The 57,671-nt window shown below is 40.0% G+C and carries 47 protein-coding genes (2 of these 47 only partly in view); 33 read left to right on the top strand and 14 right to left on the bottom strand.

Annotation, left to right across the window (positions count from 1 at the left end; translation table 11 throughout):
• Window positions 1-1,894, top strand: partial view of a PAS domain S-box protein gene (locus ACH11B_RS19905; RefSeq protein ID WP_377608879.1) — the 3' portion only. The gene continues 452 nt to the left of window position 1, outside the view; 1,894 of the gene's 2,346 nt are visible here — the last part of the coding sequence; its start codon lies off the left edge, out of view; it ends in the stop codon at window positions 1,892-1,894.
• A gap of 18 nt (window positions 1,895-1,912) precedes the next feature.
• Here ACH11B_RS19905 and ACH11B_RS19900 read toward each other — a convergent pair whose 3' ends face one another.
• On the bottom strand, window positions 1,913-2,101 hold the full coding sequence (locus ACH11B_RS19900) for a hypothetical protein (RefSeq protein WP_013666975.1): 189 nt from the start codon (window positions 2,099-2,101) through the stop codon (window positions 1,913-1,915).
• A gap of 477 nt (window positions 2,102-2,578) precedes the next feature.
• Here ACH11B_RS19900 and ACH11B_RS19895 point away from each other — a divergent pair, with 477 nt between their 5' ends.
• The 6 genes from ACH11B_RS19895 to ACH11B_RS19870 all read left to right on the top strand — a co-directional run bounded on the left by ACH11B_RS19895 (window position 2,579) and on the right by ACH11B_RS19870 (window position 7,959).
• Window positions 2,579-2,812, top strand: coding sequence for a hypothetical protein (locus ACH11B_RS19895; RefSeq protein WP_013666973.1), 234 nt, complete (start codon window positions 2,579-2,581; stop codon window positions 2,810-2,812).
• Window positions 2,813-2,929: 117 nt separating this feature from the next.
• Entirely contained in the window at window positions 2,930-3,232 is a 303-nt protein-coding gene (locus ACH11B_RS19890; RefSeq protein ID WP_013666972.1) for a hypothetical protein, read from the top strand.
• A gap of 53 nt (window positions 3,233-3,285) precedes the next feature.
• Window positions 3,286-5,610 (top strand): TonB-dependent receptor domain-containing protein, encoded by a 2,325-nt coding sequence (locus tag ACH11B_RS19885; RefSeq protein ID WP_377608881.1) that lies wholly within the window; start codon window positions 3,286-3,288, stop codon window positions 5,608-5,610.
• 36 nt (window positions 5,611-5,646) lie between these two features.
• On the top strand, window positions 5,647-6,510 hold the full coding sequence (locus ACH11B_RS19880) for a DUF4249 domain-containing protein (RefSeq protein ID WP_083812314.1): 864 nt from the start codon (window positions 5,647-5,649) through the stop codon (window positions 6,508-6,510).
• A 149-nt stretch (window positions 6,511-6,659) separates the two neighbouring features.
• The gene (locus ACH11B_RS19875; protein ID WP_013666969.1) at window positions 6,660-7,247 is read left to right on the top strand and encodes a DUF4202 domain-containing protein; all 588 of its coding nucleotides are present in this window, start codon (window positions 6,660-6,662) and stop codon (window positions 7,245-7,247) included.
• A 199-nt stretch (window positions 7,248-7,446) separates the two neighbouring features.
• Window positions 7,447-7,959 carry a hypothetical protein gene (locus tag ACH11B_RS19870; protein ID WP_377608883.1) on the top strand — a complete coding sequence of 171 codons (513 nt, stop codon included), beginning with the start codon at window positions 7,447-7,449 and terminating at the stop codon, window positions 7,957-7,959.
• Window positions 7,960-8,007: 48 nt separating this feature from the next.
• Here the strand turns inward: ACH11B_RS19870 and ACH11B_RS19865 are convergent, their stop codons facing one another.
• On the bottom strand, window positions 8,008-8,382 hold the full coding sequence (locus ACH11B_RS19865; protein ID WP_013666967.1) for a YccF domain-containing protein: 375 nt from the start codon (window positions 8,380-8,382) through the stop codon (window positions 8,008-8,010).
• A 174-nt stretch (window positions 8,383-8,556) separates the two neighbouring features.
• On the opposite strand from ACH11B_RS19865, the gene ACH11B_RS19860 reads away from it, so the two are divergent.
• The 10 genes from ACH11B_RS19860 (at window position 8,557) to ACH11B_RS19815 (ending at window position 18,746) form a co-directional block, all read left to right on the top strand.
• Window positions 8,557-9,333: an alpha/beta fold hydrolase gene (locus ACH11B_RS19860; RefSeq protein ID WP_289553126.1), complete on the top strand. Its 777-nt coding sequence runs from the start codon at window positions 8,557-8,559 to the stop codon at window positions 9,331-9,333.
• A 46-nt stretch (window positions 9,334-9,379) separates the two neighbouring features.
• Window positions 9,380-10,579, top strand: a complete 1,200-nt coding sequence (locus tag ACH11B_RS19855; protein WP_377608885.1) for a glycosyltransferase — start codon at window positions 9,380-9,382, stop codon at window positions 10,577-10,579.
• Window positions 10,580-10,600: 21 nt separating this feature from the next.
• Window positions 10,601-11,797, top strand: a complete 1,197-nt coding sequence (locus tag ACH11B_RS19850) for a glycosyltransferase (RefSeq protein ID WP_289553123.1) — start codon at window positions 10,601-10,603, stop codon at window positions 11,795-11,797.
• A gap of 5 nt (window positions 11,798-11,802) precedes the next feature.
• On the top strand, window positions 11,803-13,134 hold the full coding sequence (locus ACH11B_RS19845; RefSeq protein ID WP_130855964.1) for a condensation domain-containing protein: 1,332 nt from the start codon (window positions 11,803-11,805) through the stop codon (window positions 13,132-13,134).
• Window positions 13,118-14,416, top strand: coding sequence for a condensation domain-containing protein (locus ACH11B_RS19840; protein WP_130855965.1), 1,299 nt, complete (start codon window positions 13,118-13,120; stop codon window positions 14,414-14,416). The genes ACH11B_RS19845 and ACH11B_RS19840 overlap by 17 nt, the downstream gene beginning before the upstream one ends.
• 74 nt (window positions 14,417-14,490) lie before the next feature.
• Complete coding sequence (locus ACH11B_RS19835) at window positions 14,491-14,946, top strand: hypothetical protein (protein ID WP_157622258.1); 456 nt, start codon at window positions 14,491-14,493, stop codon at window positions 14,944-14,946.
• A 91-nt stretch (window positions 14,947-15,037) separates the two neighbouring features.
• On the top strand, window positions 15,038-16,378 hold the full coding sequence (locus ACH11B_RS19830) for an APC family permease (RefSeq protein ID WP_130855967.1): 1,341 nt from the start codon (window positions 15,038-15,040) through the stop codon (window positions 16,376-16,378).
• A 75-nt stretch (window positions 16,379-16,453) separates the two neighbouring features.
• Complete coding sequence (locus tag ACH11B_RS19825; protein ID WP_289553119.1) at window positions 16,454-16,993, top strand: cyclopropane-fatty-acyl-phospholipid synthase family protein; 540 nt, start codon at window positions 16,454-16,456, stop codon at window positions 16,991-16,993.
• Between the two features lie 95 nt (window positions 16,994-17,088).
• The gene (locus ACH11B_RS19820) at window positions 17,089-17,622 is read left to right on the top strand and encodes a hypothetical protein (protein WP_377608888.1); all 534 of its coding nucleotides are present in this window, start codon (window positions 17,089-17,091) and stop codon (window positions 17,620-17,622) included.
• Between the two features lie 152 nt (window positions 17,623-17,774).
• The gene (locus ACH11B_RS19815; protein WP_130855970.1) at window positions 17,775-18,746 is read left to right on the top strand and encodes an AraC family transcriptional regulator; all 972 of its coding nucleotides are present in this window, start codon (window positions 17,775-17,777) and stop codon (window positions 18,744-18,746) included.
• Here ACH11B_RS19815 and ACH11B_RS19810 read toward each other — a convergent pair.
• Genes ACH11B_RS19810 through ACH11B_RS19800 form a run of 3 tightly spaced genes read right to left on the bottom strand, consistent with a single transcriptional unit; the run spans window position 18,739 to window position 21,473 of the window.
• On the bottom strand, window positions 18,739-19,584 hold the full coding sequence (locus tag ACH11B_RS19810; RefSeq protein WP_289553116.1) for a heme ABC transporter ATP-binding protein: 846 nt from the start codon (window positions 19,582-19,584) through the stop codon (window positions 18,739-18,741). The genes ACH11B_RS19815 and ACH11B_RS19810 overlap by 8 nt on opposite strands.
• A gap of 12 nt (window positions 19,585-19,596) precedes the next feature.
• Entirely contained in the window at window positions 19,597-20,634 is a 1,038-nt protein-coding gene (locus tag ACH11B_RS19805; protein WP_130855972.1) for an iron ABC transporter permease, read from the bottom strand.
• A 2-nt stretch (window positions 20,635-20,636) separates the two neighbouring features.
• On the bottom strand, window positions 20,637-21,473 hold the full coding sequence (locus ACH11B_RS19800; protein WP_013666954.1) for a hemin ABC transporter substrate-binding protein: 837 nt from the start codon (window positions 21,471-21,473) through the stop codon (window positions 20,637-20,639).
• Between the two features lie 181 nt (window positions 21,474-21,654).
• Between ACH11B_RS19800 and ACH11B_RS19795 the strand changes: the two genes are divergently transcribed.
• The 7 genes from ACH11B_RS19795 to ACH11B_RS19765 all read left to right on the top strand — a co-directional run bounded on the left by ACH11B_RS19795 (window position 21,655) and on the right by ACH11B_RS19765 (window position 29,858).
• A complete protein-coding gene (locus tag ACH11B_RS19795; protein ID WP_377608890.1) occupies window positions 21,655-24,033 on the top strand; it encodes a TonB-dependent receptor domain-containing protein in 2,379 nt (792 codons plus the stop codon).
• A gap of 99 nt (window positions 24,034-24,132) precedes the next feature.
• Complete coding sequence (locus tag ACH11B_RS19790) at window positions 24,133-24,891, top strand: HmuY family protein (protein ID WP_130855974.1); 759 nt, start codon at window positions 24,133-24,135, stop codon at window positions 24,889-24,891.
• A 23-nt stretch (window positions 24,892-24,914) separates the two neighbouring features.
• Window positions 24,915-25,718 (top strand): HmuY family protein, encoded by an 804-nt coding sequence (locus tag ACH11B_RS19785; RefSeq protein ID WP_377608892.1) that lies wholly within the window; start codon window positions 24,915-24,917, stop codon window positions 25,716-25,718.
• 14 nt (window positions 25,719-25,732) lie between these two features.
• Entirely contained in the window at window positions 25,733-26,698 is a 966-nt protein-coding gene (locus tag ACH11B_RS19780; protein WP_377608894.1) for a hypothetical protein, read from the top strand.
• Window positions 26,699-26,755: 57 nt separating this feature from the next.
• The gene (locus tag ACH11B_RS19775) at window positions 26,756-27,352 is read left to right on the top strand and encodes a hypothetical protein (protein WP_013666949.1); all 597 of its coding nucleotides are present in this window, start codon (window positions 26,756-26,758) and stop codon (window positions 27,350-27,352) included.
• A 174-nt stretch (window positions 27,353-27,526) separates the two neighbouring features.
• Window positions 27,527-28,513 carry a hypothetical protein gene (locus ACH11B_RS19770; protein WP_130855976.1) on the top strand — a complete coding sequence of 329 codons (987 nt, stop codon included), beginning with the start codon at window positions 27,527-27,529 and terminating at the stop codon, window positions 28,511-28,513.
• A gap of 49 nt (window positions 28,514-28,562) precedes the next feature.
• On the top strand, window positions 28,563-29,858 hold the full coding sequence (locus tag ACH11B_RS19765; protein ID WP_377608897.1) for a S41 family peptidase: 1,296 nt from the start codon (window positions 28,563-28,565) through the stop codon (window positions 29,856-29,858).
• A 215-nt stretch (window positions 29,859-30,073) separates the two neighbouring features.
• On the opposite strand, the gene ACH11B_RS19760 is transcribed toward ACH11B_RS19765, so the two are convergent.
• Window positions 30,074-31,537 (bottom strand): IS1182 family transposase, encoded by a 1,464-nt coding sequence (locus tag ACH11B_RS19760; protein ID WP_404273982.1) that lies wholly within the window; start codon window positions 31,535-31,537, stop codon window positions 30,074-30,076.
• A 441-nt stretch (window positions 31,538-31,978) separates the two neighbouring features.
• On the opposite strand from ACH11B_RS19760, the gene ACH11B_RS19755 reads away from it, so the two are divergent.
• Complete coding sequence (locus ACH11B_RS19755; RefSeq protein WP_377608906.1) at window positions 31,979-32,206, top strand: hypothetical protein; 228 nt, start codon at window positions 31,979-31,981, stop codon at window positions 32,204-32,206.
• Between the two features lie 178 nt (window positions 32,207-32,384).
• Entirely contained in the window at window positions 32,385-32,945 is a 561-nt protein-coding gene (locus tag ACH11B_RS19750) for a biliverdin-producing heme oxygenase (RefSeq protein WP_289553109.1), read from the top strand.
• Window positions 32,946-33,031: 86 nt separating this feature from the next.
• Here the strand turns inward: ACH11B_RS19750 and ACH11B_RS19745 are convergent, their stop codons facing one another.
• Together ACH11B_RS19745 and ACH11B_RS19740 are read right to left on the bottom strand one after the other, a co-directional pair.
• A complete protein-coding gene (locus tag ACH11B_RS19745) occupies window positions 33,032-34,033 on the bottom strand; it encodes a fatty acid desaturase (RefSeq protein ID WP_377608908.1) in 1,002 nt (333 codons plus the stop codon).
• A 128-nt stretch (window positions 34,034-34,161) separates the two neighbouring features.
• On the bottom strand, window positions 34,162-35,628 hold the full coding sequence (locus ACH11B_RS19740; protein WP_377608910.1) for an MDR family MFS transporter: 1,467 nt from the start codon (window positions 35,626-35,628) through the stop codon (window positions 34,162-34,164).
• A 181-nt stretch (window positions 35,629-35,809) separates the two neighbouring features.
• On the opposite strand from ACH11B_RS19740, the gene cfa reads away from it, so the two are divergent.
• Window positions 35,810-36,919: a cyclopropane fatty acyl phospholipid synthase gene (cfa, locus tag ACH11B_RS19735; protein ID WP_289553107.1), complete on the top strand. Its 1,110-nt coding sequence runs from the start codon at window positions 35,810-35,812 to the stop codon at window positions 36,917-36,919.
• A 122-nt stretch (window positions 36,920-37,041) separates the two neighbouring features.
• Here cfa and ACH11B_RS19730 read toward each other — a convergent pair whose 3' ends face one another.
• Genes ACH11B_RS19730 through ACH11B_RS19720 form a run of 3 tightly spaced genes read right to left on the bottom strand, consistent with a single transcriptional unit; the run spans window position 37,042 to window position 48,669 of the window.
• Complete coding sequence (locus ACH11B_RS19730; protein WP_013666941.1) at window positions 37,042-37,344, bottom strand: acyl carrier protein; 303 nt, start codon at window positions 37,342-37,344, stop codon at window positions 37,042-37,044.
• Window positions 37,332-41,615, bottom strand: coding sequence for a beta-ketoacyl synthase N-terminal-like domain-containing protein (locus tag ACH11B_RS19725; RefSeq protein WP_377608912.1), 4,284 nt, complete (start codon window positions 41,613-41,615; stop codon window positions 37,332-37,334). The genes ACH11B_RS19730 and ACH11B_RS19725 overlap by 13 nt, the downstream gene beginning before the upstream one ends.
• Window positions 41,616-41,625: 10 nt before the next feature.
• Window positions 41,626-48,669, bottom strand: coding sequence for an SDR family NAD(P)-dependent oxidoreductase (locus ACH11B_RS19720; protein WP_377608914.1), 7,044 nt, complete (start codon window positions 48,667-48,669; stop codon window positions 41,626-41,628).
• A gap of 661 nt (window positions 48,670-49,330) precedes the next feature.
• Between ACH11B_RS19720 and ACH11B_RS19715 the strand changes: the two genes are divergently transcribed.
• On the top strand, window positions 49,331-50,389 hold the full coding sequence (locus ACH11B_RS19715; RefSeq protein ID WP_377608916.1) for a DNA topoisomerase IB: 1,059 nt from the start codon (window positions 49,331-49,333) through the stop codon (window positions 50,387-50,389).
• A 27-nt stretch (window positions 50,390-50,416) separates the two neighbouring features.
• On the opposite strand, the gene ACH11B_RS19710 is transcribed toward ACH11B_RS19715, so the two are convergent.
• Entirely contained in the window at window positions 50,417-50,887 is a 471-nt protein-coding gene (locus ACH11B_RS19710; protein WP_377608918.1) for an NUDIX domain-containing protein, read from the bottom strand.
• 126 nt (window positions 50,888-51,013) lie between these two features.
• Between ACH11B_RS19710 and ACH11B_RS19705 the strand changes: the two genes are divergently transcribed.
• The 3 genes from ACH11B_RS19705 (at window position 51,014) to ACH11B_RS19695 (ending at window position 53,736) form a co-directional block, all read left to right on the top strand.
• Complete coding sequence (locus ACH11B_RS19705) at window positions 51,014-51,235, top strand: CDGSH iron-sulfur domain-containing protein (RefSeq protein ID WP_013666936.1); 222 nt, start codon at window positions 51,014-51,016, stop codon at window positions 51,233-51,235.
• Window positions 51,236-51,381: 146 nt separating this feature from the next.
• Window positions 51,382-52,362 carry a GlxA family transcriptional regulator gene (locus ACH11B_RS19700; protein ID WP_130855987.1) on the top strand — a complete coding sequence of 327 codons (981 nt, stop codon included), beginning with the start codon at window positions 51,382-51,384 and terminating at the stop codon, window positions 52,360-52,362.
• 99 nt (window positions 52,363-52,461) lie between these two features.
• Complete coding sequence (locus ACH11B_RS19695) at window positions 52,462-53,736, top strand: hemolysin family protein (RefSeq protein WP_377608920.1); 1,275 nt, start codon at window positions 52,462-52,464, stop codon at window positions 53,734-53,736.
• A 4-nt stretch (window positions 53,737-53,740) separates the two neighbouring features.
• Here ACH11B_RS19695 and lat read toward each other — a convergent pair whose 3' ends face one another.
• Window positions 53,741-55,072 carry an L-lysine 6-transaminase gene (lat, locus tag ACH11B_RS19690; RefSeq protein WP_377608922.1) on the bottom strand — a complete coding sequence of 444 codons (1,332 nt, stop codon included), beginning with the start codon at window positions 55,070-55,072 and terminating at the stop codon, window positions 53,741-53,743.
• 136 nt (window positions 55,073-55,208) lie between these two features.
• Complete coding sequence (locus ACH11B_RS19685) at window positions 55,209-56,093, bottom strand: 1-aminocyclopropane-1-carboxylate deaminase/D-cysteine desulfhydrase (protein WP_377608924.1); 885 nt, start codon at window positions 56,091-56,093, stop codon at window positions 55,209-55,211.
• Window positions 56,094-56,209: 116 nt separating this feature from the next.
• Here ACH11B_RS19685 and ACH11B_RS19680 point away from each other — a divergent pair, with 116 nt between their 5' ends.
• Together ACH11B_RS19680 and ACH11B_RS19675 are read left to right on the top strand one after the other, a co-directional pair.
• A complete protein-coding gene (locus ACH11B_RS19680; RefSeq protein WP_130855990.1) occupies window positions 56,210-57,445 on the top strand; it encodes a pitrilysin family protein in 1,236 nt (411 codons plus the stop codon).
• A gap of 1 nt (window position 57,446) precedes the next feature.
• Window positions 57,447-57,671 carry the 5' portion of a M16 family metallopeptidase gene (locus ACH11B_RS19675; RefSeq protein ID WP_377608926.1) on the top strand. The gene runs 1,065 nt beyond the window's last position, so 225 of the gene's 1,290 nt are visible here — the first part of the coding sequence; its start codon is at window positions 57,447-57,449; its stop codon lies off the right edge, out of view.

The raw sequence follows: 57,671 nt of genomic DNA, 5'->3' as shown, positions 1-57,671 counted from the left end.
AGAAAAACTTACAAAAGAATTTACATTACAATTAGAACGAGAGGTTAAGGAACAGACAGCAGCCTTAAAAGAAAGTCAAGATCTTTTGCGGGCAACATTGAACAGTTCAAAAAATATAACGCAAGTATTGCAGGCCATTCGAGATGAAGAGGGCATGATTGTCGACTTTCGATACGTCTTTTCAAATAAGTTGGGGGAGCGAATTTTTGGGCATATTGCCGGCACGAACATATCGTCGTATGCTAATCACCTCGATCTGTTCGATCGTTATTCACGGATAGTTGAAACCGGCAAGGATAGTACATTTGAACAACCTCTTTCTATAAATGGAACACTGAGGTGGTATGATATGACGCTAATTAAGCTAAATGACGGTTTAGTGGTAAAAGGCTTGGATATTACCGAAAGAAAAGAAGCCGAAATTAATCTGAGAAAAAGCAACCAGTTACTCCAATCCATTTTTGACACAAGTTTAATTGGCATGTCTGTGTTGGAGGCGATACGCGATGACAGCGGCCGCGTAACCGATTTCCGCATAAAGATCGTCAGTAAAGAACTTGAACGGGAAACTAAGCGCTCAGACTTGGAAGGGAAGCTTTACTTACAAGAATATCCCGGAATAAAAAAGGTGGGTATTTTTGACATGATGCTCCGTGTAATCGAAAGTGGTAAGCCGGAGCAGATGGAATATCTATATACATACGATGGCTTTCATAAGTGGTTCTCTTGTATGTTTGTTAAAATGGACGATAGCTTGGTGGCCACTAATCTTGATATAACCGAACGGAAGATCGCTGAAGAAAAGATAAAGGAGGACGATGCGCTTTTACGAGGTATCGCTGAAGCTGCACCTGATATGGTATATGTAATTGACATCCGTTCGATGCAGATGGTATATGGGAACAATAAACTAGCTAAACTTCTCAATAGGTCATTGAACGACATCAAAGAAATGGGCGCCGAGCTTTTCGATCGAATAATTTACGCGGACGACCGCGCAAAATTTGATAATAACATTGATGCGCTCAGGCAAACAACGAAGGACGACGAAATAAAAGAGCTTGTATATCGACTAGTAGATGGTTATGGCAGATTGCATTGGATTCAGACACGGAGAACGGTATTTAAACGAGATAGTGATGGCCGACCAACTCATATCATAGGTATCTCGCTGGATATTACCGAGCAGGTATATTTACAAAAGAAGAACCTTCAATTAAGGCTGGAACGAAATGAACTGGAAAAGAAACAGCAACGGGAGATTTTTATGGCAACGCTGAATGCTCAGGAGGAAGAGAGGCGGCGGATCGCCGAAAACTTACATAACGGTTTAGGACAGTTATTGTACAGTGTAAAGCTTAACTTGGAGCAATTGAATCCTAAATTGGAAAATGATCCTGCAATTCATTTCAACTCACTAAAACAAGCTGAACGGCTGTTAACGGAAGCTATTAGAGAAAGCAGGAGGATATCACACGAGCTAATGCCTGCTATTTTAGAGGACTTTGGTTTGCAAGCCGCTATCGAAGATATATGTGAGCAGTTCAATAAGACTATCGATTTTAACTGCCAATTTCAGGGGCTGGATAGAAAGCTTGACAAACATATCGAAATAGCCGTATATCGAATGGTTCAACAGCTCATCATCAATATTATTAAACATGCGCGAGCTACTCGAGCATCTATTTTAATAACACTTAATGGCGACATAATCTCCATTTCTATTGAAGATAATGGCGCGGGTTTCCGAGAAGTATCTCCAAAACGCGGAATAGGCCTAGGCACAATCCAAAACAAAGTCAAATTATTAAATGGTACTGTTGACATAAAGTCAACGAAAGGAAACGGAACAAAGATTCATATCCACTTTCCTTATAAGAAAGGAAAAAGTTGAAAAGAATCCTTAATTAAGTTACATAAAGAAAAAATAAGCAATAGCAAGCGCTACTATTGCAACAATGATCGCCCAATGGATCGTAAAACCTACTTTTTTATCATCCTTTTCCTCAAGTGCTGCTTTCGGTGGCCCAGGATTTTCTTCATGTTTTCCGTAATCGGTTTCCATCTTCGTTTTCGAACTATTTGCTTTGTCTTCTGTCATGTCTTCTATGCTATTGCTACATTAAGGTAACAGCCCAAACGCCCTAGTGTTTTTATAGAATGGAAAAAAATGGAACGGTTTTTAACATGTCCTAAATCAAGAATTTCGTGTATGTAATATTATAATTTCTTCCTTCGTCGCAATTTAAACACCGACACCGGCATATTGAATCAGTTTTTGGCAAGGCTATTGGGCGTTCTAATATATGAGGCAACGCAGGAATAAGATGTGGGTGGCATTCGCACTAGTTATTGCGGCCGCCATGTTGTTTCGTTTCGCAATTGCCATTGTACACAATGACTTTAGCGTGGTAATAATCATATGCGGTGCTACTTTATTTTTAGGATCACTTGTGGCGTTTGCTATTTATTTCAAAGAATGAAATGAATATACATCGTAAAAATGGTCAAAAGCTAAGGTTCGGTATCCATAGTGATAATAGTTGAGTGAAATTTTAAAGCTGGCGCAATAGGAGATATGAAAAAATGGGTAACAGAAATCACGGCAATAGATCCACATACCAGGGAACTTAAAAAATGGTTGGGGCCTTATATCACAGCTCCGACTATGGAAGCGGCGACATTGTATTGTCAGAAAAATGGATTAGGCTACTGTGAAGTGACGGGGCAGTTGATCAGCGAAATCCCTTGTAAAGAAAACAGTTACACTCCCGACTGGGTAAGAAGAGTGGATTTTGATAACCTTAACTAAATCGCAAAGACAAGACTAGTCGCTCCTGCAGGGAAACAAAAGTTGCTGTATATTGTTTACCTTACAGTTGCCTTATTCTGAAAAAGGAGATAGGCAGTACGATTTAATCTAGAAATAATGGCAACTATAAATCGTGACGATCTTTTAAAACTAGGTTTTGAAGATTCAGAAGGTCCGGTATCAAGCGATAATTTCGACTATATTGTTATAAGATATTATATACATAAGGATAAACCGTGGATAGGTATCGAAGAGCATTACCCAAAAAAATACGGAAATCAGGTCGATCCTTCCCACGTTACTTCTGCCGTCATCAATTATGGAACAAAAAAAGGTAAAATTGTCTATAACAAAGACGAGGTAAATGCTTTTTTATCTTCACAAGGTAATATTCCATTTAAAAAAAATCCAAAACTTTAGCGAACGAATAGGGGTGTATAGAGAGTATGTTGTCATGCATTAAAATAAGATGCATGATGAAAGCTTTTCTATTCTTTATTATTGGAGCGCTATTCGCTCTTCCATGTTTTTCCCAAAACAAGTTTACCGTTAGCGGCACTGTTAAATCAGCCAGTAAAGGAGAAACTGTTATTGGTGCCACAATAAGTGCTGGGGGTAGATATGTAACGCAGACCAATGAATATGGTTTTTATTCGCTCACAGTACCGACCGGTACATACGAGCTGACAATTTCCAATGTGTCGTTTGCAACTTATAGCCAGCAAATCATCGTAAATAAGGATATCACCCTGCATGTAGAATTAATAGATGATGCCCAAACCTTGGATGAAGTTGTGATATCTTCAAGTAGGGGTAGAAGCTTAAGTAGCCCTCAGATGGGACTAGAAAGAGTCACTCCCAATGAAATTGCAAAAGTTCCCGTTTTAATGGGCGAAAAGGATGTTGTCAAAGTGCTGCAATTATTACCAGGTATTAAATCAGCAGGAGACGGCAGTAGTGGGATGTACGTGAGAGGAGGAGCCGCTGATCAAAATTTAGTACTGCTAGACGAAGCTAACGTATATAACGCTTCGCATTTACTTGGCTTTTTTTCAACTTTTAATTCAGATGCAATAAAAGATGTCTCTGTTTATAAGTCAGGTATGCCTGCGCAATACGGTGGAAGGTTATCATCCGTTCTGGATATCAAAATGAACGACGGAAATAATCAGGATTTCAATGTAAGTGGAGGTGTGGGACTTATATCAGCTAAACTGAACGTGGAAGGCCCCATACAAACCGGAAAATCTTCTTTTCTTTTAACAGGACGCAGAACATATGCAGATATGTTTCTAAAATTATCAAACGATTCAAGTATAAATAGTAACTCGCTGTATTTCTATGACTTAAATGCAAAATTGAATTATCAATTGGGCGAGAAAGATCGCATTTACTTTTCAGGATATTTAGGAAAAGATCATCTTGGTGTTGGCGACTTGTTCGGACTTGATTGGGGAAATAAAACTGCAACTATGCGTTGGAATCATGTTTTCAACAGCAAACTTTTTTCAAATACATCATTGATATACAGCAATTACGATTACAATATATCTATTAACAGTGGAACTAATAATTTTGATATCCGATCAAACATACGCGATTATAACTTTAAGCAAGAGTTTCAATGGTATCCTAATAACCGCAATAGTATAAGAATGGGACTTAATTCCATATACCATAATATCAAACCAGGTGAGGTAAGAAGCAAAAATGAAGAGTCATCGATTAATGATATACGCATGCAGAACCGCTATTCATGGGAAAATGGGATTTATGCAAGTAATACTTGGAGCGTGTCAGATAAGTTTAACCTAACCTACGGTCTGAGGTTAAGTACTTTTAGTATACTTGGCGAAGGGGACTTCTACAATGTTAACAGTGAAGGTAAAGTTATAGACACCACGCATTATGGCAAAGGTGATTTTGTAAAAACGTATGTAAATCTTGAACCTCGCCTCGCCGCCAGTTATCAATGGAACAGAGCCAATTCAGTTAAAGCTTCTTATGTTCGCAATGCGCAATATCTCCATTTAATTTCTAATAGTACCAGCACGAGCCCCACAGATAAATGGATTGCAAGTACAAATATTATAAAGCCCGAATTATCAGATCAGTTTTCAATAGGTTATTACAGAAACCTTGCAGACAATCGCTACGAACTTAGCGTTGAATCTTATTATAAGACACTCCAAAACCAAATCGATTATCGGGATGGTGCCGACGTTTACAATAGCAACAACGCTATTGAAACCGAGCTGCTGTATGGAAAAGGCAGGACATATGGGATCGAATGGTTATTAAAAAAGAGTACAGGCAGATTAACGGGATGGATAAGTTATACGTTATCAAAAACAGAACGTAAAATCGATGGGATTAATAATAATGAATGGTATAATGCCCGACAAGATCGAACACATGATATAGCTATTGTAGCCATGTACCAACTAAACAAGAAGTGGACATTATCAGCCAACTGGGTATTTTATACCGGTGACGCTGTTACTTTCCCCGCCGGAAAATACATAATTGACGATCGCACAGTTTATTATTACACAGCACGTAACAGTTATCGCATGCCTAATTACCATCGATTAGACCTAGGTGCAACCATGCAGCTAAAGCAGAAAAAAAGATGGAGTTCTGAACTTAGCTTTAGCCTATACAACGCTTATGGTAGAGAGAATGCTTACACCATTGAATTTATGGATAGTAAGAATGATCCCAATAAAACAGTTGCTAATCAAATCGCTCTTTTTAAGTTCATCCCCTCAGTTTCATACAATTTTAAGTTTAAATAAATTATTACCATGCATTTGAATAATATACATCCTATAATGAACGATCGTTCAAACTTTATAGCCTATACAGTCTTTAAGAAATATTGGAATAGGTTGTTTAGCATCATATGCTTAACTGTAGGCGTTCTATTAAGTTCTTCCTGCGAGAAAGAAATTGATATCGAACTCAAAGGAGCTGATCAACGCTATGTAATAGAAGGGGTTATAACGGATCAAGAGGGGGGATGCAAAGTATTGATAAGCAAGACAAAAGATTTTAATGACGATAATAGCAGAGTAACTGTTACAGGAGCGCAGGTCTTTATTAGTGAGGGGGCCGAAACGCATGAGCTGCAGGAAACCGAAGTCGGAACTTATACTGCACCTACTTTGAGAGGCTTAGAAGGACATACCTATAACTTACGAGTACAGATTGGTACTGAAATATTTACTTCAAGTTCTACCATGCCCGCATTGGTTAAGATGGATAGTCTTTATATTGTTGATGACCTGATATTCGGAGATAATTATAAACTGCCAACGATTGATTTTCAGGACCCGGCCAACGTAGTGAATAGCTACCGTTTTTTATTATATGTAAATGGAGTAAAAAAGAAACAGATTTTTGTTATAAACGATGAGTTGTCTAACGGGAAGGCAAATTCGATTAGGTTATATGCAGATGTGGGCGAAGATGAAGACAATCCGGAAAACAGACGCATCAGAAGCGGCGATCTTGTACGGGTAGAAATGTTAGGTATCGATCAAGCCGTCTACAAATATTTCTTTAGTTTGGATAATAGTGCAACGGGAGAAAACCAATCAGCCACGCCGTCTAACCCCGTGAGCAACATACAAGGAAATGCCTTGGGATACTTTAGCGCTCATAACATACAAAGTAAAGAAATCAGCGTTCCGTAAGCGAATCAAAAAAACATGAGTACCTCCTTATTGTCGAAGACAAAAGTTAAGGAGGTACTCTATTGTTTTCCAGCTCGACTAATACTGATAAAAAATTGCTTATATTTCATACAATATGTTATTTTTACCAAAGCTTATCGACATCGTGTATGAATGACAAACTGCAACAAGCGTTCGATTTATTTGACGCTTATAATAAAAGAGATCCAAACCGAATTATTTGGGAGGGGCAATCCTTCCCCCAAGAATACTTCTTGGCAATCAAATTACATGATTGGATAAAAAAGCTGGATCCTCAGGCAGAAGAGACACTGCTTCTTGCGTCAAGGTGTCAGCATATCGGTCGCTGGGAAATCCCACGTGAAAGCTACGCACCCGATAGAGAAGGTTATTTAAAATGGCGGAAAGAACTGGCTATTTATCACGCAAAGAAAGCAAGCGAAATTCTAAAAGAGGTCGGCTACTCAACCGATCAAATTAATGCAGTCCAAAATATTATCCTTAAAAAGAAAATAAAGGTAAATTCAGCTGTCCAAACAATGGAAAATGCGCTTTGCCTTGTATTTCTTGCTTATCAGTACGAAGAATTCTATCGCAAGCATCGGGATAAAATTGTAAATATCTTAAAAAAGTCCCTGCTAAAAATGGATGCCCACGGCCATAGCTTCGCGCTTTCCTTGCCTTATTCCCCCGATGGGCATGAATATATTAAAGAAGCGCTAAAACTAATTCATTAATATACCCTCAAAACATTACGTCCATAAAACGGTTAGCTATATTGGAGCACTCCTAAGCTCCACAGCACAACCTACATCAATATTTCTCTAAATAAAACAAATATTCACATAAATATTGTGAAATTATCACAAATGCGTACCTTAGTATATACAATGATATTGAACTTCGGTTTGAATATTAGCATCTTGTGAATCGACCATGAAACTATTGAAAAAGGTTCTTCCGGTGAAAGAGATATACACCGAATTATCAAAAAAAGATATCATAGAACGTCTATGTAGCATTCGTATAACCAATTATGATAATCAGCAAATTGCGATACATTCTTACATGAAGGTTTATGATGACCGGATACAGATAAAACGCGAGCCTTCATTATACGAAAGCTTTAGAGGAGCCGGTGAAGTTTCTTTTAAGCTGCATCCTTTGGAAAGCGGGACAAAAATCATTTACGATGTACAACCATGCAGTAAATCTACTATTATAAAAGGAATAACATCCATTGCTCTGTTTTTATTAGTTCTGGCCTTCTATATATTTTATTTATTCGGAATACAGATCATTTCTGTCACAAGTATTCTGGCTGTATGGGCACTTGTTATTTTTATTCTTTACTATGGCTTAAATAACCATATTTTCCAATTAAGGGCTTATGCACAACAGTTGCTGCGTGGGGTAACGGATGACCATAACGTAATTGAAAAAAAATGATCCAATGACATCGTTCATTCACCGTCTGACTTTGTAAAACGCCATTCACTAATTTTCTACCACCTTTTTTCCGAAAGGGATTAGCGAAATTTCCAAAAGCTTAAGATGTTGTTTAGCAAAAGGGAGGCCTATAATGGTAATAGCCAACAAAACTGCCCAAAAGAGATGATTGAGCGCCGTATATAAGCCACCGCATAGAATCCAAATCAAATTGGCAACCAAATTTAAGCAGCCGGACGAAGTTGGCGTGTTAACCACGCGCTTCCCGAATGGAAATAAAACAATAGCTGCTAATTTAAAACACTGGATGCCAAAAGGAATTCCTATAATGGTCACACATAACACCAACCCGCCGATTAAGTAACCTAGCGCCGCTAAAAAACCTCCACAAATAAGCCAAATTAAGTTACCGATAAGATTCATAAGTCCAATTCGTCATTTTTATATTTCTATAGATAATGTTCACTCCAATTTGTTACATATTGAAGTTGTTTTCAAGATAGCAAAAAAGTGAACAAAATGCTTTAGGCTCTTTGTACTCAATTAAATCATATACCATGTATTTTAGCAAAAAGCGAGATTTAAAAGTTGTAGCCGATGCCACATATACAGATTCAAAATAGAGAAATACATATTCAGGAACTGAACAAAGATGCCCCTCAAACAATCGTATTAATACATGGTATGTTCAGCAATCTTTCTGTATACTATTTTCGAATAGCGCCTCTTTTAGCCAAATATTTCCATGTCATTATGTACGATTTAAAAAGTCATGGTCTCTCTTCCCGAGTTGATCATGGATACCGTTTTGATGATATGTCATACGATTTAATCGACCTCATGGATACGTTAATGCTTGAAAAGGTACATCTCGTTGGATATAGTTTCGGAGGCCTGGTTGCATTAAATACCTGTTTAAAATATCCAAGTAGGATTGATAGGTTAGGTGTAATCGAAGCTCCCGACCCAGGCGATCGGAAAACGATGGATATTATCGATATCTATAGCAAAGAATTTCTTGAACATTATATACAAAACTTTACGGATACGACGAAAGTCAAAATGGGAAAACGCCAGCTCGAGAAAAATCATCGAATGTATCAATACTTATTTGATCATACCAGTATTAAGGATGATATGGAGAAGGAGATAGCTTATTTCTCAAGCGCCCCAATAAGTAGTATAACACAAAACACTTTACTAATCTACGGCAAGCAGTCTAATTGCCTTGAATCGGGTAAGTTTCTAGCAAAACATATTGTCAACGCAGAATTCGTAACCTTACCGGGAGATCATAACTTACCGATGCAGGCACCTGAGTTGATCGCGAACAAACTACTTGGATTTCTGTCCAAACAAGCGGTGTTGGCATAGTAGCACACGAATGAATAAATAGGGCGTCGACTAAAAAAACAGCTCCATGAAAAAAATACTATTTGTTGTACCTCCCCTGATGGGGCATGTAAACCCGACATTAAGTTTAGGTAAAGCGTTGCTGGAAAAAGGCTTTAAAGTGGCTTGGTTAAGTGTTGATGAGAAACTTGAGGCCATGTTGCCTCCAGGCGGTGAGTTTTTGCCACTAAAATACAATACTTCCGAGGCAGAACGTGCGCAACAGCATGTTTTTTTAACTAAAATTTCCGAAAAAAACGTAACAGGCATAGAAAGCGTGAAATTTTTGTACGAAGATGTACTTATTCCTCTTAATCGATTCATGTATCATGGAATTCGCGATTGGGTTAAGGTTTATCAACCGGATTTAATCGTTAATGATCATCAACTTTTCAGTGCAGCGATAGTTGCTATACAATCGGATGTCAAATATGTCACATCTGTTACCGCACCTGCAGCCGTTAAAATGCAACAGGATCTACCGGGCATCTCACAATGGGAAGACAATCAGATTATTTCCCTTCAACAAGAGTTAGGACTCAACCTGAATCGATCCATAGCTTGTTCAGAAGATCTAACGATCATTTATACATCGCGTGATTTCTTCGGTGATATGGAATTAGCGAAGGGCTATCGGTTTGTCGGCCTTTCAGTTCTCGACAGACCAGTGAATTTCAATTTTGATTGGAAAGCCCTGGAGGCCATGAACCATCAGCGAAAAGTATTAGTTTCAATAGGAACGACATTTGATCACAGTTTTAAACGAGATTTTTTTGCAAAGGTTATCGAAGCCTTGGGCAATCGAGATATATCGGTGGTGGTTGTTTCCGATCCGGCTTTATTTGACAAATGGCCTTCGAATTTTATTGTGGCGCCAAAGGTACCCCAACTTTCACTACTCCGCTTAATGGACGCCGTTGTTTGCCACGGAGGCCACAATACGGTTTGTGAGACCCTTATGCAGGGGATTCCCCTGGTTGTAGTGCCTATCGCTTACGACCAATCTTATGTTGCCGGAAGGGTGGTTGCCACAGGGAGTGGTTTGCGGCTTAATTATAAACGATTCAAATCGGAACATCTCAAAGACGCACTTGAACGTGTTTTAACAGAGCCTAGCTTTAAAACAGAAGCACAGAAGCTTTGCTCTTCATTTCAATTAGCCGGTGGCGTTTCGTATGCTGCGCAGCTTCTGGAAGACTTTGCTTACAATTCCATAATAGCCGATTAGGTTACAATTTAAATAACAGCTATGTCGAAATTCCTTTTTGTGGTCCCCCCGTTTTTTGGACATGTCAGCCCAACCTTAAGTGTTGGGGCTAGCCTCTTAAAGAGAGGCCATGAAGTGCAATGGGTATCTCTGGTCAATATAAAAGCAGAACAAGTTCCGGAAGGAGGGGTTTTTACTGTTCCGGCAATTTATTGGGATAAGCACGGTGAAGAAATCGAGCGGATTTTAATAATGCAGGATCAAGGACCGCTACTTTCCGGTGTTGAAACTTGGAAATTGGCGCTGGAAGATACTTACATTCCATTTTGTAAGATTATGTATCAGGGCTTGAATGATGTAATAAGCACATTTAAGCCAGATGTCGTCGTAAGTGATTGCATTACCTTTGCCGGTGGTATTTGTGCTTATCAACATGGAATACCCTATGTTACGACAACACCGGTACCCCCAGATTTAGGTGCAAATGCCATGAATAGTCCAAAGATATGGGAATGGCAACAAAATCTAATGTTCAGTTTGCAAAGAGAACTCGGAGTTGAGCGAAATGAATTAATTTTTCATTCCCGAAAACTTAATCTTGTTTTCACCTCACAATACTTTGCTTCCATAACAAAGCCCGAACCCCATATGCGATTCGTAGGCCCGGTTGCAGGACGTCCAAACAAAGTTGCGTTCGACTGGGATCGACTGGAAAAAAGTAGGGGGCCTAAAGTTTTCGTTTCTTTGGGAACTTTATTGGAAGATATTAGAAAGGAGTTTTTTTTAAAAGTCATTGAAGCTTTTAGAGATGAACCTTTAACCATCGTTGCCGCGACAAAACCGGAGATCATAGAAGATTGGCCCGAAAACTTTATTGTTCAGGGTTTTGTTCCACAATCCGAAGTGATGAAAAAAATGGATTTGGTTATTTGCCATGGAGGATTTAATACCGTTAACGATGCTATTTTGAACGAATTGCCCCTATTAATAACGCCTATTGCCTATGATCATTTTCATACTGCTGATCTCGTTGAAAAAGCCGGTTGCGGAAAAAAAATTCGTTACAAACGCATGCGGATTGCAGATCTTCGGAACGCAGTATGGGAGCTCATCGAGCAACCCGATTATAAAAAACAGGCCGGCCACGTTAAACAGACTTTTCTCGCCGCGGGAAGTAATGATAGCGCAGTAATTTTATTAGAGCAAACAGCTCAAGCGGAGGATTTGATTTATAGTTAGCTACCATGCCGGATATTAACGTATATAGGAAAGAACGACCGCTTCTTTTTTTAGAACGAACGCTGGTTGGAGATGGAACTGAACCATTTAATGGCGTATTCGCTATTAGGTTGAAAGGTAAAATAGAACATGAATCTTTGGCCGCAGCCTTAGCCAAATTGCAAGCTAAATACCTTCAGCTTCAAATGGCAATCGCAGAGATTACATCACCAAAACCCTATTTTTTCATCCCTGACACCATTAGTCCTATTCCATTGACTGTAAAAGAGTGGCAACATGCCAATCAATGGCAGGAGGAAGCGTTGGCGGGACTTAGACTTAAATTTGACGTCGTGAAAGGGCCTATGTTTCATGTTAGCTGTTTGTCGAACCATGTAACTTCAGATCTTATTCTGTCTTTCCATCATTGCATATGCGATGGCGGAGGAGGCGTACTTTTAATACGTGAATTGCTGACTTTTCTCGATGGCAAAGAATCAAATATTGACAAGCAAAACCGATTGCTGCGAATCGATGATATCATCCCTATAGAAGTTCGTAAAAGTAAGATCAATCAAGTAAAAACCTCCTGTTTGTCCGGCCTTCTGAAAACCGCTTTATCTATATCGGCTATCTTTACTTCTACCAAGAACAGTGGCACCTTAACCAGAAGCCGGGATTATTTGCTCCATTCAAAATTAGATCGTGAAAGCACCTCAATCTGGGTTTCCATATGTAAAAAACACGGCGTTACGGTAAATACTGCAATTGGCTTGCTCCTGCTTAAAGCTTATGAAAAAGTGGCTGGACCAGAGTCAAAAAACAAAATTTCCTGTCCCGTAGATATCAGGAAGTTTGCTAAACAAATAAGAGAAAATCAGCTCTTCTCTTTCGGGATGGTACTGACATTAACCAATAAAAAGGCGAACCATAAATCATTCTGGCCTGAAGCACAAATACTTCAGACCGTGGTGGATAAACAAATAAAGGCATTAAAACCTTACGAGTTTCTAATGACCTTCGAAAAATTACATAGCGCTCTGCCCCGCATGATAAAAATGCTGACTTACGGAAAGGTTGGAAATGACCTTATGTTTTCAAATATTGGAAGAATACCATTACAAAATGAATATCAAAATTTCTCGTTGGAAACAGTGTTTAGCCCTATGGTAATTGGTCCTTTTGCTAATCCTTCTACCATTATCTGCTCAACCTTTAATGATGAATTGGACTTTTCCTTCGTATCAAATGAAGGCTTTTTACCTCAAGAAAAAGCAAAAAGCATTATTGAATTTGTACGAAATGAGATGATTTTATTAATAACCTCAGCAAAGAAAAACCATGATAACACAACGTAGATTATCTGTTGGAGAGCGGATCATGTATGTGGCCGAAACAGAAGCCATCAATTGCATTTTTCCATTTAGCTTAAACGGTTTGTTCAATCAGGACCAAATCCAAGCGGCACTCAATAAACTTCAACAAAAGCATCCACTTTTACGTGCCGTCATTAAACAGGTAAATGGGTATCCATCGTTTATTTTACCGGAAAATGCACCGGTTATTCCGATCACGATATATGATCGGTTCAATGAAACTCAATGGTTAAATTTAATTAAGAAAAGCTGGCAAGACTATTTCAATGTAAGTCAAGGCCCACTTGCTAAATTAATATGGATACGCGGCAATCCGACGTCGGATTTTATACTTATTTGTCCACACTGCATAGCGGATGGTGTTAGCATTACGGCCGTTTTACGAGAGTTCCTTCTTTTGCTGGATGACGTTAGCAAGGATATCGGTGAATCACAAGCCTTGGTTGGAAATGATTTGGTGTCGCATAAATTATCCACTATCAGAAGAGTCCAACTAAATTTGAAAGCTTTGATAGGAAAGTGCGCTGCCCATCTATTTTTACCAAAGCAGCTGGATAAGAGCAAAACAATTGACTTGAATAACACCTATATGGTGCGCCACCGCTTTTCATCAGTTGATACCCGAAAGCTCCTTACTTGTTGTAAAAAGAACCAGGTTTCTTTATATACATTAATGTCGGCGGTATTTTTTGATGTTGGAGCGCACGCTTTTCCCAAACCAAAAGGGAAATTAATATGCCCTGTAGACATCAGAAAATATATAACTAGTTTAAAAGAGGACCAGCTTTTTGCTTTTGCGCCAATTGTTGACCTTAAAAGTAGCAAAAATACATCCGTTTGGGAGCATGCTAAAGATCTAAAGCAACAGTTACAAGTCGGTTTAACCAAAATCAATGCTAATGAAGTTGCCTACATAAATGCACATTTTCAATCCATCGTTCTCAAACTATTAAATCATTTACGAGTAAACGAAGGCTCACATGATTTTACCTTCTCTAACATGGGCAATCTAGCGATCCCCTCACATTTTGACAAGTTCACGGTTGAACAAATCTACAGTCCGACTGTAGCATTCCCATGGAAAAACCCGAACACGATGGTAATGAGCACATATAACAACGTTTTAGATATAACATTTACTTCAAATGACGCAGTGTTACCCCAAAAGGATGCGAATCAATTTTTAGAACGGGCAATACAAAAACTCAGCAGTCTAATAGAAGAAGAGACGATCCCTACACCAATTAATACGGTTAATTCATGACGACGCATCCAGCAAAAAAAATAAGTGAATATAAAGCAATCCGAATATTCATTCGCAAAAAGCTTATTTGGTATATGTTACCTAATTTAGTATTCAACGGTTTCATTCCTTATTATAGTTTTGAGAATCCTGCTTCTGTTGCACTTTTTAAAGGAGAGTTCTGCTTCGCTCGATTTATATTACCCATGGCTTTATTTATTCCGTTGGCGATTACCGTTGATTTTCTGAAAAAGGCGACTGAATTTATAGTAGCTACTCCCTTGGGCCTGGAAGGAAAATTAGATAGCTTAAACACCTCTTTGTTTTTACGATTAGGACTTTACAATGGTTTAACGTCATTAGCAATTACCTTTATTGGATTACTGTTTATCCACTATATCGTCCCTCCAAAGTATACCTTTGACGGTGCGCTACTGGCTTGTTTTAATGCAGTTTTTGCTTGTCTGATAGCCGTTTACTACACTTTTTGGAGTACCCATAAACTGAATTCGCTAATACAAAAATCCGGTACGGAAATAAAAGGTCAATAGAGGCTTTCTTTACTTCTAAAAACAATTGGCAAGCAAAGTTTGTATTAAAGCAGAGGCTTATATGGTTTATACTCTTTAATTTGTCTAATACGTGCCCTGGAAATCAATAGAAAATGCCAGCTTAAATGACAAGCCCCGGAAAACGCTCGGCACGGTAGACGCGGTCGCGCTCATCGTGGGAATTGTGATCGGAGCCGGCGTATTTAAAACACCTTCGTTGGTGGCACTCAATACAAGCAATGACACCTTATTTCTTCTTACCTGGTTAGTAGGAGGAGCGGTTTCCCTTATAGGAGCATTGAGCTATGCAGAATTGTGTGCTACCTATCCGCATACAGGGGGCGATTATCATTTTTTATACCGTGCATACGGAAAACCTCTTGCCTTTTTATTTGCATGGACAAGAATGGTAGTCATTCAAACAGGATCCATTGCGTTACTTGCTTTTATTTTCGGTGACTATGCAACGCAATTCTACACAATCGGCCCCTATTCTGAAGGAATGTATGCCCTTGCGATCGTTATAACACTAACCATTCTAAATATACTGGGGCTCACTTTTGGTGCTATCGCACAAAAGCTTTTTACGCTGTTGGAAGTAGGCGGCATTGTATTGATTATCATTGTCGGTTTGTTCGTTACCCCTACAATAGAAGCGTCGTCTCTGCCGATTAAATCCGATATATCTACCTCTTCTTCTTTAGGGATGGCAATGGTGTTCGTACTATTAACCTTTGGTGGATGGAATGAAGCCGCCTATATTTCGGCTGAATTGAAAACGGGGGCTAAAGGCATGGCTAAAGCGTTGGTTTGGAGTATTTTGATCATTACAATTGTCTACCTTCTTGTCAATTACACCTTTATTTATGTCTTAGGACACGAACGAATGGCTTCTTCCGATGCGGTCGCAGCCGATTTAATGCGGTTTACATGGGGAGAAAATGCAGCAAAATTTATAGGCCTGCTTGTTGCCATCTCCGCATTGACTTCTGCAAACGCTACCATCATTACAGGAGCTCGTTCAAATTATGCACTCGGTCAGGATTTTCCCTTTTTTAAGAGTTTGAGCCAGTGGAATCATCGAACGTCTACCCCTGTTAAAGCCTTAATAATACAAGGAATAATCGCTACTATTTTAGTGTTGTTAGGATTAATGACTCGGAAAGGTTTTGAAACGATAGTTGACTACACGGCACCCGTCTTTTGGTTCTTCTTTTTGTTAGTCGGCGTGGCAGTATTTATTCTAAGAAAAAAAGACCCTCAAATAACACGCCCATTCAAAGTTCCACTTTATCCGGTGCTCCCCGCCATCTTCTGTATAAGTAGCTCCCTGCTCCTTTATAGCAGCTTAGCCTATACCGGTGTGGGGGCTATGTTCGGCGTATTCGTATTATTTATTGGATTTATCGTTTTCAGTCTTTTTCGAAGGTAACAATTTTGAAAAAATAAAAACTATTGTTTTTTCAAAACGTTAAGAAAATCAAGTTGTTAACTAAAATTCAATAAGATGAAGGCAATTACAGTTCTTTACGGTATGTTGATGCTGGCATTCATGGTTCCAATTACCATGCAAGCCCAGCAAATGATCGACAAGGATGTTCCCTACGTACCTACTAAACAGGAGGTGGTGGAAGCGATGTTGACCTTGGCCAATGTAGGGCCAAACGATATGTTATATGATTTGGGTTGTGGGGACGGTCGTATAGTAGTAACAGCCGCAAAGAAATTCGGCGCCAAAGCTGTGGGAATTGATATAGATCCGGAACGTATTCAAGAAGCACGCGAAAATGCACAAAAAGCAGCTGTGGAGAATAAGGTTGCCTTTTTACAACAAGATCTGTTCAAAGCCGATTTCAGTAAGGCTTCGGTGGTTTCGCTTTATCTATTGCCTTCTGTTAATATAAAGTTGCGTCCAAAATTACTCCAGTTAAAACCTGGAACACGCGTTGTTTCACATGCTTTCGATATGGGTGACTGGAAGCCCGATAAACAAATGGTAGTGGGTAACTCAACTATTTATTTGTGGACAGTTCCTGATGTCAAATAGTTTTACACTTTTAAGTTTTTTGTAAGGAAGAATATAAATAAATTGACAATCAAATTTTGATTGCCTATTTTGCATACTATTCAACCAAATTAAGTATGCGAGTTTCTCTATTTTTTTTGCTTTTGTTAGTCATTTTGACCCATGGATGCACTCAGTCAACCAATGACAATCAGGAGAAAATTTCGAGTTTAAATGGCGATATCTCATTACCCGCTCAAATTAAAAAATTAAACGGCACCGATATACTCTATATTATTGATAAAGAGAGTACATTAAAGGATACCCTTATAGACAACGTACAATGCTGGAGAGCAAATGGGGATATGTTCTTTAAGATCGATCGAGAAAAGTATCCCGTTTATATCTATACAAGCTTAATGAAATTGGAGGTAATGGCGCCGTCAACCTTTAGAATAGCTGCTTATGATCATGATCAGGGACAATCTGTTGAGTCACTAACCGGAAAAATAAAAATAAGCAAAAATTATAGTTCTCCTTTTCCGGAACCCGATACGCTACAGGAAAACAACCTATACATGGTAAATAAAAGCATCGATTTATCTGAAAAAGAAGATCTTGAGGATAAAAGACTGCAACATTGGTGGAAAAAAGTTAATGAAAACCAATAATAGCCTTTTAAACAGTTTATAAACAAGACCTATAGCCTCGTCGTAACCGACAAAGAGCATTTATTAGTGGCAAGACCAATCATGAAATATATTATTTAGAATAAGTATAAATTAAAGTAATAGCTTATATTTGTGAAAATAATAGCCAAATCATGATTGTAAAAAGTAGAATTGAAGGCTTACAGGATTGGTTATTTATAGAAGACATACCCGACACCTGTCTTCCAAATAGCCCCCTGAACGAAAAAAAGACCGTCATAGAACGCCATCCTATTCATATGGCCAACTATCAGCTTTCTACCGGCGGTCTATTCATTCTTTATTCCGAAATGAGTTTCAAAGGGCCGGTTCGCATACATACAGAAGTTCAAGGCGAAACCGTTACAAGCCAATTTGTATTCTATCGGCATCAGGATAACAGAAAAATCAAGACATCTTTTCATGGCAGGGGGCGGCATAATGTACGCTACATACCTTCCTTCGTAGAAGATTACGAGCTACAATCGGGTACTGAATACGATTACTTCCTGGTTGTTTTATCAAAAGATTTTTATTTCAGGCTGATTGCACCTGAATCCGTTTTACATGAAGATTTTGTACAAAAGATCAATAAGGGGCAATACACATCTTTTGCTCACGACGACATGTTTGTTACGCATGAAATGCTCAAAGTTATATCCGAACTGAAAGACAATAAACGTACCGGTGAATTACGCCGCATCCATACGGAGTCCAAAATATCTGAGCTGCTTGTATATCAACTAGAGCAGCTAAATGACAGCTTTATAGAAGAAAGAGAACCATTAGCTAGTGACGACGTTGTTAAATTGCTTAAAGCGAGGGCTATTCTAGACGAACGCTACGCACAAGCTCCAACGCAAAAGACCTTAGCTGAAGAGATTGGCATGAGTGAATCCAAACTGCGCCAGTCATTTAAAGATTATTTTTCAATTACCATATATGATTACTTAACGAGGGTTCGGATGGAAAAAGCCCGGTCACTTTTACTGGATGAAGGCAAAAGTATAGCCGAAGTAGCCAATGCAACCGGATATAACCATCAACAGAATTTCAGTGCCGCCTTTAAAAAATATTTTGGGATCGCACCGAGTGATATTAGGTAGTAACCTCCGTATGATCAATCGCAACTGGATAAAATAGCGAGTTGAAACGGTTAATATCAAGATTTATTTGTTTTGGAATAACTATTGGCTGCAAGGTTCTTTTATTAACCATCACATCAACTTCTGTGCTAAAAATAGTGTAAATATGGCTAGGTGTCAAAACCTCAACCGGCGTACCATCCAGCCATTTTCTGCCACCCTTTAGCATGAGGATACGATCAGCGTATTGTGCTGCCAAATTGATTTCATGCAATACAGCAATAACCATATAACCCCGTTGGCTAAATGCTCTGGCAATTGCCATTGTCTGTTGCTGGTATTGAGGGTCTAAAGCAGCAACAGGCTCATCCATCAATAAAAGGCTTTCGGGTTGATCCCAAATTTGACACAGCACTCGGGCATATTGGACGCGTTGCTGCTCGCCACCCGAAAGCGATAGATAAGACCGATCTACAAGATGGCTGATACCACATACCTCCATCGCTTCCTCCACAGCAATGAGATCTTTTATATCCGGGCGAAACCTAAAATGTGGATACCTTCCCATAAGAAGAACTTCATTAACTGAGAAGTTTAAATGTACACTATTGTGTTGCTGGAGAATTGTCCTTTTCTTGGCCAGTTCTTGCGGTAAATAGGATGACAATTCCTTATCAAAAAGTAAGACCTTACCTGATGTTGGCTTTTTTTCTCCACTCAGGATATTTATTAAGGTCGATTTTCCGGCGCCATTCGCACCAAGAACGGCCAGTAATTCTCCTGGTCGGATCTGAAAGCTGATGTCACGCAGCAAATAATGTTTTCCAACCTTATAGTTCAAGGCAGTGGCTGTAAGCATAATGAATTTATGTTAGCTAAAGAGTTTTTTCTTCTCTTTAATAAGTATAAACAAGAAAACAGGTGAACCCAAAAGGGCGGTAATTACGCCAATCGGCAATTCAATCGGAGCCGCTAAAATGCGCGCCAGTACATCCGCTACGGCCAAAGTAAGTGCGCCAAATATTGCAGATGCAGGTAATACAAACTTATGATCAACTCCCCCCACTAAACGAATAATATGCGGCACGAGTAAGCCAACAAAACTGATAATTCCGGATACAGCTACCGAAGCGCCAACAGCCATCGTGGCCAACACCACCACTTGCATCTTCACCCGGTTAGGGTTTAATCCCAAAATGCTAGCCTGTGTCTCGCCCAAAGAAAAGGCATTCAATGATTTTCCTAAAAACGGTAAGATAATTAAAGGAATTAGAATGAAAGGAGCAGCACTCCCCACTGTCTGCCAAGTGGCTCCACCCAAACTACCCAGCATCCAAAATGTAATGGTACGTAATTGTTGTTCGTTCGCCAAATAGGTCATTAGCCCAGTCAACGCCGTAGCAAAGGCATTAATCGCGATGCCGGCAAGTAACATGGTGGCTACATTGGCACGACCGTTGGTCCGTGCTATATTATATACCATGAAAGCGACGACACCAGCTCCGATAAAGGCTCCGAATGATAATAAATAATATCCAAACAGACTACTTAATCCCGCAAGTAAACTTAATTCCAATGTGATGACAATAACCGCCATAAGAGAAGCACCCGCGGAGATGCCTATCAAGCCAGGTTCTGCAAGTGGATTACGGAATATCCCCTGAATGGCAGCACCGGATATACCAAGTGCAGCTCCTACAAGTAGTCCCAATAGTAAACGCGGAAGTCGGACAATATAAATAACGCCTTCACTGGTCGCATCCACTTGTCCTTTGAAAAAACCTAACAGCTTAGCCAAAATTGTCATCACTTCACGCATGGAAATCTGAAAAGCTCCAAGTGTTAACGAAAAAAAAACAATCAACACTAGACCGCTGATCAGTAAAGCATATATAACTGACTTTCTCATGTTCACTTTACCAATTCCTTATGTAGTGCTAAAATCGCATCAGGTAAACGAACCGTAAAGTTTGTAAGAAGTTGACCATCCATATCAATAATGCGCTCGTTCTTACCGGCCTTGGTTAATTTGATGCCTGGCATCTTTAAAACGGAAGCCTTTCCGCCGAGGCTACTCAAACCGAAGTCAAACATCAGTATGATATCGGGATTAGCCCTTACCATAGCTTCTGTGGTATAAGGTTTAAAATCTGAAAATTCTTGAATGGCATTTTCTGCACCTGCTAATCTGATAATTGCATCAATACTACTGCCTTTACCTGCCACGCTCATTGTACCCGTACCTCGTGCATATATAAATAACACTTTCTTTTTCACTTGTTTAGACGCTTTGACTGCCGCTATTGCAGCTTGAAGTCGCCTTTCAGTTTTTTGGGCAAGTATCTTTCCCTTTTCAGGTATACCAAGTGCGTCTGCGACGGATTGGATAAATTCGATAGCTCCCCGAGAACTGTACTGTTGATCAAAAATAACTAAACGTATGCCGGTGGCTTTCAGTTGATGCTGTATTTCTTTGCTAACATGACCTTTTGGCGCTAGTATTAAGTCGGGCGCAAAAGACAATAAACCCTCCGTAGAAACCGATCGATTCCGACTGACCCGTGGCAACTGTTTGACATAAGCTGGATAAATACTCGTCACATCCGTCGCGACAAGCTTGGCGCCAAGCCCTAAGGCATCTACAGTCTCCGTCAGCGCACCACTAAGTGTTATAATCCTGTTTGGAATTGCATAACAGGAAGAAATAATGCAACCCATTAAAAAAGTAAGAAATAATTCTCTTTTCATATATGTTATTGAATACACGCAAAAATTACAACGCAAAACAAATGTTATTTAGAACAATTACAAAATACGAAAGCTTCATATTCAATGCATTCTTCCGTTTATGGCGGAATTCATACAAAATAAGGCGTTTCTCATACAACCTTTTTAATGGATTATCTCAACATTTGTATCATTATTTAGAATGATTAAAAATAATATTGAGGCAAAAATGCTCAGATTCTACATGTTTATGTTTTGCTTGTTTCCTTCAGTTGTATATGGCCAAGTCAAAGGGGGGCTAATTGGTTCGGTTTCTAACGAAGAGGGACAAACTATTGCTGCTACTTTAACTTTAAACCCCGATAATCATTTAATAGCGATAGAGAGTGATGGTTCCTTTAAAATCAATGATTTATATACTGGAACCTACACCTTAGCAATTACCCGTATAGGCTATAAAAGCTATACGCAATCTATAGACATCAAAGAGAATGAGACTACACATATAAGAATAATACTAATAAAAGACGAACATGCTTTAAATGAAGTAGCCGTTACCGATAAGCATATTCAAGAGGATAACCTTATCTCGACGATTAATTCGGCCATGCCGGTAACCGTTATAACACGTAGACAAATTGAATTGATGGGAAGTCGACGATTGGATGAAATATTAAAGGAACAAACGGGCATTGCCATCGTCAATAACATTGCCAGGGGAAACCGTTCGGTAGGCGTTCAGTTACAAGGTTTTTCTTCAGAATATGTCATGATTTTAATAGATGGACAGCCTATGGTTGGCCGTAATGGAGGAAGTTTTGATTTGTCGCGGATCAGCGTAATGAACATTGAACGTGTTGAAATCATCAAAGGAGCCGCATCCTGTCTTTTCGGAAGTGAGGCAATGGGAGGTGCCATCAATATTGTGACTCGCCATGGCGCCCTACAAACGCAAGGAGCGGCATCCTTACGTTATGGATCGCTTAATATGCTAGATGCCACCTTAGAAGGCGAAACACCTTTTGCATCCAATCGAGGGGAAGCCAGCTTATCCGCCAATTTCTATCACAGCGATGGATTCAATGTAAACAGTCGGTATCAAACTAGGGGTACTACCGTGCCGCCGTCAGACAATTATACCTTACAAGGCCGAGTGCGTTATCGTTTAAGTAAGAACACGAGCATTGGTGCAAGCGGGCGTTATGGATTGCGGGAATCGGTGATGACACGTGGATATGGAAGTGATACCTATAAAGATGATATGAATGAGGGCGATATCAACGCCTCAACCTATTTAAATACTTCTTACCAAAATGGCTTGCAATCCCTCAGCCGTTTTTATTTCACGCATTATACCTGGCATTCGAAAATCATATGGGATACCGGCGCACTGGGTGAGCAGAGCAATTTTTCACAATCCATCTTCCGCTTAGAACAGCAATTCGCTTATAATAGAATTACCGATTTATCATTAACCAGTGGCTTTGGCGGTACACTGGAAACGATGGAAGATCAATTACTTGGTGATGTTCCTTCTATGAAAAATGGGTTTGTATATGGTCAGGCGGAATGGCGGTTAACGAATCATCTACAAATCTTAGGGGGTGGTCGTTATGACTATCATGCATACTATGGTGGTCGCTTCAATCCTAATCTGGGGATTACTTATACTCCTGCTCACTTTGTAACACTCAAAGCGGCCTTTGGTACCGGCTTTAAAACACCCGATTTTCGTCAACGTTTTCAAATTTTCACTAATCCGCTCGTTGGCTACACGGTATTGGGAGCAGACATTGCCAGAACACAATTAACGGCCATGCAAGAGGCTGGGCAGCTGAGTGAACTGCGAAATTATACGTTCAATAAATTACAACAAGATGGCCTACAGGCTGAACAAAGCAATACTTTCAACCTGACTGCGACAATTGCTCCTTCAAGTACGTGGCAGGTAGAGCTGAGTGGTTTTTACCATCACATAAAGAACCAAATCAACAGTTTTCAGGTAGCCACGGCAGGCGATGGACAAATGATCTATTCCTATTTAAATCTTCCAAAGGTTAACAATAAAGGCTTCGAGGCTTCATTTTCTTATAGACCTTTACCGGATTTGGATCTTTCAATAGGTTACCAATACCTGGTTTCCAAAGACCTAAGCGTGAAGGATAGCATTTTAACGGGAAATTGGCCATATTACGCTCTTCGCAATCCTACAACCGGAGAAACTTTTCGCTCGGAGACTTCGGACTACTGGGGATTGGAAAATCGCTCACGACATATGGCCAATCTCCGTGTCTTTTATAACTATCAGCCTTGGGACCTTGGACTTACTTTTAGGTTGAACTATCGAGGTAAATATCCTTTTGAAGATGCTAACGGAAATTACTACATCGATCGATTTGACATTTTTGTTAATGGTTTTTTGCTCTTCAATGCATCAATTGAGAAAAAGATATTTAAAAAACACCTGACTCTGCAAGTCACAGCCGAAAACATCGCTAATTACACCGATTATCTGATGCCCGGACAATTAGGCCGTGTCGTGTTAGCGGGAGTAACTTATCGATTTTTTAAAGAGGGATGATAAACTATGAACGAGGAATGATGAATATGGATAATCATTAACCAATAACAAACAGCCAATAACTAAAGGCTAAAACGAATACTAATAACTAATAACAACATGAAAACAATAAAATCAAGATGCCGGTGGTTCCGATACCTAAACTGGCTATTCGATGCCGATAGAAGATTATTTTTAAGTGTTGCTATCGGCCTATCGTTAATAAGTGGCTGCAGTAAAACAGATGAAGCAGTAACTCCAGGTTACGAAGATGGGAAAAGTACAATCATATATGACCTGGCAGGAGATACAGATGCATCCATGTCGAATGGTGTGGATGGTAAAGAAAAACGACCGTTTTATACTTTTCTTTATCGTCTAAGGGATAGGAGACAAATTTGGATACGTGATGCGGCCGACTCGGCCCGCTATTTTAAAACAGCCGAATGGGACCTGGCCTTCACAGGGCCTTACAATAGCGAGATTTATGTCAATAATGCCGGTGACGAATTTAATCCGGGATTTGAAGGTCCGGCAACACAGACCGCTGTTGTAAAGTACGACCGACCTTATGCTTCCGTAACCGAAGCCCCATCCGATGAGGTATTTAATCAAAGTAAGGTCGGTAAAATCGGTTGGGCATCAGGAGAAAATTCGAATGGTTGGTTCAATTATAGCCTTAACACGCATTTGGTAGTACCCATTAAGAACAGGGTATATGTCATTCGTCTTGCCAGTGGTAAATACGCCAAGCTTGAGCTTATTAATGTATACAAAGGTAATCCGCCATCAGTAACTGATCTGAACTGGCCGGCACCTTATTATACCTTTCGCTATTTTGTTCAAGAGGATGGGAGTAAAAATCTTACAACTAATTAGTCACTTTCAAAACATAGAAAAGTATGATACAAGTACCATATTCTTTAAACCGTAAATCACAGATAGTCTACATGATTTTTTGTCTTCTATTTACGATCGCTTTAGTAAACACATCTTGCTCGAAGGAGAATACAAGCCCCGTGGAAGAACCGAAAGAAGAGGAGCCCGGTGAAACAGTCCCATTTTACACTTTGCAACGAGTGGAAAACCTAGCGATGGAAACAGACGATGAGAACCCCACCTCGGCAAAAACAGCCGTACTTTTCTCTTTGGAGGATAAGAAAGAAGTGCAGCTGACCTATGCAAAAACACAGCGTTGGGATGTTTCATTCACCCACCTGTATAACAGCTTCTTAGGTGCTAATAATGGTCAAAACAGCACTAGTAATGGATATGGTGGTGCCGGTCAGGGAGGGATTCTGGTACTTGAACAAGCCTTTGACGAAGTAACAACCATTCCGGCAGACAATCTATTTAAAACCGGAAGCGGAATCGTGGGCACCGATATTGCCGGGGACTTTGGCGAGGGGATAGGCTGGTATTTATATGATTTCAGTGGAACAATAGTAGGAGATGGAAGTTACGACAAACAACACGTGGCCTACGCACTTAGTAATCCTTTAACGTTAACGAATGGAACAGTCGTAAAAGCCAGAACCATCGTAATTCGCACAGCAAAGGGTAATTATGCCAAAGTCAGAATGATCAGCTGTTATCAGGATGCTTTCACGTCTGATAAATGGTTTAGAAACACTCCCCATATGTTTTTCACCTTTGAGTATGTTCTTGTCCCCAAAGGCAGCACCACCTTTGAAATTAAATCCTAATCTATATATTTGAAATGAAACGAAAGTCAGCAAACCTATTTTTCATTATTATCGTTTTTCTAAGCCTCAGTGCCTGTACAAAAACAGCGGATCTTCCTCCACTTTCCAACAGTAAAATTGTAGCCTATAAAGTACCTATAGCAGATGGTGCTATTTTAGGAGCAATTGATGAGAGCGATAAAACGATTACTGTTTACTTACCATTTTATTATCAATTAGATGTTATCGATCCCGAAATAACCGTAGCCGATGGTGCCCGCTTGCAAGAGGAAGTAAAGCCTGTTGCTGTATTGGACAGTTCTATCACTTATACCGTAAAAGGGGCTGATCAGAGCACGGCTACGTATAAACTTATCATTGTGTTACAACAAATTGCTCCCTTAGTTATTCAAGAACTTTCGAGTGAAACGACTATTACAGCATGGGGCGTAGGAGCTTCTAACATTGTACTTCGTGGCAATTTTAACACCAATGATCCAGCCAAGATTTCAGCGTACCTAGTGAACGAAGCAGGACAAGAAACCGCACTTTCTGCCAATACCGGCATCGGTCCTGCCAACGTAACGGTCTCAATAATTGGCAACGAAAAGCTTTATACATTCGGTAACTTACAAATACCGCAAACATTAGATACGGGTTTATATAAGGTTAAGGTTAAGGTGCAGGCCTTATCAGCGGAAAGTCAGTATCCCGTACGGTTGACGTACCAGCAACCCGTTATAGATCATCATACCATTACTGTAAGGGGTGGGGATAATTTCACCATAAAAACGACTTCCAGTGTCTTCCACGATTTTCGGGAATTTAGCATTATCGTAAATGGCGAAAAGGTATTACTACCAATCGAAAGCTATACGCGTACCGAAGCCGTGATTCGCGTACCCAACAGTGTACCTCCTGGACAATACTATCCGACAGCATTTTTCGGAACTTTTAGTCCATTCAGCACGAATTGGCCCATAACCGTTGTCAGTGAATAAGAAAACAATCCGGGCATTGCCCATTAGTTATATATAAGTTTAATTAAAAAAGAAAAAATGAAACAAAATATCTTAAAATCAATGGCGGCATTCGCCTTTTTAGCTTTAACATTTACTGCTTGTAATAAATCAGAAACAGCTGAGCCGAATTTGGCATTAGAACAAGAAACGGCGGTTATTCCTGTTGGAGGAACTGCAACGGGTGGCTTTACGAACACGGCTACCACGCCTTCGGCATCAGGCTGGGGAAATGTAGGATATAGCCTTTTCGATAATGCCGTTAGCACCAGTGGAAACGAGGTCGTATTTAACCAGAATTTTAACGGCAATATCACCGAGGCAAATGGCTATAATTTAGGTTACATAGATCTCCCTAGTGTAAGCAACGTATCGGCAATAACATTGGCTAATTTAAGTACAACCAATTGGAGCGTTACCACATTAGGAAGCAATGGCGCGGTAATCGGCTGGTATAACTATAACTCAAGCACCAGGACTATAACACCGGTAGCTAATCGTTATGCTGTAGTGGCTAATAACACTAATTTGAGCACCGCAACTGAGGTCTTCGTTGTGCAGTTAACTTCCATTGTAGGTACCGGAACCGGCCCTTACCACACGGACGTTGATTTCTCCACTAAAAGATTGAAATAAAACACCCTTCTTAAAATACTGAAACAGGGTCATACATTCGCGTGCAAACCCTATTTCAGCAGTATTTAGCAGGCTAAGCCTGCAAGTTTTAATAAATGCCCGGATTGTTCATGGTATTTATTGAGGCAAAGATAAGGAATAGAATGAAAAAAAAATTGACTTACAATTATTTACATGAAACCATTATATAGCTGTAAAAAAGAAATGTACCCTTTTAAAAATTTCGTAAAGCCTTGGTGTCTTGTTAGCTTAATATGTATTGCATTTTCTTCGTGCAAAAAGGAATACATAGATTATCCCTATGCGGAGATTATCAATTTCAGTATCATCGATGCCAACGGCGCTGTGCTAAAAGCAGCTGTTGACAATAACGAAATCATTATTTATTGGCCACCCGAGCAAGCTGTTCCCGAAACCGTGACGCCTACGGTGACAGTATCGGAGCGAGCTAATGTACAACCTGCCTCCAATACGCCGATAGCTTTTACAGACGGTACAAGTTTTACGGTTACTGCCGAAGACGGAACAGCCAAGGTATATAAACTAAAACGAATCATTAATGTACCGAAACCTTATGTGACGGACTTCAGTGGCATAACAAGTTACAACGATAAAAATTTCATATTAGTTGGTGATCAGCTTAGTTTCGCCGGAGATTATTTCAATACAACGGAAGGGCAACTGAAAGTCTTTTTTCTCACAGCAGATGGGCGAGAAGTGGAAGTACCTATTTCCAATAGTACATCGCTAAATATTTGGGCTATTCCAGATGAAATGACTGTCGGCACCTATACGTCTATTCGATTAGAAAGTGCTCCGTATACCATTACTGTAGAAAGAGATTTTGAAGTAATTGAAGATCCGCGGCCAAGTAACATACCCTTAAACGAAGCCATTACATTGAAAAGAGGAGAAGAATACAAGCTGGCGGGGAAAAACCTAGATAAAGTAACCCAACTGCTCTTGAATAATCAAAATTCCAGAACTTATATACCGGTAGAAATAGTAAACGTCTCATCCGATGAAATTACGTTAAGAATTCCGGTTGATTTCCCACTAAACACCTATCATTCGGTGCGATTTATTTATGCGTCCACTCCTTATTTCTCGGACACGATTAATACGCTTTCTTTAAACAATACTCTTACGGTGACAGAGTAATAGTATATGAATATCATTGAATGGCTACTAAAGAGAAAAGAAACAATTCATGCGTCTAATTAGCAAGATATTATGCTATCCGTTTTTAGTAACAATTCTTTTTTCCTGTAAAAAGGAGGATTTAGGATTAACAGACGAAGTAGTTTCGCCAACAACCGGTACACCGGTGGAGTTTACATTGGATTCTATTTTCCTTTACGCAAAACAAGTGTATTTATGGCGTGAAACTTTGCCCAGCTATACTGAATTTGATCCTCGAAATCGTTACGAGGCTGTCAGTCCTGAATTAAGGGCTTATAAATCGGAGTTATACGATATTTCACAGATGAACGTCAACCCTCAAACAGGCAATTCTTATGAGTTGCCTGTATATGCAGGCAGTCCTAAATATTCATACTTGGAGCAGGGAACTCCAAACAATGGCATCTCAACAATGGCCACTATAGCGAACACCGGTTCGGAGTTCATGCCTCTATATAAGGTTGTTGAAACTGATAATAAAAAAATCGGCTATCTTTCCCTGGCCTCTTTTCCCGCTCTTACTGCCATTAAAGAGCAATTGAAAGCTATTTTCGATTCCTTCGCTAAAATAGGGATTACCGCCCTTATTATTGATCTTCGATCAAATGGGGGTGGTTATGTTGAGACTGTCGAATACCTGGCTAATTTAATCGTGCCTTCCAATTTAACCGGAAAGGTCATGTACAGTGAGAAATTTAATGACCTGATGCAAAATGGAAAGGCCACCATCCTTAAAAATCAATTATATAGGGATGCCAATGGTAACGCAGTGCGCTATAAAGGGCGTTTAGCTACCATGGCGGATGTGAACTATAGCAAAAGCTTCAATACCATTCTGTTTCAAAAAGCCGGCAATCTCGAAACGATTAACAATGTTTATTTTATCATTTCCGGTAATACCGCCTCAGCCAGTGAGTTATTGATCAGTAGTTTAAAACCTTACTTTGATGTTAAACTTATTGGCCAAAAAACATATGGTAAACCGGTAGGCTTTTTTGGTGTTCATATTGGTTCTTATACCATTTATCTCAGCAGTTTTATTTTGCAAAATGCCGTGGGTTGGTATGATTATTTTGAAGGGATGCAACCAGATGTGACAATAACTTTTTCTACCGATACTTCCTTGGGTAATCTAGATGAACCAGGATTGTATACCGCTCTTTCCTTAATAGGAGGTAGCTTCAACTCGAGCAGCTTTTCAAATCGAAAATCTTTTACAAGCAGTGGTCACGAGGATATGAACAAAGAAAATTCATCTACAATTCAAACAAGCATATCCGGAAATTATATACCTATATATAAACAGCAATTCAAGCTAAAATAAACATTGCGCCAGTTGCCATCACGCTAATAAGGCCTTTACAGATGGGCTGGTAAAAGCAAGGGGAATTGAAGTGATATTGAATCAACGATTTCGCTGTTATCGCTTTGGTTTAAGTGGCTGTTGCACTACCTGTTTTTTAAGATTTTAAAGATTTGAATTTGGCACATGTTTTAACAGGCATTCTCAGGCACTTTGCCAAGTTAGAAAGCAGGCGGTCAGGTGGCGGGAACGAATAGGTCTAACTGATCGAAAATGAACTGCACAAGTCTTTTTCCGGCCAATTTTATTCTTTTCAGCTTGTCGATCCGCTTTTTCGGGCTGAACTTTAGCATTTTTTTAAGGTTGTAGGCAATTGCGGCCATAGTCAGACATTTATTGGCCTGGGCGAGTCCTTTGGTATTGACCCTTTTCATTCCCAGGTAGTTGACCAGTGTGCCGATGACGGGCTCAACCGTGCTCTGCCGTTTCTTCATCAGGATTTTAGCTTTCCTTGTCTGCATACGCAGGTGCATTCTATCATAATAGGGTTTGTCAACGGTCTCCTGTATCAACGCACCCCTGCTTTTATTTTTAAACACAGTACACTTATCGCGTAAGGGGCATACATTGCATTCTTTTTTGTTTGCCCTGTAGTATTTGTTCAGATATCCCAGGCTCATACCTGTACCTCTATAGGTCAACTGTTTACCGTTGGGGCAGATGTAATAATCTCCATCGTGATCATAGGTGAAACCGGCCCTTTCGTATATAAACTGCGGCCTGTTGGGTATATATCCTATGATATTATTGTCTTCCAAAGCTTTCAGGGCCTCTCCGCTGCTATATCCCGTATCAGCCAGAAGCTCCTCCATATTTAAGCCCTGTTCTTTCAGGTTATCCACCAGCTGTGGCAACAGAACAGGCAGGCACATGCTGTCTTTCCTGTCTGCTGTAAAGGCCTGTATGTGGGTAATCATATGGGATGCCGTATCCACACAGACCTGCCCCAGATAGTTCAGCGCCATTGCTTTCCCTTTTTTTACCGACATTTTTGCATCGGGATCGGAAGGACTGATATGCGTATCGTTATGCGGGTTCTTTTTTGGTCTGAGTAAAGGGTAGTGACGATCCTTTGTCTTTTTCATTTCCACGCTGCGGGGAGATGGGCTTTCTTCATTCTCTTTCAGCTCCCTTGCATAATTCTCCGCATCTTCGAGTATATCCTTCCGCACCATACTGTCCAGTGAGGCATTGGCCTTCACGTACACACCATCGACTGCCTGCCTCCTGCCGGATATCATCCCTTTTTCGATACATTGGCCCAGCACCCGCTTGAAGAGCTCGCAGAAAACCTCCTGACCGTACAGCTGACGGGTACGGCTCAGCGTGGAATGCCATGGCAGCTCCTCCCCAAGGTCATACCCCAGAAAATAAAGGATATCCATCCGCATTCCCGCAGCGCTGACGATACGCCTGTCACTGCCAAGGTTCTCCAGATAACCTACAAGAACCAGCTTCATAAAAACAACCGGATCAATGCTTTTCTGACCCTCCCGACCATAATAACCCGCTGTCGAGGCATATAGAAAGTCAAAATCCAGCATCTCTTTCAGCCGTCGATAAAAATTGTCCGCCGGAACATAGTCCGAAAGTTGAAAATGGATGAACAGTTTTTCCTGATATGTCTTCCTTCCTTGCATGACCTAATTTACTACTATTCAAGGATTTTATTAAAACAAGTTATCAACGCTTGCGAGTTGTGCAACAGCCACTTAATCCAAACATGCGCAAAACCGAAGAGCGAAACGATGAACTCATGAACTCCTTTGAAAACAAGTAAACGTGGTTAGGTTAAGGCGGTGCCCGTCGCTAAACTGATTTATTTACCCAAGCTTGAAGCAAACACAACGACAGTTAAGATAAAGGTGTGTAAGTTTACAGCAATAGTCGATTGCTTTACAACAAAGTTGATCTAATTTGCAACAAAAGTAGCTGCGTTTGTTAGAAAAACCTTCGCTTTTGCAATTAACTTTCGTTGAGCTACAAAAGACTTAGTTGTTTTTATAGCAAAGGTTCGCAACTTTATTATAGTGTTCCATGGAGCTCCTATGAACATGGTTACAGCTATAAGAAACTTACGAATGGTTGCAACAAAATTATGTGAGTTTATGACAACTTTAGGTAAAGCTGCAACAAATGCAAGTACTTCTGCAATAATAGCAGTACTGTTTACAGTAAAAGTGCTTGCGTTTATAACGAACGCACAAAAAGTTATTGCAAAGTTGGCCATATTTAATTTAATGTTACCTAAAGATATTAAAAACTTACCGGAGTTTACTTCCGTCTTACTTAAGATAGTTATAAATTAGGTAAGATAAACGTCTTCTTTCACTTGCAGTCGTAGGTCAACCGTCGACGAAATTGATACAAAATTAAGCGGATTGCATACAGACTTTATTTTCAAATTTTACAATCTTTGTTTCAGTCGATCGTTTAATTAGATAACGGTTATCGGACATATTAACAACAAATAACGAATAACAAAATATGTTAAGTACTAAAATAAAAGAAGCTACAAAAGCACCTCATCAACAATTGGAAGGCGTAGTAGTGAGAAAATTAAAAGCAATCAACGGTGATAAGGATTATGCTGAATTTCTAAAATTTTTCTACGCCTATTTTAATGCGGTAGAAGAGGCTATCAAGCCCTATATTACAGACGCTGTTTTACCGGATTATAAAGAAAGAAGAAATTCCGGCTACATAAAAGCCGATATAGAAGCTTTAGGCGAAAGCACAGATCAGCTACCTGAAGTAGAAGCTCCAACTATAACAACGGTTCAAGAAGCCTTAGGTGCGTTATATGTGTTAGAAGGTTCAATTATGGGAGGAAGTATCATTGTTAAAATGCTTGAAAAGCTTGGCATAACAAGGGGATTGTCCTTCTTTTCAGGCTATGGAGCAGAAACCCCACAGAAATGGAGCATATTTGTAACTGTTTTAAATGCGCACGCTAAAAATGAAGGAGAGGAGAACCTAGCCATTAAAGCCGCCAACAACACTTTTTCGCTATTTGGAAGAACATTTGAACGCGAAGAAGTGGCTTAACGCGTAAATGATTTTAAAACCTAACAGAAAGGCCGAAATAATTTCGGCCTTTCTGTTTATTACTTAAGGTAACCGTTATAATCCGATTATTCTACGTTGACAACTGATTTGCTATTGCTTGGGGTAGCCTTTGTTTTCCCTCTGTTATCACGCGCCATTCTCGAATAAAGTGACAATTTTCTATCAAAAATAAACCTTAATAATAAACGCGTATAAGATCTGTGATGGCCCAAGGAGTCATAGTAAGGACCTGCAATTTTCTTAATTTTTGGCAAATTGTTCCATGGAATTGATGGGAAGTCATGGTGTTCATTATGATAGCCGACATTTAAATTGACAACATTTAATACCCCATAGTAGCTTTTCGTTTCCTGATCTTCATCATGGGTTAAAAAATGCTCTTGAATCCACCGAGCACCAAGTGGATGCAACCCTACCGAGAAAAAAAAGCTGGCAACTAAATAAACCACTGCTTTCCACTGCCAGAAATAAAAAATCAAACCCATAAAGATGAGCTGTACGAGATAATTCAACGCTACCCATTTATCAAACATCTTAATCTCTTTGCTCATCCGTCCCAAGCGCGATGCTTGAACAATAGGATATAAAAGTAACCATAGTGCTTTTCCCAGCGTAGAGTTGTTAACCAGCTTTGCCTCCCATTCACTGGGCATATCAGCATCCAATTCCTCGATGCCCTGAAAAGCATGGTGTTTCAAGTGATACTTCTGAAAGGATACTGAACTTGGGAATACGAGGGGTAAATTTGCAAAAATGCCTGAAAGTGTGTTAAGCACTCTATTTTTGAAGATCAAATTGTGTGAACATTCATGAATACAAATAAATAAAGTATGACATGCAAAAGCACCAATTAAATAAGCACATGGGAAGATAAACCACCACGATTCATCATACAAAATCCATGACATGGCTATTTGTATACCTACACATAGGACTATCACTAAAAAGGTATACGGATTTCTACCTATTAAATGTCGAATTTCGGGATGACTGGATATGATTTCTTTGGTTCTAAGTTTATGCGGTTCACAATTTTCCGACCAGCTAAAGCTCTTTTTCTTACTCATTTATACACATTAGGGTTTGTTCTTAATAACGTGTAAGATATTGCAAAAGTATTAGAAATGCAATTTTTTTGTAAAAATTCACGAAATTATTTCTCTTTTTGAAATCAAAACGATTAATCGACATACAATCATTTCTTATTCAATAAATTAGCCTTTTCCTCAGCACTTATATCTCCTTTTTTATCCCTATTTCTATTGCGAAGCATATAGATAAGACTCGATTTTTGCGGCAGTTTTAGCGCAGGCAAAACAGCTAGCAGGATAATAACGGCCGTTATTAGAAAACTATTTTGCAAGGCGAAATGTTCCGCTACCTGATCGGGGTATTGGTTTTCCAAATAACGATCATATATAAATGTATGTATAACTGCACTTACGGCTATTCCAATGGAGCCTCCTACCTGTAGGAACAAACTGTTCAGCGCCGTTGCAGTTTGCGTCTGATTTGGTTTAACAGCATTGAGAAGCGCCGTAGAAACCGGTGCTACCAGTAGGCTCATGCCGAGCCCCCGTATTGCCATCGTAAATAAAATAAACCATATGGAAACACCGATATCAATTCTAGCCAGCATAAAGAAAGAAATAGATACAATTAAAATACCGCTAATTGATATATTTCGGATCATTCCTTTATCGGCTAATCTACCCGATAACGGCCTGCTTACCAGCATAATTAATGCGTTTGGCAGCATTAACAACCCGGATTCAATTTCGGTATAACCTAACAGTCCCTGAAGCAAAAAAGGTAAAAAGAACATGCCGCCATAAAGAGCCAAAGATCGAATAATCGTTATCGTAGCAGCAACATTAAATTGCCTTATTCTAAAAACATTCAGGTCGAGCAGTGATTGGGGCTTCTTTGCTGACTGTACAAAGAAGTACAGCATCAAAAGTGTAATCAGGAGGCCAACGAAAAATGAAACAGATAAAAAGCCTTGCTTACTAATCGTCGATATCGTGTATTGTAAAATGATAATAAAGATTGAAAAGAATATAAATCCCCTTACATCAAACCTACTTTCCTTATCCACTTGCCGCTTTAAAAAGCTTAAGTAACGTATTGAAAAAAAGATCGTTAAAGCCCCGATCGGTAGGTTAATATAAAAAATAGATTCCCAGCCCAAGTAGTGCGTGAGTACTCCACCAAGTGTTGGGCCCAAGGCGGGTCCCATCACATTTCCCATTCCCCACCAACCAATTGCCGTACCGCGTTCTTCTTTCGGAAAGGTCTCGCTTAAAATTGCCAGCGAAGTGGGGGATAGCGATCCGCCGCCTATAGCCTGTATTATCCTGGAAATAACTAGCATGTCCAAACTTACCGAGAGACTACACAATAAGGAACCAAGGGTAAAAATGATAATACTTCCAAGAAACAAATAATAATAACCAAAGCGTTTCTTTAGCCAGTTCGTCAAGGGTATAAAAAGCGAGAACGAAATCATATAGGCGGTGATTACCCATTCAATTTGGTTAAGATCAACCCCGAAATCATTTCGCATTACCGGCAAAGAAACGTTTACAATGCTACTATCAATTGCCGCCATGGACGTAGCCATCATTAATGTAGCGAGTACAAAGGACCTGTTTATTAACATGTTTTGCAAAGATACTCAAATCGTATATAAACTCTAGTTGATCAACTTCATATCTCATGCCGGTTTATATTGAGATTAATCGGCGCTTTATTCTCGAGAACTTCACCCGATAATGAACATCTTACCCCTTTTAACTGTTAAAAACATAGTTGCTTAACTGAACTAATTTAACTTGAACGCTATGTTAAGAGATTTACTGAACGATTTTTTAGCACCATGTGATATACAGATTAACGGTTCCAGACCCCACGACTTACAGGTTGTTGACAGTCGATTCTATAAAGAAGTTCTAAAACGAGGTTCGCTCGGTTTAGGTGAGTCATTTATGCAAGGCTGGTGGGTTTCAAACGATATTGAGGAACTCTTATATCGTTTAATCCAAGCTAATTTAAGTGACAAATTTAAAAGAAAACCAACCCTATTCTGGTACTATCTGAAATCAAAGCTATTTAATTTACAGAATAAGAAAAGATCGATAGATGTAGCCTTAAAGCATTATAACATTGGCAACGAACTTTATCAATATATGCTCGGAAAAACGATGATGTATTCTTGTGCCTATTGGAAAGATGCCAAGACTCTAGAGGAGGCCCAAGAAAGAAAACTAGATCTTATTTGTAAAAAACTGGATTTATCCCCCGGTCAAACTGTTTTGGATATAGGTTGCGGTTGGGGCGGTTTTGCAAAGTTTGCAAGTGAAAATTATGGTGTTACCGTAACAGGAATCTCCATTGCCGCGGAGCAGATTGAGTTTGCCAAGACATGGTGCCATAAGTTGCCCGTTGAATTTAGATTGCAGGATTATCGCGACTTGGATGAAAAATTTGACCGTATCGTTTCCATTGGAATGTTCGAGCATGTCGGATACAAAAACTATCGCATCTTTATGCAAACAGTGCATAATTGTTTAAAATCCAACGGTCTCTTTCTGCTTCATTGTATTGGTGGAAACGAGGCTTCAACAGCAACTGATCCGTGGATACATAAGTATATATTTCCAAACGGACTAATACCTTCACCAAGGCAATTAACCGCTGCCATGGAACCTTATTTCACGTTGGAAGATTGGCATAACTTTGGTCCTGATTACGAGTTGACCCTGAATGCCTGGCAAGAAAATTTTAAAAACTATTGGCATTGCATAAAAAACAGTTATGACGATCTCTTTTACAGGATGTGGCTGTATTATTTAAATGTAAGTGCAGCTTCGTTTAAAGCCCGTCATAATAATGTTTGGCAATTGGTCTTATCAAAAAAAGGGAATATAGCCCGCTATTTCTCTGTACGTTAAGAGCCCATTCCGAGGATGTCTAAAAGCCGTCTTTGTGACTGACATGTTTAGTTCATGTAATGAAAGAACCCTGACGTTGGCAGCGTAGCGACTTCCAGACATCCTACGGATTAAATGGAATATTAAACTTGAGAAGAAAGTATATAATTTACGATGTCCTTTATTTTTAGATCAATCAATTGATCCAAATCCAAGCCAGAGAGCCAACCGGTAAAATCGATACCCTCTCCAAAATGTGCTTTTACTTTTTCCGAAAAAGAGACGATCTCAATACTATCCATCTCTAAATCTTTTGTAAAAGAACTTTCCATCGAGATGTCCATTTCTTCAATAAATTCTTCACCGATAATATCTGTTATAAACTGCTTCAATAAGCTAAAGATTTCCTCACTTTTTAGTTTGTTGTAATTTTCTACAGTGTCCATCCTATGATATAATTGTTGTACTTAATTGTTTTAACTTTTATACTTTCAATAATCAGCTCATCCCCCTCAATTGCACCTACTTGATAAGTCTTTGGATTGCCGGCCAAGCCCTTCCCAATTGACTTCCCATAAGCCTCTTTTGCTACCCAAAAGCGCGTAATCCACTCGTCCCGATCTTTTTTTCCTTTTAACAAAAGTCGTTCGTTGGCCGTCAGGGCGATTTCTTCAAAACCCACCCCTCTCGACTTGATTTCTTCCATATCGATTCCAACAGGTTTACCGAGTCGTGCAATGGCTACGGCTTCATCATTTTTATGTGCTATTGAGATCTGAACATCTGCAGCTAAAGGCCCTTGTATAACGGGCTGTCCGGTAGCAAGTTTAGCAATACTAAATTCTATGGGGTAATAGGCAGTGTTCGTTTCTCTTAAGAGTAATGATCTTATCGCATCTCTTAGGGCAACACGACTAACTAACCATTTCTTTCTCTTGTTAAGCGCTAAGCCGTTTAGGAAGTTACGATCCGCTAGTGGCAAGTAACGTTTTGCAATAAAATCCCACGAAATAACTTTTTGGTAAGCCTTGTGAAATTTGAATACCTCCGGATATATCTCCTCCGACAATAGGTTGAATTTAGGAGACATAGACACTTGCCATAGGCGTTCGTCAAACTCCAACCGTATATTCTGCCATCCATTAATCACCGCCCAGACCTTTCCGTCTCTTTTAAGCAGAAAGTTGGCGGTAGCCGTTTCATCATTGATGTCCGTTAGCGAACACGTACATTCGAATTCGCCTGTCTGATCAGCGAAATCCTGATAAAATATAATTTCATCGATTTTGATAGGAAATGCAACTTTATTCACCTTTAAGGTTAATTGCAACCATAAGCCGAATAATTGCCCGGCATTATCTAGCAGTGAGCCTTTTCCTCCACTGCCAACGATTATTCCCCTTATTCCCTTATCACCAATAGAATTGACAGCTTTTATACCTTGATAAGCTGGCCCATGGAACATGTGTCGATCATAAATGGTTACGGGATCAATTTGTATATCCAATAAATTACCCACCGTTAACAGTTGCAAAGAAGAGCTCTCCAATTTTTCAGCTAATACAACTTCCGCCTCGGCATACTTATCAATACGGACGCTCCATATAGAGTCATTTTTCCTCTCACCAACTACTTTTTCCCTGAACGGCTTACTCACATTCATCCATTGGAAAACCCGGATCTGTTGTATTCTGCTCAACTTTCGTTGTCTTTCGTGATTAAAAGCAGCTTCACCTAGCAATTCCAAAATCATTGTCATCGGAATTACCGGATCCATATCTTCCGGACAATGCCAACCTGGCTTTTGTTTTACCAGTGCATGGTCTATAAGATAGGGATGCTGATCTAGCGAAATATTGAACGGTGTTTCAAAATGCCCGGGCACATGAGATTCGGTTCCAAACCTATTAAAACGCTGTGGTAGTGGATTCGAAAACTCCTTGTTTTCAATCAGTTCGATCAGATCCGAATACATACCCATCGCTTCCTCCATATTGTCCATCACAGCCATCGCAAGTGGATGTTTTACCGTTCGTTGTGTTCTCACATAACCGGTATCTTTAGGTGGTTTTGTAAACGATGAATGGACCGGGAAATCCCACGTGCTTACAAGCGGTGAACCAAGATTTAACTTAACAGATGCATTCTTCTGTGATTTTGTTTGAAGACCTAAAAAATCTAAGTCGACTTCTTTACCGTCGACATACAATGAGGCAAGTATTCTTCGCAACTGAGATAATCCATCTCGATAGGGAGAAGTAGCAGATAAAGCATTATATGGATTTCCTTTAAGGGTATCATCAACAAAGCCTGTTATGCCGCCTGCTCCAATCTGGATAAAAACACGCACTTGTTCTTGATGGTATAATTTTTCAATAAGCTCCCTGAATCTAACCGGCTGTATTAAATGTTCAACATTAAGTTGCCTTATCGCCTCCACTGTATCAGGGTAAGGGGCCAGGTTTGTGGCAGACCAAACTGGAATCTTTACCCTTAAAAAATCTATTTCTTCGATGCCTTCTAATATTTGAGGCACTCTATCTTTAATAAAAGGACTATGGAAACCGGATTGAAATGGTAAAACCTGATGAAAAATTTGGTGTACCTTCAATTCCGTAATGAGCTGCTCAATTGCTTCGTGCGTACCGCAGAGTATTACTTGCTGAGGGCAATTGTCATTTGCTAAATAGAGGGACGGAATTTTTTCTGAAATCCCCTTAATACGTTCATAACTACAACCAACTGCGATAAACCTGGCATAGCTTACTTCAAACAATTGAGGATCAAGCTTTGTTATTAAATGTTTGACAGAACTCGTTGTAACCAAACCTGCTGACATGGCCGCCAGCCACTCGCCCATGCTATGTCCTGCATTGATATCCGGTACAACCCCGAGTTTTTTCATCGCTAGATCAATCGTTCTACTATTTTGAAGTTGATTCAAGGCAGAAACAAAAACTTTTGTATCATGCATAGAATCTTCAAGTAGAAACTCCTGCTCTATTTTAAAGTATTTGGAAACACTTTCGGTTTCGCCCGATGATAAGCCATCTAGACCGGGGAATAGAAAAGCAATTTTCTTCTCTCCGCGTAGTAGCGGCGCATTTGTATACCATATATCCTGTCTATTACGCCAGGGCTTATTTTTAGTCACGATATTGATCGCCTTTTTAATCCGGTCTACCGTTGGATTAAAAACTGCTATGCGAAAATCACCATCGCCTATATCATTGCTACCACTTTCTAGCGCTAATATTAATTCATCCACACTTTTTCGTGCCAATACTCGCACTTCATCCTCTGCTACTCGCTTGGCCTGATGTACCGTATTTTTTACTGTAAAAGCTTCCAATACAACATGCGCATTGATGCCGCCAAAACCGAAGGCATTTACACCGGCCCTTAGCGGTAAACCGCTGCTAGACCAGTTTATCGGTTCATTTACCGGTTCAAATCGAGTTTCGGCCAAAACCTCAATAGGTGAATCGCAGTGCAAGGTAGGGGGCAGCGTGTCATTATACAGTGCTAGAGCCGTTTTTATTACACCGGCAATGCCAGCCGCGGGCATCGCATGTCCAATCATGGATTTTACACTTCCGATTTTTGCTTTATTCCCTCTACTAGCCGAACCAAACACCAATTTAAGCGTTTCCAGTTCAGTACGATCGCCAATAACCGTGGCGGTACCATGGGCCTCTAAGTAACCGATATCGTTAACAGACAAACCAGCTTGTTGCCATGCCTGTTCGATTGCCCTCGCTTGTCCTTTGGTGGAGGGACTCATGACACTCGTTCCCGAACCATCGCTGCTTATACCGACACCTTTTATGACACAATAAATCCGATCACCGTCTAATAATGCTTTATCGAGCGTTTTCAAGACTACGAAACCACAACCTTCACCAATTATTAATCCGTCGGCGTCCTTATCAAACGGCCTACTTTGCTGCCGTTTGGAAAGCGCTCCCAATTGATGGAAAATACTCCAAAATGTGGCGTTTTGGCCGACATGAACACCTCCGGCAATGACCATATCCGATCGATCGTTTACTAATTCGTTCACAGCATGGTCTATAGCCAATAAAGAACTTGCGCAGGCAGCGTCAACGGTATAAGCGGCTCCTCCTAGGTTAAAACGATTAGCCACTAATGAAGCAATCAGGTTAGGTATGAGGCCCATCGCAGTATCCGGAGTGAAGCGCCCTTTTTTCTTCTGGAACTCCTTTTTTATCCGCTTGATCTCCTCCTCTTTTAAATCCGGCATTAAGTGCCGTATAAGATTCACCAGCTGCTCTGCTACATGTACAACTTCGACCGCTCGCGTCGCCCCAGGCCCCACGTAATTGCCTTTTCCTATGATAATAGAAGTTCTATCAAGTTTGTATTTGTTCTTCCAAACACCGGCATCTTCCAAAGCGCTATGAACTAACTGAAGCGTGAGTAATTGGTCAGGTTCCATCCCTTCTACAGCAAGTGGAAGAATACCGAATGTAACGGGGTCAAAATGCGCATAATCATCAATAAAGCCACCACGCGAGCAATAGAATCGATCGTAGGATTCATCATCGGAAATAAAATACCGCTCGTTAATTCTACTTGACGGTATGGGTCCCGTAGCATCAACTTTCTTTAAAATGTTATTCCAATACGAATTGATATCGGGAGCTCCCGGAAATACAGCAGACATCCCGATAATTGCAATATCTTTTTTATTCATTTCTGCGTAACTATGCCATAATTAAAACCCGACTCTCATTTCCATATTTTATTTCATTGGCAAATGTTTCTTTTCCTCTTTCCAAGGGAATTAGCGATATGCCCCGACGTTCGTATTCTTTCTCGAGACTGGAGGACACCATCCCGGCACCTTTCCATGGTCCCCAATTGATTGCCATTACTCGACCTTTCATTTTCTTTCGTAACACCTCTGCATAATGATCCAGCACACTGTTTGCCGCTGCATAATCGGTTTGGCCTCTATTTCCATAAACAGAAGCTATGCTGGAAAAGAACACAATAAATTGCGTATCATTTCTCAATTGTTCAGCGAGTACGCGTAAGGGGGTCACTTTCGTACTAAAGACCCGTTCGAAGGAATCAGCCGTTTTATTTTCAAACAACTTATCTTCCAAAATACCTGCTCCATGAATTACGCCATCAATTCTGCCATATTTCTTATAGAGCTCCTGTATCAGAAGCACTAGCGCATCTTCATCTCTTACGTCAACAGCATGATAACTCACATTTGCACCTTGTTCCCTAATAGCCTGCATGCTACTTAGGATTTGTTGTGTTTTATGCAACTGTATTGTCCTTTGTTCAATCTCCGCAGGTGACTTGGAATACCCTTGCTCAATTAGGCTCTTTCTGATTTCCTCTTTGCTTTGCATGATAATCTGATTTGAGTCCACGTCACTCGGATATGAAGACCGGCCTACTAGCACATAATTACAAGGATACTCCTTCGCTAAATGTGTAGTTAACGCGGCGGTAATCCCTTGGGCACCCCCTAAAACAAGAACAACAGCATCCTTATCCATAACAAACGGACTTCTGTTTGCAGTCTGTAAAGGATCGTTCGTTTCTTTAACTGCATGTCTAAAATTATCTTTGTAATAGATAACTGATGGCTCATCCGTGCAAAGCATTTCATCAATCAATAAGTCAGGAATTTTATCTTCTTTTGTTTCATTCATAAAATGAATGGTCCGACATTTTGCCTGATCATATTCTTTATCTAGACTTTTAATAAAACCCGTATATCCCTGATAACTTCGTAGAAATTTGGGATCTTCATTCTTATCAACATGAGCACCGTGATCAGATAACACATAAACCCACTTAACACGGTTCATATCCAACGATTTTACCATGCGGACGGCATCGATAATATTTAATCGGTGATTAGATGCGACCATATCTAAAATTACCAGTCCGTCATAGCCTGCCAGGTCTTTTTCTTGTGGTACAATATCGACAATTGCGCCTCGTTCTTCCAGCTTCTCTTTAATCAGAAAACCGAGATTCCCATCGCGTGTAATGGCAACTTTTGCACCTTGCAAGGTATTAGGATATTCCTGTTTTAATAAAGCATGAACATCTGTCAATTCAAACTTGATCCGTTTCAATGTATCACTAAGTTCGTTATTTCCAAGTAAGGTGTCAACGAACGGCTTTTCTTTATCTGCAAGGCTTTTAGATTCACCGTTAGCTAATAGTTTGGCGGCTATCCAATCGATCAAATGATTTAAGGTTTTAAACGCAGATAGCTTTTCCATTTGCTCTTGGTTTTCCTCATCGCCAGGCATAATAGCCTCTAATTTAACTTTGAGTTCACCGATTATTTCGATTCTTTTGATGGAATCTATACTTAGATCAGCCTCCAAGTCGAGATCAAGACCGAGCATTTCCGTTGGGTATCCTGTTTTCTCGCTTACAATTCCTAGAATCATATCTTGGATATCACCTTTCTGAAGCGCAGGTTGTTGCCGGGTTATTTCCGTTGTTAAGGTTTCATTAACATCGTTTATAATGTTTGCGTCAAACCACCCAAGTAAACCATTAAGTGTTTTGATGGAAGCCAATTGTTCCACCATTTCATCTTGGCTTTTATTTTTAAACTGAAAGTTACTTAACTGTATACGCAACTCGCCAATAATTTCGAGTCTCTTAATGGAATCAATACTCAAATCTGCTTCCAGATCCAGATCCATTCCTAGCATATCCTTTGGATAACCTGTTTTTTCGCTTACCACCTCCATCAGAATCGTAGACAAAGGCTTTGTCGTTTTTGGACCGGATGTTATTAGTTCGTTTTCATTAGCTTTCTTACCTACAGGATCCGGAGATTGTTCTCTCTTTTCAATGAGACTAGGCATTGATACCGGAACCGTATTAGGATTTGTATGGATATAATTGTTCGTACTAGGCTGTCCTAGATAGGCGAGGAGGACATCCCGTTGTGCTTGAATTAGCATCTTCATACCTGCTAAATATTCCAAGGTAAGCTGCTCAGCAGATCCTTGTACCGATAAAGTATCACTTTTTGTGTTGTTTTGCACGGTCAGTTCTTTAAAATTAATGATAGGCTTCGTTACAGGCAGTGCACTGTAAGCGGGTAGTTTGCCTTGAGCAGGCATCGCCATCTGACCATCCACGAGCCAGATTGAGGAACTTTTCTTGAGTTTCTCCGGGTTGTCCAGATCTAACCAAGTTGCTTGTCGATCTGCAAATAAAACATCTATCTGTACGGTTTTCCCTGTAGCTATATATTGCGCTAAAGCCACTAATAGTTGGAAAATACCGTGTTTTCCATTTTCCTCTGTATGTATAACAACCTCTTCCTTGCCTAAAATCGACTTTGTCAAACTTGTTAGCGTCTTACCTGGCCCAACCTCAATAAAAATTCGGGCACCATTCGCGTACATTTCTTCTATTTGGTCTGAAAAAAGCACAGGATTGACAATATGAGAAGCCAAACGGTTCTTGATTTCGGTACTTTCCGTTGGGTATAAAGCAGCACTTGTATTTGACCAAACAGGAATGCTAGGCTGTTTAAATGAAAAACCGTTCAATAAATCAGCGTAAAGAGATTCCGCCTTTGCAATTAACGGACTATGAAAAGCACAGGCTACTTCCAGTTGCCGGTAGGAAATTTTTTGTTCCTTTAAGACCTGCATAAAGCTTTCCATCACAGCGGATTCGCCTGCTAGAACCCATTGCTGTGGAGAATTATGATTGACGGCGTATATGTTCTTTCTCGAAGACAACAACTGATCGATCATCGCTTTATCACCGTTTACGGCTACCATAATCCCCTTGTCGTCACCTGTCGAGGCCAAGATAGCTTCGGCTCTCCCTTTACTTAAAGCAACGAGATCCCCCTCATTGAACACCCCTGCAAATGCGAGTGCCGGAAGCTCTCCGTAGCTATGGCCTGCCAGCATATCGGGGATGACGCCAAGATCACTCAAAAGGTTAGCAATCGCTATATCTATTATTCCTAAAAGCGGTTGCGCCATACGCGTATCTTTAATGGCTTCCTTTTGCTTCTTTAAACTTTCTTCACTGAAAGCATTGCTAGGAAAAAGTATTTTTTCGTATGCCGGGTAACGACTGAGAAGTGATCTCATCCGTGGAAAGTTCACCAATAGCTCTCTAGCCATGTGTATTCGCTGACTTCCTTGACCAGCAAACAGGAAGGCCGTTTTTCCCTTAACCTCCTTTGTTATGTATGTATCCTTCGCATGCGTACCGGACAATACCAAATCTATCTTGAATTGCAGATCTGCTATGGAATCAGCGATTATAGATAATTGTACCGGAGCATTGCTATAGGTAGCAAGAGAGAACGCAATATCACGTAACTTTACCGAGTCGTTCAGATCAATTAATCGTTTTGTTTTCTTGAGTAGGAGACTGGCCTCTTCGTAATCATTTCCTCTGAAAACAAAGAGCTCCGCGGGCCATTGCTTCGTAACAGAGAACGGTATTTCCTTGTTATCTACATGATTGGAAATAACGGCATGAAAGTTCGTGCCGCCGAAACCAAAAGCACTAACTCCGGCTACTCGTTGTGGATTGGACCATAAACCAGCTTTGTCGGTAAATACAAACGGACTTGTTTTTTCGTTGTAAAAACCATTAGGTTCTTTTAAGTTAATAGTCGGCGGTTTAATTCCGTAATATACACTCAACGCACTTTTAATCAGGCCTGCCATACCCGCCGCGCATTTTGTATGCCCAATTTGGGTTTTAACTGAACCAAGATGGCTTTGTTGCGGGATGGCTCCGCTCTTAACCATTGCCTGCGTTAATGCACTCAATTCAGTGCGATCTCCAACCACCGTGCCGGTACCATGTGCCTCGAAGAGTTCAACAGATGATATGGATAAACCCGCCTGCGAATAGGCTCTTTCCAATGCCTTCGTTTGTCCGGCAAGTCGAGGTGCTGTTAACCCAAGACTCTTTCCATCGCTGGAGCCGCCTACACCTTTAATTACGGCAAAAATTTGATCACCGTCCTGTTGCGCATCTTCCAATCTTTTCAGCACAACCATTGCCACACCTTCGCCTAAAGCGATGCCATCAGCCTCCGCATCAAAGGTTGCGCATCGACCTTTTTTCGAAAGAGCATGTGTACTGGCAAACATCAGATAATCATTGATACCATTATGTAAATCCGCCGCTCCGGCAATCACCATATCAGATTTGTTGAGGATGAGCTCTTGACATGCCAAGTCAATAGCCGCCAGCGAAGAAGCACATGCAGCATCCACTGTATAATTGCGGCCACCAAGGTCTAATCGATTGGTAATTCGACCGGCAATTACATTTGCCAATACCCCCGGAAACGAGTCCTCAGTAAGTTTTGGTAAGGATTCATCAACTTCCTTCGGTATTTCGCCGAAAAATTGCGAGAAAAGTGCTCTGAAACTGTAATTATTGGCCAAGTCATTGCCACCTTCCGCACCTATGATAACCGATACATTCTCCTTATTAGCGTCCTTCGCAGCATAACCTGCATGTTCAAGTGCCCGCTTTGCAACAAGCAGACTCAACAGCTGTGTTGGATCAATAGCGGCCAACGACTGCGGGGGGATTCCAAATTCAAGCGGGTCAAATTCGATCTTCGGTATAAATCCACCCCATTTTGATGGAGATTTGCTGCCGTTGGTATCTAATGGATCATAATAAATCTCTTTATTCCATCTTTCATCAGGCACCTCCGTAATACAATTTTTAGCATCTAGTATATTCCGCCAAAAAGCGTCAATATCCTGTGCTCCCGGATAGATACATGCCATTCCGATAATAGCTATATCGATCGCATGATTGGTTGTTTCTGTTAAGGTAAAGGTCTCTGCATGTTCAATATGTTTATAATTGTTTTTGGCAACATCTTCGTGTAAATCAGCTATGGTTCTGATCTTATTGTTTAAAGCGGCTACCTGTCCGATCATGTACATACCCTTTTGATATTGCACATCCTCGTTCAGATATATCAGATTCTCAGATACCCGTTCGATTCCTTTGCTAGCGATGCGCAAACGCCCCACGTTTAACTGCTCCAATGATTCCCATATCTGCTTTTTATCGACACCATCCTTTTCAAGTCTCCGCTTTTCTTCTTCGAAGTAGGAGGTAAAAGGCGATTGCAAACATCTGGTTTCATGGCCGGGAGCAGTTTCTAACAGAACGGTTTCCGCCTGCTTTATCGCTTGTTCCTGAAAACCAGGCAGAATAGCACCCGAATCAACCGCCTCCTTTGTGTAAATATAAGCTGACCCCATGAGCACACCAATTTTTGCACCACCGATAGCTAATGGAGCACTCATGATGGATACAAAGGCACTTGAAAAACTATCATGTATTCCACCGGCAAAAAATAGTTCAAATGATGGTAGCTGTTCCTCTTTTAAAATACGCTCAATTTGAAGTTCCCAAAGTACCAGAGACGATAACGGACCAACGTGCCCCCCACACTCTCTTCCTTCGAATACGAACTTTCTTGCACCCTCTTTTATAAATAGGTCAAGAAGGGTAGGAGAAGGAACGTGCAAGAAGGTTTTAATTCCGGCTTTTTCAAAAGGAATCGCTTGGGACGGACGACCACCGGCTACGAGTAGGACAGGGGGCTTTGCCTCTAAAATGTAGCGAGACTGTTCCTCCCTTAATTCTTGCGGCGCAAAACCGAGGATTCCGACACCCCAGGTTTGGTCTTGAAGCACTTCTTTCGTTTTTACGATCAATTCTTTTGCTTTTTCACCCGTCATTAACGAAAGTGCTACAAAAGGCAGTGCACCTCCCAAAGATACAGCTTCCGCAAAACTTGGAAGATCACTCACTCGAGTCATTGGTCCCTGCGCTATTGGATAGCGTATCTTAAGCTCCTTCGCTAAAGGATTATCTTCTCTTAACACATGCTCAGTTTTGGCTTGCTTAATATGACCATTGATAGCTTCAAGTAAACCAGATGCGAGGTGATTGATTGTTTTATAGTTGCTAACAAGTCCTTTTGACAAGATAACATCTTGCCCCATAGGCAAATAAGAATCTTCCAGTGTATAGTTTCCATTCAAGTATGGAAGTAAATCCGAGAAAGTAGCACCTTGGGGAAGTTCCGGTGCATTAGGGCGATTTAATACGCGGAAGTTACCGACTAATTTAGTTTCGGTGCCGTTTAATTTTTCAATGACATTTTTTAGCGCTTGCGGTGCCTTACATTCCGGGAATAACGATAGTTGATTATCCATTACGATTCCGTCCGCTCCTAATCCAATAAGTGCTGCGGCAGAATGAATCCCTATACCACCTTGTACCCATACTGATAGACTTTGCAGATCAAAATCCTGGATCACATGCTGGAATAGAATATAAGTGGCTTCATAGGCAACATGACCTCCCGATTCATTTCCCTTAATAATAATTGTTTTTGCACCTCTGGCCTTGGCGAGTCTTGCCTCTTCCACAGAATAAACTTGAAAAATAATTTCTACGTCAATAGCCTCCATTGAGATTTCGTTAGAAAATGGCATAATAATATAGGCTACAGACGATGGAAGTTCCTTTGATGGAATGTGGGAGTCAGGAAAACAAAGACCTATGGACTTTGGCTTATAGGATTTTATATTATCGTATATTTTTTCTATCTGATCGTGATTTCTACCGATATGGAGAACCGGTACAAAAGGGGTTTTACTAAGTGCCTTCAATAAAGCCAAATCAGGAAGCTCGAAAGGGGTAATACCAATCAACTTTGCTGTTTTCATGATGCTAATAATTATAAGTGTAGTAAACGATAAAAAATAGTTGGTTGGATTTTTTTCGTTTAAGGAATCTGCTTATTGTTCTGTTTCATAAATTTGATGAACTATTATGTGAGGTTCTTACGAAGGCCAAATCAGCATTCGTTTTATTAATTTGCTTTGTATGTGCATAAATTCAAAAGCGAACAAAGAAATAGAAGAGGTGTCTTTAAATTACAATATGCAATCATCATTCTTTTGTGTTTGCCTCGAATAGCGTGAGATTATAACAAAGCATTTCTATCTGTTATTTGTGATGCAAATTAGTAAATGATGGACTTTTTTCTTTTGTTCATTTTGTTCATTGGTTTTTTAAAGCAAATCGGCAACATTTCAACTGTTTTTCGATCGGTAATGATGGTTTTGTTGATTTTTTGTTAAGAAAACATTAAAGAAGCTCGATTCCATGTTAAATACGCATAAAAAAAGTTCCAAATATTATGCGAGCGCCCTCCGCATTAGCATAAATCTAATGCGGTACCAAAAAACATGCTAAGCCTATTCTGCGTCATCATGTGCTAAAATGAAGTGTCTGACACTTTAGTAAAAAACATTCGATTATCCAGCTCCCTAATTCACACAAAAGCTTAGTAATATATGTTAACTATTCTAAATTCGGACAGTTATGTTAAAAGTAAGCAAGCAGCAGTTGCGCTATTGTAATGATAGTTCTGATGGTTATACTCGGGTAAAAAAGGGGAAGGGATATTGCTATTTAGACATCAATAAAAAGCCGATCGTTGATAAAGAATTAATAAAAAGAATAAAAAGTTTAGTGATTCCGCCAGCTTGGAAAAACGTTTGGATAAGTCCTTACGATAATGGCCACCTTCAGGCCACCGGATTAGACGATAAGGGGAGAAAGCAATACTTATATCACCCGCTATGGAACGAAACAAGAGAAAAACACAAAATTAATCGTATCCTCGCCTTTGGAAAGGTACTACCATCATTGAGAGAGGCGATTACGGCTGATTGCAGACAACGAAACCTTGGTAAAGACCGCGTTTCTGCCATTGCACTCAGCATCATGGAAAACACTCTTATGCGCGCCGGGAACGACCGCTATCGACGGGAGAATAACAGTTATGGATTAACGACCTTACGAAGTCGACATGTAAAAATAGAAGGACAAATTGTTACTTTTAACTTTACAGGAAAAAAGGGCAAAAAGCACAACATTAAACTCAGTAATCGTAGTTTGACTAAGAGACTTCGTCAGGTTATGGAAATTCCAGGCCAAGAGGTTTTTCAATATTATAATGACGATCAGGAAATCTGCTCCTTAGATTCCGGCGATTTAAATGAATATATCCAAAGGCACACCGGACAGAACTTTACGTCAAAGGATTTTAGAACATGGTATGCAACCTTATGGGCTTTTAAGTACCTACTTGAGCTAAGCACTGAAGAGCAACAGGTGAAGTCTTATAAAAAGAACCTAAATGCCTGTCTCGATTTCGTTGCTAAAAAATTGGGAAACACAAGAGCCGTATGTAGAGCTTCATATGTTTGTAATGACTTAATTGATGCCTATTTAGCGGGCAGCTTGCAAAGCTATCTTCGCAAAACTACTAGCGATGAAATGAAATCGCTGCCTATTCATGAAGTCGAACCACTCTTGATAACATTTCTTCATAACTTAAAGAAAAGCCAGCAAATCCCATTGAGATTAACTTCTTGATTGATCCAAATAGGACGAAGTGATTATTCAACTATTCATCCGAGCACTAAGGAGAGAAAAAGCCTGATCAAGGAACGAAATTTGCTTTTCGTTTATCAATCGTTTTGCTTCGTCTATGGAAAACCATCCAGCCTTGTCTATTTCGGGAAACTGTTGTATTCTTCCCGATTTGGGAGGCCATATCATCTCAAAGGTATTACTTCGGACGTTATCCAAGTCCATATTCCCTTCCAACAACCAGCATAGGACTTTCTTTCCGCCCTTTTGAATCACAGGGTCCAGCTCAATAAATTCGCCTTCAATGGAGCATCCCGTCTCTTCCTCAAATTCGCGTTTTGCTGCGGAAAGTGGAGGTTCGGCATTTTCAAACTCTCCTTTAGGGATCGTCCAAAAGCCCTGATCTTTTTTCGCAAAAAATGGCCCACCGGGGTGAACGAGGAAAAACTCCACCTTTCCGTCTTTTAGTCGATAAAGCAAAATACCTGCGCTTCTTTTCATAAGTATAAGGGCTCTTTAATTGACAAATGTATACCTTCTGTCAGAGAAAATCGAAGAATCAATCTGAATTGCGTTTATTTTTACAGGAGCTGCCACATATTTATACTTTTGCACAAATTATAACTCATGACTAAAACTAAACTAACAATCAACGAAAACGGCTCCCTAAGGGTGGAAGGAGAATTTGAAATAGTTGACAAAAACGGTACACCATATGGTTTGGATGGACGCACGGTTGTATCGATCTGTCGTTGCGGCCTGTCATCAAAAAAACCGTTTTGCGACGGCTCTCATAAAGGACATTTCGAACACGAAGCAATCGCGTTCGATCTCCCGCCGAAAAAATAGAACAACGGTTCTCCAAATTTAAAAGCAGTTGTCATTCAAGGCAAATTGCGTCATAAAAGGGTGTTGCTTGCGACACCCTTTTATGCTAAATTTGTTATCTGAATTAAAGCGTTTAAGGCGGTATTTTAACATTAAAACCTCGTTCCATGAAACATATCTCTTTACTTAATCCAATAGGCGAAACGAGCTTGAGTAGCATGGAAGCCACCTATAAAATGTTCTCTAAAATTAATGAAGCGCTACAAAGCACCGGAAAGGAAGCTCTTTTCGACATTCAGATAGTGGGCCTTTCAGACGAAGCAGTTTCATCGGGCAGAATCTTTAGCATACGTTCTGACACGACGATTCATCAGCTAAAAAAAACAGACCTCATTGTTATTCCTGCTATTCACGGAAATATGAAAGATATTGTAGCCGTAAATCGTGAATTTGTGCCTTGGATTCAAAAGCAATATCAACTTGGGGCCGAAATTGCCTCATTATGTGTCGGTGCCTTTCTTTTGGCCTCTACTGGCTTGTTAAACGGTAGAAGCTGCACAACGCATTGGTTATCGGCTAATGAATTCAGTAGTATGTTCCCACACGTGAAACTGATGCCATACAAGGTTATTACGGACGAAAGGGGAATTTATACAAGTGGGGGTGCCTACTCGTCGCTAAATCTCATCCTGTATTTGGTGGAGAAATTTGCCGGGCGTGAAATGGCCATTCGATCATCGAAAATGTTTGAAATTGATATCGAAAGAAACAATCAATCTCAGTTTATCATCTTTCAAAGACAGAAAGATCATGAAGATTTAACCGTTCGGCGTGCACAGGAGCTTATTGAGGAGAATTTCCGCGAACGCATTACCGTTGAAGATCTTGCGGATAAATTGGCCACCGGAAGAAGGAACTTTGAACGACGCTTTAAAAAGGCAACCGGCAACACGATCTTAGAATACATACAACGCGTCAGAATTGAAGCCGCCAAGTTAAGTTTTGAGACAAGCAATGAAAACGTAAATGAGGTAATGTATAACGTGGGCTATAGTGATTCCAAGTCCTTTCGGACAACCTTCAAACGTATCACGGGCCTTTCACCAACACAATATAAAAGTAAGTATAATAGACAGATTGCCGTTTAAATAGAATAAGAACTTCAGAAGTACTAAAAACCAATAGATGCCCATTTTGTTAGATAAAGATAGAGATAAACCCGTCTTTTAGATTTATTTAATAGAATAATGGAAATTGTAATCATCATTGCACTCATTCTTATCAATGGCCTTTTTTCGATGAGTGAGCTCGCCTTGGTTTCAACCAGAAAGTTCAAGCTGGAAGCTTCAATAAAGAAAGGGGATACGGGGGCAGCTAAAGCGCTCGAATTAGCCAACAATCCAACGACCTTTTTATCAACGGTTCAAATAGGTATTACGCTTGTTGGTATTCTCACCGGACTTTTTAGCGGCAAAAGTTTAACGCTGACCGTGGCCAACTATTTAAGAAGCATCGAGTTAATCGCCCCTTACGCGGAATCAGTTGCAGTCTTTTTAGTCGTTTTATTTATTACCTATCTTACTATTGTATTCGGTGAACTCATTCCAAAACGGATAGGTTTGCATTATCCTGAGGCAATTGCGACAACTATCGCGGCGCCAATGACCATACTTTCCAGAATCTCTTTACCTATTATCTGGATTCTGACGAAAACCAGCAATCTTTTTTTTAACTTATTTGGAATAAAGGACTATCATGATGAGGCCGTCTCTGAAGAAGAAATAAATGCCATCATTAAAGATAGTACGGAGGGAGGGGAAATACAACCAATAGAACAAGATCTTGTCCGGCGTGTTTTTTCATTAGGAGATAGAAGGGCCGGCGAACTAATGACTCATCGCATGGATCTTGTTTGGATTGATATAAACGATAATTGGGAGACCATAAAATCAAAAATCCGAAGTCGACCTCATTCGGTTTATCTGGTATGTGAACGATCGTTGGATAATTTACTAGGACTGGTTTCGGTTAGGGAACTTTTTCTGCAAGAATCCTCCACTTCTTCACCGAACCTGAAGCGCCATGTCAGAAAAGCGCTGTTTGTTTCGGAATATACCGCGGCCTATCGAGTTTTGGAGCTATTAAGAAGCGCACAGCAGCATTATGGAATCGTTTTAGATGAATATGGTGATCTTCAGGGACTGATTTCTATCAATGATATATTAGATGAATTGATAAGTGATAAGACGGATACAGCAAACGATTATCAAATTATACAGCGTTCTGAAAATACATGGTTAGCTGACGGTCAGTTGCCCCTCTTTGAATTTATTCAATATTTCAAGGTGTCTGATGTCCCTGAAACCAATAATTTCACCACGCTGGGAGGTTTATTGTTAAAACTGTTAGACCATATCCCTACCTTGACTGAAAAAGTTAGATGGAATAATTTTGAGCTTGAGGTTGTTGACATGGATGGAATGCGTATCGATAAGATACTTATTACCCGCATTCCCGAATAGCCTATTACAAGGACTGAAGAACTTCGCCGATTATGCTAACACCCTTGTCAATATCGTCACGTTGTATTACCAAAGCTGGCCGAAAACGAATGCTTCGCTCTCCACATCCCAACAATAACACATTTTTATCAAGGCTTTTCTTTAAAAAATGATTTCGACTTTCTTTGTTCGGAAAATCAAAAGCTGCTAGTAATCCTCGACCTCTAACATTATTAATTATCGTGTACTTGTCTGCTAAGGTCAAAAGCTTTTGCTGTAAATATTCACCGAGTTCGGCGGCTTGCGAAACGAGCTTGTCTTCTTCAATGATTTGCAAAATTTTAGTCGCTCTTACCATGTCAACCAAATTTCCGCCCCAAGTAGAATTAATCCGTGAGGGAACCTTAAAGACATTTGTTTTTATATCATCAATTTTTTCGCCTACTAAAATGCCACAGACCTGCATCTTCTTCCCGAATGCGATAATATCAGGCCTCGCCTTCGCCCCAAAATGTTCATGGCACCAAAATTTACCTGTTAAACCTACGCCGGTCTGCACCTCATCGTAAATTAAAAGCGCATCATTTTCATTCGCTAAAATACGTAGCTGTTCCAAGAACTCTCTCCTTACGTGATTATCGCCACCCTCAGATTGTATAGGTTCAATAATAATAGCGCAAATATCATCTCTATTGTCGGCAAAAGCTTGCTTAATTTGAGCTAGCGACTGTTCTTCGCGTTTAAGAAGATCTTCATATCCTTGGTCAGTAAAAGGAAATTCGATATACGGAACGCTCACTCTGGGCCAGTCAAATTTGGCAAACCATTTCGTTTTCTCCGGTTGTGTATTGGTCAAACTAAGGGTATAACCTGTACGACCATGAAAAGCTTTCTGAAAGTGTATAACTTTAAACCCTCTTTCTTTAATATATCCCTTTTGGAAATTTTTTTGTACTTTCCAATCCATTGCTGTTTTCAGCGCGTTCTCCACGGCCAAACCACCTCCCGCAATAAAAAAAGCGTGCGGTAAATAAGAGGGAATCCCCACACGATCAAATGTGTCTACAAATTTAGCGTACTGCATTGTATAAATGTCCGAATTAGATGGATTTGTTAATGCTGCTAGTAGTAAATCTTCTTTGAAATCGCCATCATTTAACATTTTAGGATGGTTATAACCCAGTGGTACGGAAGCAAAGCAAGTGAAGAAGTCGAGAATTTCTCTGCCATGCTTTGAATCGTACATCATAACGCCTTGGCTCTTCTTTAGATCCAATGTTAAGTCATAACCATCAGTAAGTACGTGTTTACCAATAATGGCCTGTGCATTTTCGGGAGTAATGGAGATCCTGTTCATAAAATGCTATTGATTTGGTTTATTATCAAACATAAGATAAAATTTCAAAAAACGCAATTTATACCGAATAATTATTTCATATTTCAATTTCAACCTATTATTTATGACAAAAAAATACCAATTCAACAAAATATCACTAAAACTCGTCTATTTTGCCTAAAATACCGATCAGTCCACCGGTATGCAGGACTAAAATTCTTGCACCTTCTTGGAAGTAATTGTTTTCAATCAAATCCATCAATGCATAGAAGGTTTTAGCGGTATACACAGGTTCTATTAAGACACCGGTGCTGCTAACAAACGACTTAGTAAAATCCATTAATGGAGGTTTTGTTTTTGCATATCCACCAAAGTGATAGCTTGTATGTATTGTAATGTTGTCTGCTTCATCGTACAATTTTTTTATATCCTTTAAGAGAAAATCACCACCGGCGAGAACAGAAACACCATGTAATTTGGTTTGTTGGTTACGCTGTTTTAATCCCATACTTAAGCCAGCTAAAGTCGTACCTGTCCCACAGGCGCAAAAGATATGATCATAATCTGTGTGAAGCTCATCAATTATTTCCGCACAACCGAGTAAAGCAAGAGAGGAAGCGCCTCCTTCGTTGATGAAATAGGCATATTTGTCCTGTCCAAAGTAGTGATCAAACACATGTTGTTTATTTCTATAAGCCTCTCTTTCAACAAATATAAGCTGCATACCAAATAATTGACAAAGTTTCAGATTGGCGTTGTCTACCGGCTCGCCTCGCACAAAGCCGGTAGATTTAAATCTGAATGAAGCAGCGGCAGCGGCGGTTGCAAGGAGGTGGTTGGACCAAGCTCCGCCAAATGTTACCAAATGATTCCTTCCGTTTTTATGAGCATCTTGCAACAGATACTTTAACTTTCTCCATTTGTTGCCTGAGATAAAGGGATGGATCAGATCATCTCGTTTGATATCTACTGTATAGTTCTTTTTATAAAAAGGCTCGTATCGTAGTCGCTCTATAGGACTAAAAAAATTAAAAGGAAACATGCTGTGTAATTTTTGCCATACAAAACTAAACGGAAAAGCCGGCAAATATTAGATTGTTAGGTTTTTTATTCTAAAAATTATAGTAGGTTTGCTAACCCAAAATAAAACAACAATCTATGGTAAAATATGAAAGGTTCACGTTAAACAATGGCTTAAGGGTATTGGTACACGAAGACAAGTCGACTCCAATGGCCGTACTCAATATACTTTACGATGTAGGAGCAAGGGATGAGGAACCCGATAAGACGGGGTTTGCTCATCTTTTTGAACATTTGATGTTCGGTGGATCCGTTAATATCCCTCAGTTTGATTTGCCGCTGCAACGAGTTGGTGGCGAAAGTAACGCCTTCACCAGCAATGATATCACAAATTATTACATAACGCTGCCTGCCATTAATCTGGAAACTGCTTTCTGGTTGGAGAGCGACCGCATGTTAAGTTTGGCGTTTAGCGAAAAAAGCCTGGAAACGCAAAAACAAGTAGTATCGGAAGAATTCAAGCAACGTTACCTTAACCAACCTTACGGAGATGTATGGCTTAAGTTACGACCGTTGGCATACAAACAGCATCCCTACAAATGGGCCACCATCGGAAAGGAAATTTCCCACATAGAACTGGCATCAATACAAGATGTGAAGGATTTTTTTAAGAAACATTACACGCCGCAAAATGCCATATTAGTTATTGCCGGAGACGTGGACGTAAGTGTGGTAAAAGATTTAGCCGAAAAGTGGTTCGGCTCCATTTCTTCCGGTACCAAATATATTCGCAATCTTGAGGCGGAGCCAAAGCAATTGGAGGCGCGAAGAGAGGTAGTTACCGCCAATGTACCGGTTAATAGTCTCTATATGGCATTCCATATGAGCGATAGGCGTTCAAAAGACTATTATACCTGCGATTTGATTTCAGACATATTATCAAGAGGTAATTCATCCCGATTGTACCGTCGATTAGTAAAAGAGCAATCGCTTTTCAGTGAAATAAATGCTTATTTATTGGGCAGTTTAGATAATGGTTTATTTATAGTAGAAGGTAAACCTTTGCCAAGTACCACAATGGAGCTTGCCGAAAACGCTGTATGGGAACAATTACGTGATTTACAAAATACGCCCGTGTTGGGATATGAACTTGAAAAGGTAAAGAATAAAATAGAATCGACCATGGTATTTGCAGAGATGTCAATTCTTGACAAGGCGATGAATCTGGCATATTTTGAATTGCTAGGCAACGCAGATATGCTTAACGACGAAGTTGTAAAATACCTAAATGTATCCCCTGAGGATATACAGAAGACAGCACAACAAATATTTCAATTAGAAAATTCGTCCACTTTATTTTATTTAGCAAGTTAGCATGATAGACAGAACCATTGCCCCCCAATTTAATGTTGTAGAAGAAGTAAGGCTTTTGCAACCCGAACACGAAGTGTTACAAAACGGAGTAGATCTCTTTGTTTTCAACTCCGGGGAGCAGGATTTGGTAAAAATAGAATGGGTATTCCAAAACCTGAATACCGAAGATCTGCACCTTCCATTACTTAATATTGCCTTAGCCGGTATGTTTTTGGAGGGCACTAAA

The sequence above is a fragment of the Olivibacter sp. EAT-5 genome, assembly GCF_044784325.1.
Lineage (GTDB): Bacteria > Bacteroidota > Bacteroidia > Sphingobacteriales > Sphingobacteriaceae > Olivibacter > Olivibacter oleidegradans.
The sequence above is the reverse complement of the archived record's forward strand: the minus strand, read 5'-3'. Positions and strand labels throughout refer to the sequence as shown.

Bases quoted from the DNA above. Each gene is read 5' to 3' on its own strand.
- ACH11B_RS19680 (WP_130855990.1), top strand. From the start codon at position 56,210: ATGGTAAAATATGAAAGGTTCACGTTAAACAATGGCTTAAGGGTATTG.
- ACH11B_RS19875 (WP_013666969.1), top strand. From the start codon at position 6,660: ATGAATGACAAACTGCAACAAGCGTTCGATTTATTTGACGCTTATAAT.
- ACH11B_RS19825 (WP_289553119.1), top strand. From the start codon at position 16,454: ATGAAGGCAATTACAGTTCTTTACGGTATGTTGATGCTGGCATTCATG.
- ACH11B_RS19780 (WP_377608894.1), top strand. From the start codon at position 25,733: ATGAAACGAAAGTCAGCAAACCTATTTTTCATTATTATCGTTTTTCTA.
- ACH11B_RS19765 (WP_377608897.1), top strand. From the start codon at position 28,563: ATGCGTCTAATTAGCAAGATATTATGCTATCCGTTTTTAGTAACAATT.
- ACH11B_RS19885 (WP_377608881.1), top strand. From the start codon at position 3,286: ATGATGAAAGCTTTTCTATTCTTTATTATTGGAGCGCTATTCGCTCTT.
- ACH11B_RS19730 (WP_013666941.1), bottom strand. From the start codon at position 37,344: ATGGACACTGTAGAAAATTACAACAAACTAAAAAGTGAGGAAATCTTT.
- ACH11B_RS19790 (WP_130855974.1), top strand. From the start codon at position 24,133: ATGAAAACAATAAAATCAAGATGCCGGTGGTTCCGATACCTAAACTGG.
- ACH11B_RS19740 (WP_377608910.1), bottom strand. From the start codon at position 35,628: ATGTTAATAAACAGGTCCTTTGTACTCGCTACATTAATGATGGCTACG.
- ACH11B_RS19870 (WP_377608883.1), top strand. From the start codon at position 7,447: ATGAAACTATTGAAAAAGGTTCTTCCGGTGAAAGAGATATACACCGAA.
- ACH11B_RS19865 (WP_013666967.1), bottom strand. From the start codon at position 8,382: ATGAATCTTATCGGTAACTTAATTTGGCTTATTTGTGGAGGTTTTTTA.
- ACH11B_RS19805 (WP_130855972.1), bottom strand. From the start codon at position 20,634: ATGAGAAAGTCAGTTATATATGCTTTACTGATCAGCGGTCTAGTGTTG.
- ACH11B_RS19880 (WP_083812314.1), top strand. From the start codon at position 5,647: ATGAACGATCGTTCAAACTTTATAGCCTATACAGTCTTTAAGAAATAT.
- ACH11B_RS19895 (WP_013666973.1), top strand. From the start codon at position 2,579: ATGAAAAAATGGGTAACAGAAATCACGGCAATAGATCCACATACCAGG.
- ACH11B_RS19770 (WP_130855976.1), top strand. From the start codon at position 27,527: ATGAAACCATTATATAGCTGTAAAAAAGAAATGTACCCTTTTAAAAAT.
- ACH11B_RS19890 (WP_013666972.1), top strand. From the start codon at position 2,930: ATGGCAACTATAAATCGTGACGATCTTTTAAAACTAGGTTTTGAAGAT.
- cfa (WP_289553107.1), top strand. From the start codon at position 35,810: ATGTTAAGAGATTTACTGAACGATTTTTTAGCACCATGTGATATACAG.
- ACH11B_RS19760 (WP_404273982.1), bottom strand. From the start codon at position 31,537: ATGCAAGGAAGGAAGACATATCAGGAAAAACTGTTCATCCATTTTCAA.
- ACH11B_RS19850 (WP_289553123.1), top strand. From the start codon at position 10,601: ATGTCGAAATTCCTTTTTGTGGTCCCCCCGTTTTTTGGACATGTCAGC.
- ACH11B_RS19810 (WP_289553116.1), bottom strand. From the start codon at position 19,584: ATGCTTACAGCCACTGCCTTGAACTATAAGGTTGGAAAACATTATTTG.
- ACH11B_RS19750 (WP_289553109.1), top strand. From the start codon at position 32,385: ATGTTAAGTACTAAAATAAAAGAAGCTACAAAAGCACCTCATCAACAA.
- ACH11B_RS19725 (WP_377608912.1), bottom strand. From the start codon at position 41,615: ATGAATAAAAAAGATATTGCAATTATCGGGATGTCTGCTGTATTTCCG.
- ACH11B_RS19755 (WP_377608906.1), top strand. From the start codon at position 31,979: ATGGTTGCAACAAAATTATGTGAGTTTATGACAACTTTAGGTAAAGCT.
- ACH11B_RS19715 (WP_377608916.1), top strand. From the start codon at position 49,331: ATGTTAAAAGTAAGCAAGCAGCAGTTGCGCTATTGTAATGATAGTTCT.
- ACH11B_RS19800 (WP_013666954.1), bottom strand. From the start codon at position 21,473: ATGAAAAGAGAATTATTTCTTACTTTTTTAATGGGTTGCATTATTTCT.
- ACH11B_RS19820 (WP_377608888.1), top strand. From the start codon at position 17,089: ATGCGAGTTTCTCTATTTTTTTTGCTTTTGTTAGTCATTTTGACCCAT.
- lat (WP_377608922.1), bottom strand. From the start codon at position 55,072: ATGAACAGGATCTCCATTACTCCCGAAAATGCACAGGCCATTATTGGT.
- ACH11B_RS19795 (WP_377608890.1), top strand. From the start codon at position 21,655: ATGATTAAAAATAATATTGAGGCAAAAATGCTCAGATTCTACATGTTT.
- ACH11B_RS19710 (WP_377608918.1), bottom strand. From the start codon at position 50,887: ATGAAAAGAAGCGCAGGTATTTTGCTTTATCGACTAAAAGACGGAAAG.
- ACH11B_RS19705 (WP_013666936.1), top strand. From the start codon at position 51,014: ATGACTAAAACTAAACTAACAATCAACGAAAACGGCTCCCTAAGGGTG.
- ACH11B_RS19745 (WP_377608908.1), bottom strand. From the start codon at position 34,033: ATGAGTAAGAAAAAGAGCTTTAGCTGGTCGGAAAATTGTGAACCGCAT.
- ACH11B_RS19835 (WP_157622258.1), top strand. From the start codon at position 14,491: ATGTTACCTAATTTAGTATTCAACGGTTTCATTCCTTATTATAGTTTT.
- ACH11B_RS19720 (WP_377608914.1), bottom strand. From the start codon at position 48,669: ATGAAAACAGCAAAGTTGATTGGTATTACCCCTTTCGAGCTTCCTGAT.
- ACH11B_RS19815 (WP_130855970.1), top strand. From the start codon at position 17,775: ATGATTGTAAAAAGTAGAATTGAAGGCTTACAGGATTGGTTATTTATA.
- ACH11B_RS19685 (WP_377608924.1), bottom strand. From the start codon at position 56,093: ATGTTTCCTTTTAATTTTTTTAGTCCTATAGAGCGACTACGATACGAG.
- ACH11B_RS19855 (WP_377608885.1), top strand. From the start codon at position 9,380: ATGAAAAAAATACTATTTGTTGTACCTCCCCTGATGGGGCATGTAAAC.
- ACH11B_RS19700 (WP_130855987.1), top strand. From the start codon at position 51,382: ATGAAACATATCTCTTTACTTAATCCAATAGGCGAAACGAGCTTGAGT.
- ACH11B_RS19695 (WP_377608920.1), top strand. From the start codon at position 52,462: ATGGAAATTGTAATCATCATTGCACTCATTCTTATCAATGGCCTTTTT.
- ACH11B_RS19845 (WP_130855964.1), top strand. From the start codon at position 11,803: ATGCCGGATATTAACGTATATAGGAAAGAACGACCGCTTCTTTTTTTA.
- ACH11B_RS19900 (WP_013666975.1), bottom strand. From the start codon at position 2,101: ATGACAGAAGACAAAGCAAATAGTTCGAAAACGAAGATGGAAACCGAT.
- ACH11B_RS19860 (WP_289553126.1), top strand. From the start codon at position 8,557: ATGCCACATATACAGATTCAAAATAGAGAAATACATATTCAGGAACTG.
- ACH11B_RS19775 (WP_013666949.1), top strand. From the start codon at position 26,756: ATGAAACAAAATATCTTAAAATCAATGGCGGCATTCGCCTTTTTAGCT.
- ACH11B_RS19840 (WP_130855965.1), top strand. From the start codon at position 13,118: ATGATAACACAACGTAGATTATCTGTTGGAGAGCGGATCATGTATGTG.
- ACH11B_RS19785 (WP_377608892.1), top strand. From the start codon at position 24,915: ATGATACAAGTACCATATTCTTTAAACCGTAAATCACAGATAGTCTAC.